This window comes from Paenibacillus cymbidii (assembly GCF_004764705.1).
Taxonomy (GTDB): domain Bacteria; phylum Bacillota; class Bacilli; order Paenibacillales; family NBRC-103111; genus Paenibacillus_AN; species Paenibacillus_AN cymbidii.
Map to the genome: position 1 here is coordinate 1 of NZ_SHLX01000013.1, position 57,671 is coordinate 57,671.

Consider the following 57,671-nt stretch of genomic DNA (forward strand, 5'->3'; position numbering starts at 1 on the left):
ATGGTTTGGCGTTTGAACTCCTCATCAAAATGTTGGCGGATATTTCCCATGACACACCTCGACCTTTCGTTTGTTTGTATTGTATCAGGTCGCTGTTACAGTGTGTCTACTTTCTAGTCTAAATTCAGAAACGTCGCTGCAAGGCTGAAATCAGCCTTATTTCGTCTGCCGCTCGCCGAAACGTCGCTGCAAGGCTGAAATCAGCCTTATTTCGTCCGCCGCTCGCCGGAACGTCGCTGCAAGGCTGAAATCAGCCTTATTTCGTCCGCCGCTCGCCGGAACGTCGCTGTAAGGCTGAAATCAGCCTTATTTCGTCCGCCGCTCGCCGGAACGTCGCTGCAAGGCTGAAATCAGCCTTATTTCGTCCGCCGCTCGCCGGAACGTCGCTGCAAGGCTGAAATCAGCCTTATTTCGTCCGCCGCTCGCCGAAACGCTGCTGTAAGGCTGAAATCAGCCTTATTTCGTCCGCCGCTCGCCGGAAACGCTGCCTTAACTTGACAACATCTCTCTCCCCCTCGTTTGGAAAAGGAGGCTATTGGCAAATAGGCCATGTTTTATTGGCTATTGTGCCAAAAAGAACGGCCAGTAAAGAAATAACCAGTGATTTCACTGGTTATTTCGCTGAAATGGACGATTTTGAGGCGGTATGGTTGAAATAGCCAGTGTTTTCGCTGGCTATTTCGGGCGAAAGGTTGGAAATAAGGCAAATAAGCCATTTTTTATGGACTATTTTGTGAGGAAGCTAGTTTTGGGAACGCTGCAGTCGGAGTAAGGGGTAAGGGGGCTATTCCTTCGTCGGATGCCAAAAACAGGTTTCGTGATATCCGTTTCCCTGTTGCATGGCAGCCCATGCGCAGCGCGCGGGGGCGCACAGCGAGCGCCACGCTTAGCCGTGCGCCGGTTTCGTGCCGATCACGACCGTGGCGTCGAGCTCGTCGCAGCTGGCGATCTGCACGTCCAACCCGGCGTGCGCAAAAATGTCCGCCGCCGCGGACGCTTGCCGCTCGCCGGCTTCCGCCAGCAGGCAGCCGCCCGGCGCCAGCCAGACCGGCGCTTCCGCCGCCGCCCGGCGCTGGACTTCGAGCCCGTCGTCGCCGCCGTCGAGCGCCGCGAGCGGCTCGTGCAGCCGCGCCTCCGGCGGCATCAGGCCGATCGCCGCAGTCGGCACATAGGGGAAATTGGCTACCAGCACGTCGATGCGGCCCCGCAGCGCTCGCGGCAGCGGAGCGAACAGGTCGCCTTCGTATACGCGGCCGTTGAAGGCCGCCACATTGCGCCTTGCGCAGCGCACCGCGGCCGGATCGATGTCCGCGGCATGCAGCTCGACCGGCACGGGAGCCGTCGCGGCAAGTGCAGCTCCGACAGCGCCGGAGCCGCAGCACAGATCGAGCACGACCGCGCCCGGGCGGACGAGCTCCGCCGCCTGGCGAACCAAAAATTCCGTGCGGCGGCGCGGCACGAACACTCCCGGATCAACGACGATTCGTTGCCCGCAAAATGCCGCCCAACCTACGACATGCTCCAGCGGCACACCTTCGCAGCGCCGTTCGACCATGGCCGCGAGTGCGTCCGGCGTCTGCGCCTCCCCAATCAGCAGCCGCGCCTCCTCTTCGGCGAACACGCAGCCGGCCGCGCGCAATCGGGTAACGATATCCTTTTCGTTCATCACTGTTCTCGCTTCCTATTTCCGATTCCGTTGATAGCTACCATTGTAGCCCCCGCCGTCGTTTCCTGCCTAGCGACGAAATCGTTATAACAATAGTTGCGGCACAGTGCGCGATGAGACGGCGCTGCCTCGAACGGTAATCTCCGTTGACGGTGAAGCAGTATAAAGATTGCAGCCCTCTTGAGCAAAACAAAGAAAACGCAATCTGATTAGTGCGTGCACCTTCTTGGCGCAGCCGACCGCTGCAATGTTGTTGCGAGCATCCCGCGGCGCGTTTAGCGCATGTTTCATGCGCTGCAGCATCCGCTTGAGCTTCCCGCGGCGTGTTTAGCGCATGTTTCATGCGCTGCGGCATCCGCTGGAGCTTCCCGCGGCGCGTTTAGCGCATGTTTCATGCGCTGCCTTCTTCTTTCCACCCCAAAACTTATTAACATGAAAAAAAAGACCGGCACGAAGCGGCCTCCGACCAACGAAGGGACATCATCGTTTCACCTTCTATCGACGTGCTGGGTATCGCTCACTTCAAGGCCGCCAGCAAATTTCCAGCAGCAGCTCCGCCAGCGGCCAAGGTCGGCAGGATTCCCCGTTCCCGCCCCAGAATATAGAAATACAGTAACGCAGAGGAGGAACAACATGCACCTTCGCATGCTCGGCCCGGACGACATAGAGAAATGCGTCGCCTTGTACATCGACGTGTTCAACCGGCCGCCGTGGAACAACGAATGGACACCCGAAACGGCGCGGCGCCTGGTTCATGACCTGTGGCATACGCCGGGCTTCCGGGGATATGCGGCGATCGACGAAACGCAGGACGACTCGCCAGTCGCTGCGGTACTGGGCAAAGAAAAGCAATGGTGGAAAGGCACGGAGTTCTGGATCGAGGAGTTTTTCGTGCGGCCGGACAGTCAGGGGCAAGGAATCGGTTCGCGTTTGCTTGCTTTCGTTTGCGCCGACCTGCGCGACCGGGGGATCGATCAAGCCGTTCTGCTGACCGACAAGTCCGCTCCGGCGTTTGCGTTTTACACGGACCGAGGCTTCCGGGAACACGCAACGCTCCGGCTGCTGCATACAACATTATAACCGCACATCAGCGCCCGCTTTTCGGCCGGCCCAACAAGGAAAATCGCCGCCATGCGCCGAACTTATAAGAAGAACTATAAGAAAAGCTTCTATCGAAGCACTTCGAAGAAGTTGGCCCGGCTTTAGCGGTAACTTTTCATGCCGAATCAGGAAGTTCCGCTCCGAAGCTTATCCTTTCTGATTCTGTAAGAAAAGCTTCTATCGAAGCACTTCGAAGAAGTTGGCCCGGCTTTAGCGGTAACTTTTCATGCCGAATCAGGAAGTTCCGCTCCGAAGCTTATCCTTTCTGATTCTGTAAGAAAAGCTTCTATCGAAGCACTTCGAAGAAGTTGGCCCGGCTTTAGCGGTAACTTTTCATGCCGAATCAGGAAGTTCCGCTCCGAAGCTTATCCTTTCTGATTCTGTAAAAACCAAATCTGAATTTCACGAAGCAACGAAAGGAGCCGGCGCATGCTGTTCGTCTGGATCGCCTTGTGGGCGGTCGGGTTGTTTCTGCTGGCGAACGACCCGCGTTCGGCGTCGATCCGCTGGCTGGCGCTGCTCGCCGCAAGCGGCGGGGCCGGAGCGCTCGCGGTTACGCTCGACGAGCGGTTCATCCCGTGGATCGCCGGCAAGCCCGCATACGCCGGCTGGGAACCGGCGCTGTACCGCCTGCAGGCGACTTCGTCGCTCGTCTCCTACTACGGCGTCCCCTACGCGTTCGCCATGTACGCCCTGGCGTTCCGCCCGATTGCCGCCATCCCGGCCGTTTGGCGCCGATGGCTGCCCGCGCTGCTGCTCGTCCCCGTCGCCTTGTTCCTGCTGGCGACGCCTCCCTATAACGAGACGTACCCGATCACGTACCGTGTCGTAGTCTGGTGGGCCGTTCCGCTCATGCTGGCGGGCGCGGCCAACATGCTCGTCCAGCGCCCGCGGCACCCGTCCCATTGGGCCGCCTACTCGGTCGCGTGCCTGGCCGTGCTCGTCCCGGCGATGATGGCGATGGTGCTGAGCTACGTGCTGCCGAGCCTCGGCTTCCTGCGAACGTGGGTGTACAACACATGGTTCGTCGGCGCGGGAGTTGCCCTGTTCGTCACCGGGTTGTTCACATATGGCTTCATGGGCATGCGGCTGCTGATCGAAAGCCGGCGGCTGGACACCGCGTTCCGGGCCGTCACGAGCGGAACGGCGCTGCTGAACCACGCAATGAAGAACGATGCCGCCAAAATGCGCCTGTTCGGCCAGCGCATCCGCGAAAACGCCGAAGCAAGCGGCGACAAGGCGCTGTTGGCGGATATCGACGTGGTGCTGACGGCGGCGGCGCACATGCAGGAGATGATCGCCCGAGTCCATCGCAAAACCGAAGAGCTGACGCTGCAGCCGGCCGCCACCGATATGGAACGGCTGATTCGCGGCGTGCTGGACGGTCTCGCTCCGCGGCTGCAAGGCATCACGCTGCGCGTGTCGCTGGCGGCGGGCTGGCGATGCACGCTCGATCCGGCGCAGACGGCGGAAGCGCTCGGCAACATCGTCGCCAATGCGGCCGAAGCGATGCGCGGGCAAGGCGAGCTGACGGTCGAATGGACCGCCGGCAAAAAGGAGCTGCTGCTCGAAATCGGCGACAACGGTCCGGGCATGGATGCGGCCCAGCTGCGAAGGGCGATGGATCCGTTCTACACGACGAAGGCCGGCGGCGGCGCAAACTTCGGCCTTGGCCTGCCGTACGCGTTCCAGGTCATGCGCAAGCACGGCGGCTCGCTGCATTTGCGCAGCAAGCCGGGCTCCGGCACCCGCGTGACGCTGGTTTTTCCGAAGCGCAGCATACGCGCGGAGCTTGGCGCCGCCAAACCGATCACGGAGGGATAACCCGTAGTGGATGTTTTCGATAAGGGGAAGCCGATTGTCGTATGGATAGTGGAAGACGACGCGGACTGGCTGCGCGGGCTGTCGGGCTACTTGGGCAAGCAGCCCGATCTGGCGCTGGCGTTCGCTTCCGGCGATCCGGCGGAGGTGCGCAGGAAGCTGCAGGAGCCGAACGCGGCGGCCGACGTCGTGCTGATGGACATCATGCTGCACGGCGCGCCGGAAGGCATCGCCCTGGCCGAAGAAACGATCGCCGCCATCGGCGCGAAGGTCGTCATGCTCACGTCGATGGAGGAGCGGGAGCTGATTTTCCGCTCGTTCCAGGCCGGGGCGCTCGACTACCGAATCAAAGCCGATTTCGAATCGCTGCCGGATGCCGTCCGGCAAGCCGCGGCGAAGGCGTCGCCGATCAGCCCCGCGGCGGCCGAACGCATGCGCGAGGAGTTCCGGCGGCTGAAGAAGCTGGAGCGCGAGTTCGAGGTCAGCCGCATGCGCGACAAAATAACGCCGTCCGAGCTGCACCTGCTGGACATGATCGACCAAGGCTACTCGCAGTCGCAAATCGCCGACAAGCGGTTCGTGTCGATCCGCACGATCAAGAACCAGATCAACTATTTGCTGAAGAAGCTGCAATTGACCTCCTCCAAAGACGCCGCCCGCCAGGCGAAGGAATACGGCCTGCTGGAGCGGACCGACGTAAAGGAGGCGCGGGACGACGACCCTGGTACCATGTAAAGATGGTACTATTTTTTTTGCGCCAATTTTCTACAATAAGGGCAAGAAGAACCCCCATAGTAGGAGGAAACCGCTATGCTGCTGCCTTTATTGAAGAAGCAATGGACATCGCTGCTCGGCGTGCTGCTCGTGTTGACCGCATTCATTACGCTGTTCCGCTATTCGCTCGACCGCGACTGGATTACCGATCCGATGAAGATCGGAGCCGGCCTCTTGCTTGGCATCGGGCTCGCCATCGCCGGCATCGCCGTCGCCAAAAGGCAAACCGGCGACCTTGCCGCCTCATCCGCCGCCGCGCCGTCCGCTTCGGGCCAGACGCTCCGCGCAGCCGGCGACATCGTCATCGGACTCGGCGCCTGCATCCTGTACGCCACGATTTCGTTTGCCGGCATCTACTTCGACCTGTGGTCGCCCATGACCGTCCTGCTAGGCATGACCGCCGTGACGGTGCTGCTGTCCTACTACGCATTCCGCGACAACTCGCGGCTCGTCATGAACGTCGCTCTCGTCGGCGGCCTGCTGTCGCCGCTGTTCATGCAGCCGGAAACGGACCAGGTGTTCACCTTGTTCCTCTACCTGCTTGTCGTCAACGTCGCCTTCTTCCTGCTCAGCATCGCCAAAGGCTGGGAGGAGCTGCGCAGCGCCGCTTTTATCGGCACCTGGCTGATCTATGCGGTGTACTTCGTCCACTTCTCGCCAGAGACGGAAGGCGTCTGGACGATGCCGGTTCGTTACGCAACGGCCGCGTTCGTCTTCTACCTGATCGGCTTCCTGCTCGCTTCCTGGCGCAACGGCCGCCGGTTCGACGGCTGGAACCTGTATCTCAGCGCAACCAACGTCGTGCTGTTCGGCTGCTGGTCTTCCTATTTGCTAAATGGCGATTTGCCGCTTGAGGCGCTGCTTTCGTTCATCGGCCTTGTCTGCATCCTGACGGGCTTCGTCGTATACCGGCTCGCTCCGGGAGCCGTCGCCTTCCTCTTCAGCCACGGGGCCGGCGGGGCGCTGCTGCTGCTCATTGCGGCGTCGCAGCTCGGCGACGGCCTGGAGACGAAGCCGCTCGTCAGCGCGCTGGTCTGGGGCGCAATCGCTGCCCTGCTGGCAGCCGCAGGCCGGAGCAAACGCTGGAAAATCGCCGAATTCGCGGCGATCGCCGTCTGGGCCGCCGTCGGCGTCTACTGGTACGTGGTCACGTGGGAAACGCCGCGCGGCGAATGGTTCGGCACGTACATCCCGTTCCTGAACTGGGGAGCGGTCTCGTGGATGCTGCTGGCCGCGCTCGGCTTCTACTTTTCGCTGCACCGGACGACGCACGACCGCAACGCTTCGAACGACAGGCTGTGGACCAACCTGTTCGCGCTGTTCGCTCACCTGATCGTGGGCGGTCTGCTGACCGTACAAATCCAGTCCGCCTTCGAGGAATACGGCGGCGACGGGTCGGGCACGCTGCTCTCGCTGACGCTGTCCTGCGTATGGGGGCTTTACGCGCTGACGCTGTTCCTCTGGGGATCGTATTACAAGCAAAAGCTGTTCGTCATTTTCGGTTCGGTCGTGCTCGTTATCGTCGCCTGCAAGGCGATCCTGTTCGATCTTTACGGAGAACAAACAATCTACAAAGCGGCGATGCTGCTCGTGCTCGGTTTGCTGTCGTTTGCGATCAGCTGGGTGCGCGGCAAGTGGACGCCGCCCGCTCCCATCGAACCGGCGCCCGAAGGAGAAGAAGCGCAAGACGGAATCGAGCCGTAACGCCCCGCACGAACGCAAACAACCTTCCCGTCGCAGCGTCCCTGCGTTGGAAGGTTGTTTTTCCGTTCACTCTTGCTGCACGGCCAGGCAAGCCTGGACGGTGGAGGCGACTTCCTCCAGTTGGATCGGTTTGCTGATGTAGGCGTCCATGCCGGAGGTCAAATACTTCTCGCGGTCTCCCTTGACCGCATGCGCCGTGACGGCCACGATAAACGGCTGCTTCCGGTGCTGCGACGTTTCCCTGATCAGCCGCGTCGCCTGCACGCCGTCAAGCAGCGGCATCTGCACATCCATAAAAATGATGTCGTACGGATGCCGCTTCGCCGCCTCGACGGTTTCTTCTCCGTTGGCGACGATCGTCGCGTTGTAGCCGAGCTTCTGGATCATCCGCTTCAGCACGATCTGGTTCACTTCATTGTCTTCGGCGATGAGCACCCGCAAGGAACCGCCGCCGCTCCCCTGCTCCTGCCCCGACGCCAATTCCTGCTGCGCCAGCGCCGCCCCGTCGTCCTGGTTCTGCACCCGGATCGCGAAGCGGAACGTGGAGCCCGGCTGTCCGGCGTTCGTTTCGTATTCGATCTCCCCGTGCATCAGATGGATCAGCTTCTTGCAAATGGCCAGCCCGAGGCCGGTGCCTTCCGCCTTGCGCGTCATGAAATGGTCCACCTGGTAGAACGGCTCGAACAGATGCGCGACCTTGTCCGGCGGCACGCCGATACCCGTATCCTTGACGGCAAACCGCAGGCAAGTCGTCCTCCCGTCCAACGCTTCGCCCTGCACGGAGATGGCCACGGCGCCGTTCGGCGTAAACTTGATCGCGTTGCTCAGCAAGTTCATCAATACTTGCCGCAGCTTCATCACGTCCCCAAGCACGATGTTGGGCACGCTCGGCATAAACGAGGCCGTTACTTCGAGGTTTTTCTCCAGCGCTTTGGGCAGCATGACGTTCAGCGTATCCGACACGACCGCCCGCACATTGTAAGGCTCCTCGACCAGATCGGCCTTGCCGGATTCGATTTTGGAAAAATCGAGAATGTCGTTGATGATCGCCAGCAGCGTGGCACCGCTCTTCTGAATAATCTGCACATAACTCAGCTGCTCCGGATCGAGCTCCGTCTCCAGCAGCAAGTCCGTCATGCCGATGACGCCGTTCATAGGGGTGCGGATTTCATGGCTCATCATCGCCAGAAAATCGCTTTTGGCCCGATTCGTTTTTTCGGCTGCCTCTTTTTCGATGATGAGCCGTTTCTGCTCCGTCATATCTTTCGCAATAATATAGAAGCCCACCGTCAGGTTGTGAATGACGATCGGCGCCAGCGTCGCCAGCACCTCGACCGTATGGCCGTCCTTGTGCCGGAAGTCTTCGATTTCTTTTTCCGCGGCGGCATATTCGTTCGTCGCCGTCAGCACCGCCTGCAAATTCCGTTCCCCGATCAAGCCCGCAATGCTGGTGCCGATCAACTCCTGAATCCGAAAGCCGGTCAACTGCTCCGCCATCCGGTTGCCGTTAATAATCCGGCCGTCCAAGCCGAACGAAATAATCGCATCGTGGTTGTACTTCTTGAGCGAGGTGTACCGTTCGATGCTTTCCTGCAGCTTCTGCTCGGCTACTTTACTATTGGTGATGTTAACGATTTGCATAATAAAATAAAGCGGCTTCCCGCTCGTTTCGTCACGCACCAGCGACAGATGCAGCGATGCCCAGATCGGTTGGCCTGCGGTGGGCTCGTATTGCCGCTCGACCTCGAAGGCGGGAATGTCGCCGTCATACAATTTTTGCAGCAGGTCGCCGTCCGCCGACGCCAGATCGCCCAGGATGAACGTCTCTGCCTTGAGCTGCATGAACTGCTCTTGCGTATAGCCGAAAATCGTACAGGCTGCCGGGTTGACGCCAATCCACTTGCCGTCGACCGTAACGAGCGCGATGCCGATCGGCGCATTCCGGAAGACGTGCTCGAATAATGTCTGATGACCGATCGCATGCCAATCTTGCATGTTCACACCTCTGGTTCTGCGCATATGGATCTATTTACGTCCAAACGGGCGAGTTTGAAACGCGCCTCATGAAAATCATATCGGACGCGCACGGAAAAAGGAAGCGGATATGCCCGCTTCCTTCGTTCGGATCCTTTTACCAGAACACTTCGATGTTGCCGGTGACGCCTTCGATGCGAAAACCGCGCCCGTCGAACACCGGCCGCCATGTCCGGCCGCCGCCAAGCTCCCGCACTTGCAAAGGGGATATGCTCTGCATGCCGGCCGGCATCGAGCGGGAAGCGTGGAACGCGCCGAGGGAGACGCACGAAATGTACGTCGCGCATTTCCATTACGCGGGAGACGGGGAAGGCGTGCGGCTGCTTGGCGCGGAGCGCGCTTGCGCGGCTCGCCCGCCGAGCGGCGATTACGTGCGCAACCGTTTCGCGGCGCTGACGCAATATTGGCTGCGGCAGTCGGCCGGCCGGCCCGCGCTGTGCCATGCCGCACTGCTGGAGCTGCTCGCGCTGCTCGGCGAGGCGGCCGAAGCGGACAGCCTGCAGGGCGTCACTTCCAGCCTCGTCTACCGGCTTGCGAACAGTCTTACTTCAACAAGGTGTTCCGCAACATTACCGGCAGCGCGCCGTCGGCTTACGTGCGCCACCAGGTGGTCCGGCAGCTGCCGCTTGTCGCCGGGGGCGCAGCGGAGCATCCGCTTGCCCACTCGCGGACGGAAACGCGCGGCGATTGAACCGATTGATTGCGGCGGTTGGCGCGGGATGCCGGGTTCGAAACGCTGACTGTCGGGGACTTCCGCGCCTCCCGCGCCTCCCGCCAAAATAGCCCATGAAAAATGGCTTATTCGCCTGTTTTTCACCCATTCATGAAAAATAACCAGTGAAATCACTGGCTATTCGGACCCCATCGCCCCAAAATCGAACGTTTCGCCGAAATAGCCAGCGAAATCACTGGCTATTTCGCGGCGACTGCCCATTCGGAGCGAAATAGGCCCGAAAAGATGGCTTATTTCGCCAAGCTTCTTACGATGTTCGCGCTTCGGCCGTTTTGCGCAGCAGCAGCGCCTGAAAATGCGGCTGCCCTTCGCCCATGCCCACCGTATGGAAATCCTCGACGCGAAACCGGCGCGACGCGATGCCGATCAGTTCGTCGTCCGCGAACATGGTAAAGTACCGTTTCGGTTCGTAGCTGTCCTGCTCCCAGATGCCTTCCGAGCGTTTCCCGCCGTACACGCCGTAAAAGAACAGGCCGCCCGGCCGCAGCACGCGGCTCACTTCCAGCAGCACGCCGTCCAGTTTGGCGGAAGGGACGTGCAGCAGGCAGTTCATCGCATGAACCGCGTCGAAGCTTTCGTCCGCAAACGTCATCCGCCCGAAGTCCATCCGGTGCGCTTCCAATCCTTTGGCCCGGCACAGCCGTACCATTTCATCCGACAAATCGACGCACGCGACCTGCAGCCCCTTTTGCCGAAAAAAGAGACTGTCCCGCCCCGTGCCGGCGCCGATCTCGAGCAGCGACGTCCCTCCTTCCTCCATGATGCGGCTGACGAACCGTTCCCTTTCTTCGACTTTCCAGTCGGCGATGCCCGATTGATCCCTTTGTTCGGCATGGTTGTTGTAGGCTTGCCGCAATCCCGCCGTTTCGTCCGCCATTTCCGTTCTCTCCTTCGCTTTGCTTGCTTCGATCAATAGAATCATTCTAGCATACTTGACGACCCGCCCGTTATCGGCTACATTGGAACAAATTGCGATGACCAAGAACCAAAACTTCCGCATCGGCGGCACAGAGAAGAAACCCCCGGCTGAAAGGTTTCCCGCGCGAACGGAAGCTTCCCGCCTTGCGAGCTGCAGCGGCGTCACACCGCTGCCGGCGTCGGCCGTTATGCGAACCGAGGATCGCCATGCCCTTGCTTTTTGCATGGACGGTCAAATCAGGGTGGTACCGCGACACATTCGTCCCTGGCGAATGTGTCGTTTTGTTTTTTATTCGAGCGGTAACGCGATAAAGGAGAAGGAGGACATTGCGATGAGACAACGAACATTGCTCGCAACTACGCTGCGGGAGGCTCCGGCAGAGGCGGAAACCGCCAGCCATCGGCTGCTGCTGCGAGCGGGCTATATCCGGCAATTGGCGGCGGGCGTGTACACGTTTCTGCCGCTCGGCTTGCGCGCGCTGCGCAAGGTGGAGCGAATCGTCAGGGAGGAGATGGAACGGGCGGGCGCCCAGGAAATGCTGATGCCGGCGCTGCAGCCGGCGGAGCTGCTGCGGGCGTCGGGGCGCTACGGCTTGTACGGGCCGGACTTGTTCCGGCTGCAGGACCGCCAGGAGCGGGAGTTTGCGCTCGGTCCGACGCACGAGGAGGTCGTCACAGGAGTGGTGCAAGGCGAAATTCGTTCTTACCGCAAGCTGCCGGCGATCGTGTTCCAGGTGCAAAGCAAATTCCGCGACGAGCGCCGGCCGCGCTCCGGTTTGCTGCGCACCCGGGAGTTTGTGATGAAGGATGCCTACTCTTTTGACGCCGATTGGGATGGATTGGACCGGTCATACCAGACTATGTACGAGGCATACCACCGCATCTTCAGCCGCTGCGGGCTGAACTATCGCGCCGTGGAGGCGGACAGCGGGACGATCGGCGGCGAAGGAGGCACGCATGAGTTTATGGCGTTGGCCGATATCGGCGAAGATACGATTGTGGCATGTCCGCACTGCGATTACGCCGCCAACATGGAGCAGGCCGAAACCGCCGCGCCGGATGCGCCGGTTTCTTCCGCTGACGGTGCCGGCGTACCCGAGCCGGTGAAATTCCATACGCCGGGCATTCGTACGATCGACGAGTTGGAGCGGCAGCTCGGAATCGTGCCGCGCGAGCTTATAAAGACGCTGCTTTACGTAGCCGACGGCAAGCCGGTTGCCGTTCTGCTGCGCGGCGATCATACGGGCAACGAGGTCAAAATCAAACGCTATCTCGGCGCGGAGCAATTGGAATTGGCGGATGAAGCGACAGTGCGGGCGGCAACCGGCGCCCCTGTCGGTTATGCCGGGCCGATCGGGCTGCAGGTTCCGCTGCTTGTCGACCGGGCGGCGGCGGTTATGCCGGAAGCTGTTGTCGGCGCAGGGGAAGCCGATCATCATATTCGCCATGCGCGTCCCGGGAGGGATTTTGCGCTGGCGATGACCGGGGACTTCCGCTGTGCGGCGGAAGGAGACTGTTGTCCGCGCTGCAAGGATGGCGTTTTGCGGTTGCTGCGGGGAATTGAAGTCGGACACGTCTTTAAGCTCGGCACCCGGTACAGCGGGACCATCGGCGCCGCTTTCCTCGACCGGGAAGGCAAGGAGCGGACGGTGATCATGGGCTGCTATGGCATCGGCATTTCGCGGCTGCTGGCCGCCATCGCGGAGCAGCATCATGACGAGGCCGGCTTGAAGTGGCCGGCGGCGGTCGCCCCTTTCGGCGCGCACGTCATTCCCGTCTCCGCGAAGGACGGGACGCAACTGGCGGCAGCCGAGTCGATCTACCGGCGGCTCGCCGAGCTCGGCGTCGACGCCCTGCTGGACGACCGGGACGAGCGCCCCGGCGTCAAATTCAAGGATGCCGATCTGCTCGGCATCCCTGTGCGAATCGTCGTCGGCAAACACGCGGAGCGCGGCGAAGTGGAAGTGGTCGACCGCGCAAGCGGCACGCTGCGGCTGATGAGCATCGAAGCCGCCTGCACGCGGGCGTTGGCTTATTGCAAATAGGCGGCCAGCTTGCCGCGCAGAAACTCGACCGATTCCTTCATTTCGCCAAGACCGTTCACCCCGTCTTCGATCGAAATCCAGTTGCGGAACGACACCGACTGCAGCTCGGCAAAAATACGGTCGTAATCGTTCAGCCCTTTGCCGATGACACCGTGCGCAAGCGCGGCGGAGTAGCCCTGCAGCGAATAGTGGCGCAAGTCGTCCAGCGTGTAGCCTTCCCGCAGGTAGCGGTCGCTGGCGTGCATCGTGACGATGCGGTGTTTGACTTGCGCCAGCAGCTCAAGCGGATCCTCGCCGGCAAAAATCGCGTTCGACGGATCGTAGTTGACCCCGAACCAGGGCGAATCGATCTGTTCGATGATCGCCAGGTACAGGTCGTGCGGCTGGGCGAACTCGGGGTAATGCCAGAAGCCGTCTTTGTAGTGATTTTCCATGACGAGGTGAACGCCCCGGCTCTCCGCGTAAGGCAGCAGCTGCTTGATGCCTTCGACCGTCCAGCGAATGCCGTCCTCCCGCGCCAAGCCGGGACGGTTCTGCCCCGACAGCACACGGCAGCTGCGAAAATCCTCCGGCCCGAGCTTGGCCATTACGTCGATCATGAGCTTGATTTTATCGGCTTCGATTTGGCGATAGGAGGCGTCGGGATGCGTAAAATCCGGCGACGAGCACATCATCGGAATGGCCAGTCCGGCTTCGTCGGCCGCTTGTTTCACTTTCTGCAAATAGGCGTCGCCCGTCTCTTTCAGAAACGTCGGGTACAGTTCGAGCCCGTCGGCGCCCAGCGTGGAGGCCATGTCGATCCATTCCAGCAGCGTGATGCGGCCGTCCGTGATTTCTTCCATATAGCCTTTGGGGAAAACGGCGATTCTCGCCTGTTTGGCGCTTGCGGTTGCGGTCATGCTGTCGGCTCCTTCCTTGTTGCTATTAATGGAATGAATGCGGGAAGACGGTTAGCGGCAAATAATCGTTTCGCCGGTCAAATAGTCCGAGCCGGAGCCGGCAAGGAACATCACGATTTTTGCCATGTCGTCCGGTTCGGCGATTTTCTGCAGCCGCGACAGCCCTTCCTGGCCGGTTACCGTGCGTGTCGCCAGGAAACGTCCCGTGTAAGTAGCCGCCGGCGCGATGCAATTGACGTTGACGCCGTGCGGACGCAGCTCCTCGGACAAGCAGAGCGTATAGTGCGAGATGCCGGCTTTGGCCGAGGCGTAGATGATGCCGACGCTTGTCGGCACATGGCCGGCGCCGGAGCCGACGTTGATGATTTTGCCGGTTTGTCTTTCCCGCATGTGCGCCCCGGCGAACTTGCCCATGTACATGACGGACAGCAGGTTGCGTTCGAGCACCGCCTTGATGTCGTCGACGTGGATGTCGATCGCGTCGTTAGGGTCCGGCCGCGGCGTCCGCGCGCCAATGTCGCCGCCGGCGTTGTTGACGACGATATCGACCGCGCCAAAGGCGTCGACCGCCGCCGCGAAGAAGGCTTCGACCTGCGCCGCATCGGTCAGATCGGCGGTCAGAAACGCCGAGCGCCGGCCAAGGGCGCGGATTTCATCGGCGACGGCTTCGCCCGATACGGCTTCGCCGAACTCCGCCGCCGCGCTGCGGTTGATGTCGTGAATGATGACATCGGCCCCCGCGCGGGCCAGATGCAGCGCGTAATGCCGGCCCAGCCCGCGGCTGGAGCCGGTAACCAATGCAATTTTGCCGGACAAATCGATCGTTTGCGTCATTTCGTGAACACCTCTTCATTTAGTATGGGAATGATGGGGATGATGGGGCTGCTTGGTACTGGCGGGCAGCTTGCTCGGCAATCCCCCAGTGAAACGTTTCATTTAACGTGCTAACAAAAATCGCCTTCCGGTTGGAGTGCCTTTGGACATCCGGCCGTACCGCCGTAATAAGCTCCCCTCGCACCAACAACCTCGCAGCAGGACCGCACTTAAAACTAGCCAAAACACGCTCTACTCTGCATCCTTACTGCAATAGTGCATATAAACTAGCCAAACACACTACTCTACGCCCTTTCTGCAAAAATACCCTTAAAACCGGCACAAACATCCCATTTTACACCCTTAACTGCATAAGTGCGCTTAAAGGAACGGGAAATACCATTAATTGGTGCAGTCCAGAAAAGTATAAGGCCTTTTTGCACTTAACGGTTGGAAGTTGCCGCTTCCGCCTTCATTTAAGTCTAAAAATACGCTTAAACTACGCAAAAACCGACTGAAACGCGCCGAAGCTCTGCCCAAACGTGCGCGCCAGCTCACTCCCACCATTCGCCGGCGATTACGGCGACGATTCCCCCGATCGCAGCGACGGCGTCAGCAAAACGTGCGCAATATCGTCGCTCCTCCCGTTCAACAGCCGGGCCAGCACCAGTTCGGCGGCTTTGCGCCCGATTGCGAGCGGCGCCTGGCTGACGGCAGTTACCGTCGGCGTAATCAAATTCCAGTTGTACTCGAGCTCGCCGAACGACACGACGGCCCAATCCTCCGGGATGCGGATGCCTTTGTCGCGGCTTGCGCTTAAAATGCCCGCCGTCATGTTATTGTTGGCGGAAATGATCGCCGTAGGCCGCTCCGCCAACCGGGAGAACGCCTCCACCGCTTCCCGCCCGCCGTCGAAGGCGAATCGCCCCAAGTACTCCCGTTCCGGCGGGAGGTCGAGCCCGCGTTGCGCCATCGCTTTTGCGATGCCGTCACAGCGAAGCTGGCCATGGATGCTGTTCAGGTCGCCGTGCACGATGCCGATGCGCCGATGGCCGCGCTCGGCCAAATGACCCACGAGCAGCTCCATGCCGAGCATGTTGTTGTCGGCGACGCTATCGGCGGACAACGAGGGCACCGGCCGGTCGACCAGCACGACAGGGATACCGGACTCGATCAGGGCGCGAATATCCTCGTTGACTTTGCCCGTCGTGCACACGATGATGCCGTCGACTCGCTTCTCGTGCAGCATCCGCAAATTTTGCCGCTCGATCGCCGGATCTTCCCTCGTCGAGCTGATGAGCAACTGGTAACCGCGGTCATACGTCACGTCCTCGATTCCTTTGGCCAGCGACATCTGGAACGGGTTCGTGATGTCCGCAAGCAGCACGGCGATCGTGCGCGTGCTCGCCGACTTCAGGCTTCGCGCCACCGCATTCGGCAAGTAGTGCAGCTCCCGCACCGCTTCCCACACTTTCTCCTGCAGTTCGGCACGCACATTGCCTTCCCCGTTGACGACCTTGGACGCCGTCCCGATGGAGACGCCCGCCAGCTTCGCCACGTCCTTCAACGTCGGTTTCATTCGCTTGCTCCGCTCCCCCGTCTTCCTTGCCCTTGCCATTGCCACTGTGAAAATATATTCCGCTTAATCAAAATGAAACGTTTCATCGCAAGTATAGCCGCGCACAGCAATCGGTGTCAACGGCGATTTTGCACCAACGCTCGCGTACATCGAGTCCGCCGACACTTACCCGTTGCCGCTCCTTCACTCCCCGCGCAGCGCCGCCTTCGCACGCCCCCGCTCGCGAACGTCAGTCCGCCTCTGCTTACCCGCCGACTCCTCCTTCACTCCCCACGCAACGCCGCCTATGGTTCGCCCGACTCCACTCGCGCACGTCAGTCCGCCCGCTTACCCGCCGTCGTCCCACCACTCCCCGCGCAGTGCCGCCTATCGCTCGCCCGCCTCCGCTTACCCGCCGACGCCCCCGCGTTCTTCGTGCAGCATCGCCAAGCGGTCGCTGACGTCGGCCAGCTTCTCCCTCAACAAAATGCGACTGCGATAGCGCTCCGGGATGCCCGCGTAGCCGCAGTGCACGCCGGCAAGGCCTCCGGCGATTGCGGCGATCGTATCCGAGTCGCCGCCCAGGTTCGCCGCGCGCTGAACGACTTCCTCGAACGTCGCCGAAGTCAGCAGCAGGTGCACCACCCAGCGGAACGTATGGACCACGAAGCCGCTCGGCTCGCAGTTCGGCTCTGCCGTCGCATCCAGTTCACCGGCATAAGCGCTGCCGGCAATTTCCGCGCGGATCGCCTCCCGCAGCCCGGCGCCTCCGATCAGCAGCCGGTGCGCGATTCGATTGTACAACACGCAGGCCTCATCGCAGCGCCCGTCATAGTGGGTCATGCGCGACTGCATCCGCGACACGCGCTCGACATCCGACAGCCGCGGATATGCGAGCGCCGCCGGCAAACAACGCATAAGCGAGCCGTTGCCGGCGCTTTGCCCGAGGTCGAGGTCTGCAAGCAGCGCCGCCTCGAACCAATTCCCCTCATATTGACTCAACACCCGCCGAATAATGTTGCCGACATCTTTCGGCTGCGTGCGATACCAAGCGAGGAACCGCTCCCCGATCGCCATCGCCGGATCGTCCGGCGCGGCCAAAATCCCTTCCGCCACCCCCAGCGTCATCATCGTATCGTCGGTCACCTCGCCCGGGGCAAGCTGCCACACGCCTCCACCCGCGATGTCGGTCAAATAACCGTGCACCCGCTTGACTTCGGCGCGCGTCATAAACTCTGTCGTCCCGCCAAGCGCATCCCCGATCGCGACGCCGAACAGCCCGCCTTTGATCCTATCGTGCATCGACAACATTTCCATAACCGCTCTCCCCTGTGTCGTGATGGCATTCCAACCGCCGAACCGCCGTCAGCCCCCCAATATTGTCAGGTTAAGTGCCTGCCACTTGACCTAATTGGTGGTTCCGCTAGATAGGAGACAAGAGTCACCACGGATGCAGGCTCGACTTTACGAACGCTAACCGTACCTCGTCGTTCGACAGTGATAAAATAAGCCACAAAAAATGGCTTATCTCCTCCATTTTCGTCCCTCTAGTCAGAAATAGCCAGTGAAAACACTGGTTATTTGGGCCAAACTGCCCCAATCCGGGCAAATTGACGCGAATAGCCAGCGAAATCACTGGCTATTTCGTGGCAACTGCCCCTTTCCGACCCAATAGGCCATAAAACATGGCCTATTTCGCCATGCCCCTTCGGCAGGCGTGACAGACGCAAACCTCACACCCGTCAAACACGCCCCTCACGGCTGCGGCCGATACTTCTGGATCAGATCCATCTTCAGCTGCCATGCCGCGGCGCTCAGGTTGACCCGGTACGCTTCCGGGTTCAACTTGCGCAAGTACTGCGGCCAGAACAGCCCCAGCTGCTCCCGGTGATAGCTGCGGATCGCGTCCAGCCCGGGCAGTTCGTACACCAGCTCCCCCGCCTCGACAATCGGCCGCAGCAGCGGAATGGCGTCGTAACGCTCAATCTCTTTGAAAATATACGGGTGCACCGGATCGAACAGCTTCAGCTTGTCGCCGCGCGCCACCACGTCTTCGTCTTTCAGCGCGATATAGTCGCCTTCCGCCTTGCCGGTATCCCGGCTCACCATCCGGTACACGTCCTTGAAGCCGGGCGTCGATACTTTCTCCGGGTTGCCGGAAATTTTGATCACCGGCTCCCAGCCGCCGTCCTTCTCGCGGGCCACCAGCTTGTAAACGCCGCCGAGCGCCGGCTGGTCGCCGCCGGTAATGAGCTGCGTGCCGACTCCCCACGTATCGATGCGCGCTCTTTGCCCTTTCAGATTAAAAATAATGTTTTCGTCCAAATCGTTCGACGCCACAATCTTCACGTACGGCAGCCCCGCTTCGTCCAGCTGCCGCCGGGCTTGCTGCGACAAGTAGGCGAGGTCTCCACTGTCGAGCCGGATCGCGTTCATCCGCTTGCCTTGGCGCTCCAGCAGATGCCCGATGCGGATCGCGTTCGGCACCCCGCTGCGCAGCGTATCGTACGTGTCCACCAGCAGCGTGACCTGGTCCGGCAGCGCTTCGGCGTAGCGGCGGAACGCTTCCTCCTCGTTCTCATGTCCCTGTACCCAGGCGTGAGCATGCGTGCCCTTCGTCGGGATGCCGAACAGCATGCCCGCACGCATATTGCTCGTGGCGTCGAACCCGGCGATGTACGCCGCCCGCGCGCCCCATACCGCAGCGTCCGCTTCCTGCGCCCGACGCGTGCCGAACTCGAGCAGGATGTCGTCGCCGGCGACTTGTTTGATCCGCGATGCTTTGGTGGCGATCAGCGTCTGGAAGTTGACGAAATTGAGCAGCGCCGTTTCGATCAACTGCGCTTCAAACACCCGCGCCTCGACGCGAACGAGCGGCTCGTTCGGGAATACAACCGTGCCTTCCGGGACGGCGCGGATCGCACCGGTAAACCGAAACCGCCGCAGCTCCTCGTAAAACGCTTCGCGATACCCTTCTTCCTGCGTGCGCAAATAGGCGATTTCTGCTTCGCCGAACCGCAGTTCGCGAATATAGCGCACCAGCCGCTCCAAACCGGCGAACACCGCATACCCGTTGCCGAACGGCAGCTTGCGAAAATACACCTCGAACACCGCCCGGTCGTTCAGCGTGCCGTGCACCCAATGCGCGTACATCATGTTGATCTGATATTTGTCCGTATGCAGCGTCAGGTTGCCCTCGTTTTCATTCATCGTCCCCGCCCCCTTGTCCGATGGCGACTTCCGCCCCCAGCGTCCCGCGAAAATGCTGCAGCGCCCACTCGTGGCCGGCCGGGTTGAACGAAGCGACCGCATCCCCGTGCACGACGATCTTGTAGCCTTTATTGTAGGCGTCGACCGCCGTGTGCAGCACGCAAATGTCCGTGCACACCCCGACCAGGTGCAGCTCGTCAATGCCTCGCATCCGCAGCTGAAGCTCAAGGTCCGTACCGGCAAAAGCGCTGTATCGCGTTTTGTCCATCCAATAAATGTTGTCGCGATGATTGTCGTAGGCGGCTTCCAGCTTGCCGTACAGCCGGCGCCCTTCGGTTCCCCACAGGTTGTGCGGCGGAAACAGCTTGTATTCGGGGTGCAGCACATCGTCCTCCTGGTGAAGATCGACCGCCATCACCGTCAAGTCGCCCCGCCCGGCAAACAGCTCCGTCAACTCCGCAATCCGGTCCTCGATATCGATCGCCGGCTGCCCGCATGGCAGCTTGCCAACCACAAAATCAACCGTATAATCGATCACAATCAACGCTTTCATGAACAAGCACCGCCCTTCAAATTGTCATTATGACATTATCGACAGCTGCGCGTAAGCGGCTTTACCCGTAAATCGATAGCGCAGGCGCATAATCCGTAAACCGGTACAATTGGGCCGCCCGCTGGGAATATCGGTTCGACAGCTTCGGTTCGCCGTCGCGGTCCTTCACTTCTTCGATGATGCCCTGGCGGCTGCGCGTGGACGTAATTTTGCGGATAAAATTCGATTCGGCGAACGACGGCACAACGGCCTGAATCACTTGATAAAGTTCGCCGATTGTAAATTCCTCCGGCAAAAACTCTTTCGCAATCGTCGTCGTCATCATCTTCCGGCGAATTTGCTCCAGCGCGTCGGCGATGATTTCGCGGTGATCGAACGCAAGCTCCATCCGCAGCGCCTCGTCGACCGGGAACAGCCGGACGTCCGCGGCATCGTCGGCCGCCCGCCGCTCGGCCAAATATTGCTCGTGCACCAGCGCGACAAAAGCATGGGATATGATCCAGCCCCGCGGGTCGCGCCCCGGCGTACTGTATGCGCTGAAGTACTCGATGTGGACGTCGCCGACGCCCGTTTCCTCCTCCAGCTCGCGCTTCGCGCTCTCCAGCAGCGTTTCCGACTCCTTGGAAAAGCCGCCCGGCAGCGCCCATCGCCCGGCGAACGGCCAGCTTTTGCGCTGAATGAGCAGCACTTCCAGCCGCCGTTCGGGCAGAGACTTCATCGCCGTCTTGCGCGCCGTGGACGTAATCGTAAACATGACGATGTCGGCCGGCGCTCCGTCGGGCGTACGGTAGCGGCTCGGCGAATAGTTCGTTTCGGCTGGCCCTTGTTCCGTCATGACGATCCACCTCGCGGTTTGTATTTTATATATGTCATTATGACATTATAAAACCAATTGTCAAGCCGGAAATATGCCGATAATCCCTACCCATTAACTCAGTTTTGGTGTATAATGAGGGCAACCTTATCGAGAATCGGAGGTTTTTCGAATGAGCCAGTCTTTGCAAGCTTCCGCCTACGAATGCGTCGAAGAAGTGCCGCTGCACCGTGTCCGCGGCAACCAGCTCGGCATTCTGCTGAGCGTCGTCGCCACCGTGCTGACCGGGCAAGTGTGGATCTTGTTCCTGCCTTTGGCGGTGCAGCTCATCAGCCGAACGTACGGCGTCAAATATAACTTGTTCGTCCGCCTGCTGGCGCCGCTGTTCCCGGCCAGCGCCCGCACCGAAAGCCGCGAGCTGCTCCGGTTCAACAATTTGCTGGCGATTGTGTTCCTGGTCGTGACGATCGCCGCGTACTATCTCGGCAGCACCGTCGTCGCCGTCATCAGCCTGAGCATGCTGACGATCGCCGTCGTGCTGGCGCTCAGCGGCTTCTGCCTCGGCTGCTTCCTGTATTTCCAATACAAGCAGTTTGTCGCAAAAAGACTGCGTTAATGCAGGACGGGGGATCCCGTCCTTTTTTATTGACATGGCTGTCGCGAAAAAGAGCCAGCGGAATCGCCGGCTCTTTTTTATGGGCTATTTTGGCAGGAATCCCTCGCCGCTCTTGTAAGTGAAACCCGGGTACGAGACAACGGGCCACTTCTCTTTGCGCAGCGCATCCGTCAACTCCGCACCCACGTGCAGATTGTCCTGCACCAGTTGAATCGGCGTCAGCGCCATCCACTGGTTGAGCGATACGTCCTGGAACCGGTCGCTCTTGAACATTTCCAGAAACCAGAGCGTCTGCGTGCCCGTGTTCTGGATATAGTGCCCGAACGCAAACGGCACGTAACCGACGTCGCCGGCCCGGTAATCGAACGTCCGCGCCGCGCCGTTGCCGGCGAACACGGTCATCCGCCCCTGCCCGGTCAAATAGTACTGCCACTCGTCGTTGTTCGGATGCCAGTGCATTTCGCGCATGGCGCCGGGTTTGATTTCAACCAGCGCCGCCGCAACCGTCTTCGACACGGGGAAGTTGGTCGAATCGACGATGCGCACGCTGCCGCCGGGCGTCACGAGGGGCGGCTGCGCCAGCAGCTTGTGCGTGAAGCTCTGCGGCACGGCGCCGTACGGCGACTCGATCCGCTGGCTCTCCAGCGAACCGGGGACGGCGTCCTGGAAAATATATACCTGCTCGGGCGGAATCGTACGAAACGCCGATTCGGGCACGCCGAAGTTGGCGGACAACACGTCCGGCGGCGTATGGGCAAACCAGTCGGATATCGACAGCGTGTTCAAATCGGAGAAGCCGCCGTCGTCAAACACGAGCAGAAACTCGCAGCCGTCCGCCAACCCCTGAATCGAGTGCGGAATGCCCGGCGGAAAATACCACAGATCACCCGGTCCCACATCGGCGATAAAATTGCGTCCATTCTGGTCGACCGCCGTAATGCGCGCGTGGCCGACCAGCATATACGACCATTCCGCCTGCTGGTGCCAATGCAGCTCACGCACGCCGCCGGGCGTCAGGCTCATGTTGACGCCGGCCATCGTCGTGGCGATCGGCAGCTCGCGCCGGGTGACTTCCCGCGACCATCCGCCCTGATTGAGCTGCATATGCGCGTCCGAAAACGAAAATTTCAAATTCGGCACCAGTCCCGCATCGGTCGCCGGAGGAACGAACATGTCCGGATTTTCGCGGTCCCGCATGATGTCGCGCGGCCCGAGATCGATCCCGCCCGCCCCGTCGCTGCTGCGGATCGGCTGGGGAATCGACGCAGGCGCGGACGGCTGCAGCATCTGCCGCGTCTGCTGCGGCTGGTTGCGCACCGGCTTATCCAATCGGTTCACCTCATCTTATGGTTCGGATAATTCAGCGTATTCCCCCAAAGCGACCGTTATACCGCCTTTTCCCGGCTGTCGGGAGCAGCCGGAACAACCGGCCGGCGAAGCGGAAACTCCGCCGCCGCCGCGCTGCAAGCGCACGACCACAACGCAAAAAACCGCAAACCCTTGCGGTGGGGAGGGCCTCTTTTAAAATAGGCCATGAAAAATGGCTTATACGCCCAATTTGGCGCGGTTCGCCAAAAATAGCCAGCGAAATCGCTGGCTATTTCTTCGCTGCCGCTTCTAAATGACAACAATTCTCATTCAGTTTCACTATAGTGGACGGGGGCCTTATTTCCCCACGGCCATCCCCGCCACCAGGGAATCGTAAAACAGCGCCAACTCCTGCTCCGGGCGAATGCCGAGCTCTCGGCCGAGCAGGCGGGCATAATCCGTGTATTGGGCGGTCAGCGCCTTTTTGTCGCGGGATGCCGCGTGAACCCGCATCAACAGGCGCACGGTCGACTCGTCCAGCGGATTGCGCGCGTGCAGCTTGACCAGCAGCTTCGACGCGGCCGCCGGCTCGGAGCGGTCCAGCAAGGTTTCCGCCAGCCGGGTCACGAACGACTCGTACCGCTCGGCGAGCCGCTCGGTTTCGTGGACCGCCCACACGTACGCCCGGTTGCCGAACAAGTCTCCCGTGTACATCCGTTCTACCCGCAGCGCCTCGTCGATCCGCTCCGGTCCGATCGTCTGCAGCTTCGCCGTCGCTTGTTCGAACGCCGCCGCGTCGACGGAAGCTTCGCCCAGCTCCAGCGCATACCCGCCGCTCTCCGAACGGACGGCGTCGTTCAGCCGCAACGGCTCCAGCGATTGGCGCAGCTGCTGGGCAGCGGCGTTCAGGCCGGACACCGCGCTCCCTTCGGCCATCCCGGCGAAAATGTCGGCGACGAGCCGCGAACGGGGCACGCGTTTGCCGCGATGCAGCAGCAGGTAGGCGAACAGTTCGGCGCTTTTGCGCGATATCCATTTCACGCGGCCCGCCTCGTTGCCCACGGCCACATCGCCCAGCACCGTCACCGCGAGCCGCCCCCCGCCCGCGTTTGCCGGTTGCGGCTCCTGCCACTCCCGCCTGCTTGCGATCGCCCGGTTGACGGCCCGCTCCAGCCGCTCCTGCGACACCGGCTTGACCAAATAGTCCAGCACGGACAATTCGTACGCCTTCACCGCAAATTCCTTATGCGAAGTAACGAAAATGATTTGCATCGGAAGCCCCTTCGCTTCCATCCGGGCGGCGAACGACAAGCCGCTTTCGCGCGGCATGGAAATGTCGACGAAAGCGAGCTGCACGTCGCCGTTTCCGTCCAGAAACGCCGATGCCGTCTGCGTATCCGCGAACACGCCCGCCACCTGCACCTCCGGCAGCTTTTCCAGCATTTTGCGCATAATCAGATGCATGGCCGGTTCGTCGTCAATCACGATCACATTCATCGTCCGTCCCCCCTTTCTTCGTCGATCCCGTTCCCGACCGCCGCCGGTTCGCCGGACGAACCGGGCAATGTAAAAGCGAATGTCGTCCCGCTCCCCGGCACGCTATCGAACCACAGTCTGCCGCCGCTCAGACGCACGAATTCGCGGGTGAGCACGAGTCCGAACCGCGTTTTGCCCGCTTCGTCGCCCATGCCCGGCAGCTTCAGGAACGGTTCCTCCTGCCGCAGCAGCTCCGCCGTTTCCCCATCGATGCCGGTTCCGCTGTCGCTTACCGTGATGCGAACCGCATCACCTTCCCGGGCGGCGCCGACTTCGATCGTACCGTCGAAATCGGTAAACTTGATCGCATTGGACAACAAATTGCGCAGGATCAGATCCAGCATCTCCTTGTCGGCGGTCACCATGATTGCCCCGTCGACCTGCTCGCTCATCCGGATCCGCTTCATCCCGGCCTTCGCTCCCGTCAGCGACAGCGCCTGCCGAACGACCTGCCGCAAATTCCAGGCAAGCGGCCGGAAGTCGACGTTCCCGCTCTGGCTGCGATACCAGTCGAGCAAATTGTCGACCAGATGAAACGTGCTGTGCGCCTGGTCGCGGATTTCCCGCACAAGCACCGCATGTTCGGTTTCGGCGGCAGCCAGCTCGTCCCCGAGCAGCTCGGTCAGGTTGACCACCAGCGCGATCGGATCGCGGATATCGTGGGCCACGACCGTAAACAGCTTGTCCTTGAACGCGTTCAGCTCGGACAGCAGGCGGGCGTTCTCGCGCAGCCGCGCTTCGTTCTCCTTGAGCTCCGTGATGTCGCTCAGCGTCAACAGCTTGCCGATCGGGCTGTTCCGCGCCTCAAAAATGAACGAAAGACTGCATGCATAATGCAGCGTCCGCCCCCTGTCGGTTTGCTGGAACGGGAACCGATCGCCTTGGTCCACACCGGCGCCGATTCGTTCGAGCAGCCCGGGATAAGCCTTCAGCACGTCCCAGGCGTGGGCCGGGTACCGCTTCGTCGCGCCGAGCTCGGGAAGTACGCGTTCGGCCGCATGGTTGTAAGCGACGATCTGCGCCTCGTGATCGAACAGCACGACGCCGTCGCGTATCGTATCGAACACTTGCGCCTGCGCCAGCGGCGTCAGGCGGAGCAGGTGGAAGCGATAGATGCCCCACATGTAGGCGGCGCCGGTCACGGCGAATCCGAACGGCGTCAAATCGACCTCGAAGCCGAACCAGAGGAAGTTGTTCAGCAAAAACGGCGCCAACGCGCCTACGACGAGCACAGCGATCTGCTTGCGCACGATCGGCAGGGAGCGCCAGTACATCGGGACAAACAGCAGCATGCCGAACAGCAGCGCCGCGTAATTGTAGATGATGTGCACCGCATAGCCCGGCCCCTTGACCGTCGTGTACAAAGGGAACGAGCCGTCGACGTTTGCGATGAAGCGCCTGTACATCAGATGATGCCAATCGTTGGTAAGCTGGAGGCAAAAGATTGCGACAGGAACGGCGAACAGCGCTACCGCCAGCGATTTCCGCAGCCGCTCCGCCGCCCCGGTGAACTGAATGACCAGGAGGAGCCACAGCGTCACGATAAAGGGAATGCCTACATATTCAATTTGCAGCGATAGCTTGAAGCCGCGCAAACTGTTGCTCAATATTTCGAACGCATAGCCCACCGTATAAAACGACGCCGCCAGCATGATCAGAATCATCGTCCGGGCGACGACCAGGTGGCGTTTGCGGTAGGAAAGATAAGCGATGAGCAGCATCAGCGCCGCCGCAACAAACAGCATAATCGCCATTAAAGGCCGGATGTCCATCAGCATGGCTCCTATACAACGTTAAAAAACCATGCCAAATTTATTCGCGAAACAGGTGGCACTATCCTGCCGGTTGCTCCCCCCGGTTCGCGGCACATTATGAAAGGGCTGGCGTTTCGAAATAAGCCCGGTTTCATGGGCTATTTCATTAAAAATGGACGGTCATGAAGAAATAGCCAGTGATTTCACTGGCTATTCGCTAAAAAAAGCCGGTTTGGAGACGATTTGTCCAAAATAGCCAGCGTTTTCACTGGCTATTCCCGATCCGGCGGGCCCATATCCGCCAATAGGCCATTTTTTATGGCCTATTGGCGAGGCAGTGCGCTGCAGAGGTCACGTTCTGCGTAAAATGCCGAGGAAAGCCGACCACGGCCCCACATCTTCGCGATATCGTTCCGCCATGACCCGCATGATTTGGCTCATGTGCGTCAAGTCGTGCACGGCCCATGTAGACAGCAGCTCGCGCACCTTCACCGTGCCGAACGACGGGTGCTGCCCGGTCCTGTCGAAATCCCGCTCCGGGTCGACGAGTTCCCGCACGGCAGCGATATTGCGCGTCCGGATCGCCCGGAACTCCTCCAGCATCGTTTCCAGCGGCCGTTCGGCTTGGCTCAAGTGAGCAAAACGGTCAAAGGGCGGCAGCGGCTTGACTTCACCATCGCCGAGCATGGAAACGAGGCGCGGCAGCCAGTTCGTGTGTTCGCTCTCAATAAGGTGTCCGACCACTTCGGGAGCGTTCCATGTTCCTTCGCCTTCCCGGCATTGCAGCCAGCCGGCGGACAAACCGGCCAGCATCGCTTCCAGCGCGCGCGGCGTACGCTCCAGTATTTCGAGCGCTTCCTCCAGCTTCATGTTCGGCACGGGGTACCCCTCCTCCGGCTAACGCCGGGTTCGATTCAATGCCTCCATTGTAGCACAAACAGGCTGCTCCGGACGGCCGAAGCCGACGCGGAACAGCCTGTGGAAGGGTTGATTTAACGTCTCGGGAAAAATCCGACGAACGCTTTCGTCTGGAAATCGAAAGCGACCGTCAGCGGCCCGAGCAGCGGATCCTGATCGGTCTGGTACGTGACGGTGACGAGATTGCCGCCCGCAGCCCGAATGTCCGCCAGCAGCTGCTTCTGCTCGTCCGAAGCCGCCATTACGCCGGAGCCTTCCGCCCGCTCGATTTGCACGACCGCTTCTTCCGGCTTAATAGTCACGTGCGACGTTTGCTCGCCGATTTGCGCCCAAGCCAGATCGCGGTATTCCTGCGCCGCTTCCGGCGTCATCTTGCCCGCAGGACCTTGCTCGTCTTGCCCGTCAGGCAGCACAACGAGATAAAACAGCGGGCTTTGCGGCGGGATGCTCTTGGTTGCGATCGGGCCATAATACGCGCGCACTTTGGCGCCGGCTTTCAGGTCCTCCCACGCGACCGACTCGCCTTGAGGCGTCAGCACGCTCGTCTCCTTGCCGGCGTTCAGCGTCAATGTCGGCACGGCCGCACCGTCGCGGACTTCACCGAAGCGAACCTGCCAGCCGTCGCCCGTCTTTTCGACCGACTGGATGACATCCTCTTTCACCAGCCGCTGAGCGCTGACCGTAACGCGCGCCGCATGCGATTGCCCCGGGAAGCTCATCGCCATCACCGGCCCGTATTCGGCGTAAATTTGCGTGCCGGCTTTCAAGTCGGCGGCCGCTACGGCGTTGCCGGCTTCATCGGCGATCGTCGTTTTATCGTCGACGTAGAGGATAACCCAGGCGCCCGCGCCTTTGCCGAGCAGCTCGATGCGCAGCGACCCGTTGTCCATCGGCGTCACGCCCACGATTACACCGGTGCCGCGCATGTAATCGGCCGCTTCCTCCTGCGATATCTTGTTCAAGCCGATCTCCTTGCTTGCGTCGTTGTATGTCACTTCATACCCCATATCGCCGGCAGCGGCCCGTACGGGAACGTAGGCCACGCCGTCAATGTAGACGGGAACCAGATCGGTCGGCTGACCGTTGACGACGACTTTCACTTCCTTGTGCCAAATGCCGGTCACTTTGTCGACGAGGTCCGTCGCCCCCGCCGTTAACGAGGCGCCAAGCAGTCCCGCCGCGGTCATAAGTACGATTAGCTTCTTCTTATGTTTGATCATGTTGTCTCCTCCATCGTGTATCGGATTGTGTGCCGCCCGGCCGCTGGCGCACCCTTGTTTGTCAACGTTGACGACCTCTCAGACGGGCACCGCTCGCAAAAGGTTGCAGACAACGCAGCGATTGCGCCAATAGTCCCGATCTGTTCCGATTACCGCTCTAACGGTTTCGGGTGAGCTTATTTGCTCATTTCGGCCGATAAAGCGCTATACAAACCCGTTCATCCGGTCACGATTCGGTGCGGGGGACCGCTCATTTTGTGCAGACCGACAACGACAACGTAAATTTTGCCGCTTGCGCCGGGGGACTCCCGTCCACACCTCCTGCGCGCGCGGGCCATATAATACCGGAAGGACAAGATGCGGAGGCTGGTGATCGCCAAATGATTTATACCGCTGTCGGGGATTCGATTACGTTCGGGGAAAGCGCCTCCTCGCGGAAACGCGCTTATCCCGGTTTGGCGCTGGCTGCGCTGCGTGCGGGGGAACGGAAAGCGAGCGGCATCGTCCTGGCCCGGCCGGGCTGGTCCAGCACGGATCTGCTGCGCGCGCTGCATGGACGGGAATCGTCCGCCGTCCGGCAAGCCGACGTGGTGACCGTATGGATCGGCGGAGTCGATCTGATCCGCGCGGCGCTGCTGCCGCTGCAAAACGGACAACCGGCCGCCGCCGGTCCGGCCATGGCCCGCTTCAAGCGCCGGTTGCGCGCCATTCTGGTTCGCATCCGGCGCATCAGCCGCGCCCGGATCGTTTGCTGCACGCAGTACAATCCGTTCCCGCACACGCCACTCGCCGGCGAATGGATACGCCTCTTGAATCGGGCGATTCAAGAGGTCGCTTCCGCTTGCGGGGCCCGTGTGGCACCCGTCCACAAGTGGTTCGCGGGCAAGGAAGCCGCGCTGATCGCCGGTTACCGGCACGGAACCGTCGCGGACGCCTATCGCGGATCGCTGCCGATCCATCCGAACGACCGCGGCCATCGCGCGATCGCCAAGGGACTGGTCGCTTATTTGCTGCCCGTTGCGTAATGGATCATTTGTCCATGAATACCGAGGGCCGCCTCATGAAGCACTTCTATCATCGTGGGATGCGGGTGAATCGTGGCTGCCAGTTGTTCGGAGGTGAGTCCCATCTTTATGGCAAGAACACCCTCCTGAATCAAATCGGTCGCGTGCGATCCAATCATATGTACCCCGATGATGACATGATCCTGCTTTCTGGCAATCATTTTCACCAAGCCCTCGGGTTCTCCCATGACAAGCGCTTTGCCATTGGCGGCAAAGGGGAATTTGCTTACTGCAATATCGATCCCGCGCTCCTTTGCAGCTTGCTCGGTCAATCCCACCATGGCGATTTCGGGAAGGGAGAATATACAAGCGGGAACGGCCTCGTATGGCAGTCGTTCACACTCGCCAAACATGTGGTCGACCGCAACTAGAGCTTCATGCGATGCGACATGGGCAAGCATGATGCCGCCGGTTACGTCGCCCGCCGCATAAATAGCTTCCGAGCTGGTTTGCATACAAGCATCCACGGCGATGCCCCGTTTGGTATCATACCGAATGCCTTGCTCATCCAGATTCAAGCCTCCGAATTCCGGCGATCTGCCTGTTGCCAGCAGCACATGAGTCGCCGAAACGGTTTTGGGTTCCACTCTGACGACAAAGTCGACCATCAACGGGCTTGCCCCCCGGATCGCACCAACTTTTGCCGAAGTGTACAAGTCAATCCCTTTTCGTTTCAGCATACCGGCCAAACGTTTGCTTATTTCTTCGTCCATCTCGGGCAAAATACGTTCCGACATTTCAATAACCGCTACTTTGGTGCCGAATGCGGCAAAAATACTGGCGAATTCGATCCCGATAACACCGCCGCCAATAATGGCAATCGAGGCCGGCAAGCGGCTCAATTCCAATATGGAATTGCTGTTCAGAACATTAGGCAGACTGGCTCCCGGGAGCGAGATCTCTGCCGCCTTCGATCCCGTGGCAATCAAAATATAACTGGCCTGCAATACTAATCCATTAATCAGCACTTCCCGATTTCCGATTAATTCCGCTGTTCCATGATAAACCTCAATTTTGTTCGCTTGCATCAATTGCTGAATCCCTTTGCCGAGCGCGGCGGCAACCTCGGACTTCCTCGCCATGACCCGCTGAAAGTCCAGTTCGATCTGCCCGACTTGAATCCCGAAGTGAGCAAGCTGTTGCAACTGACTGAATAAATACGCTGTCCGATGCATGGCTTTCGTAGGAATACAGCCCCAATTCAGGCACGTGCCTCCCAGCTTTTCCCGTTCGATCAGCGCAACCTTCTTGCCGTACCGGGCTGCCCGAATCGCCGCGACATACCCCGCCGGACCGCCGCCAATCACGATTAAATCATAGGAAGCCATATGCAAATTCTCCTTTTGTTGAATAGCCTCTCGGCATTGGTCGATATCGGCTGGACGCAGCCGCATCGCTCTTCATTTGTCCAAGCCGCATGCCTCGGCCAAAATCTCGACAAGATGCAACGCTCGAACACGACCTGTGTCTCCTCGCCGATCGATTCCGATTCGCAGCTGCAGCAAACAACCCGGGTTTCCCGTTACAATGGCAGTTGCCTTTGTGTTATCGGCCTTCACCATCTTCTCGTCCAATATCTTCATCGACTCTGCAAAATGAACCAGGTTGTATATCCCGCCGGAAGCGCAACAGCTTGCGCTGTCCTCCATTTCGACGAAGCTTGCCCCCGGTATCGACTGCAGCAGCAATCGTGGCGCCTGATGAACACGCTGGACATTTCGCAAGTGACAGGAATCCTGGTAGGTAATCGAACCGCCACTCCATTTTTTCGCAAACGGAAGGGGGCCTAACTCAACCAGAATTTCGCTTATATCCTTCGATTTACCGGAGAACTCCTTTGCTCGTTGAGCCCAGGCCTCATCTTTGGCGAGCAAATGATCATATTCGCGCAGCATGGCACCGCAGCCGCCCGCATTATTGACATACCAGCTTGACCCCGACTGTTCAAACGCCGCAATATTGGCTTTGGCCAGCGTCCGGGCATCTTCCAGCCTCCCCTGATGCGAATGCAGGGCGCCACAGCAATTTTGCCGCTCGGGAATAATGACTTCACATCCGACGGATGTCAGCAGTTCGATCGTCAGACGATTCGTCTTGTTCATCAAGGCATCCATTATGCAACCGGCAAAAAAGGAAACGCTCATTTTCTTCTTGCCTTTCGCCGGAACGACCTTCCCCCGCTTTGTGCGGCGAATCGGCCTCTCCACGCGGGGAAGCACCCTTTCAAATTGAGCCAATCTGGCGGAAATTTTAGGTAATACTCCCGTGCTTCGAACGAAACGGTCCAGTCCGAATGTTTGATACAACCATACGGCGTTCCCTGCCAATCTTAATCGCCGCGGGTAAGGAAATATTTTGTTTAGCGCCCATCTCTCTATTCGATCCCCCGAATGGAAATCTCGTTTTTCAGCTTTATCCGCATGAATAGCCTCTTTCGCAGCTTCCAGAATATGGCCGTACGGCACATTGACCGGGCATGCCGGCTCACAGGCTCTGCACCCCAGGCACAGATCGATAGGCTTCGCCAGATCTTCCGCAAGGTTTATTTTGCCCTCTGCAGCCAACCTGACCAGATTGATTCTTCCCCGCGGAGAAGCGGATTCCACACCCATAGACGCATAGGTCGGACAGGCCGGCAGGCAATATCCGCACTGAATACACATGTTTGTAGCATCGTATGCCAGTTTGGACCGTTTGTCTGATCCGTCTGACAAGCTCATATCAAGTTAGCACCACCTTGGTTTGAGATGGCTGGGGAAATATTTTTCCCGGGTTTAAAATATGGTTCGGATCCCATGCTTGCTTGATTTGCTTCATCATGGCCAAGCATTCCTTGCCGAGCTCCATCTCCATATAGGGCGCTTTGAGCAGTCCGATTCCATGCTCCCCAGAAAGCGTACCGCCGAGTGCAACGGCGGCTTCGAATATTTCGCTTACCGCATCCTCCACCCGCTTCATTTCATCGAGATTGCGCTTGTCGGCAATAATGTTGGGATGGAGATTTCCGTCTCCGGCATGACCGAACACGACAAGATTCAATTGGTATTTCTGGCGGATTTGTTTTAATTTATCCATCATGGCTGGAATCTGATCGCGGGGGACCGTCGCATCCTCGGAAATTTTGGTCGGCCCCATTTGAGCGATCGCAGGGGAAACCATTTTTCTGGCCTTCCAGATTTCATCCTGCTCGCTTTTATTCGCCGCTACTTTTACTACCATCGCCTGCTGCGCTAAACAAATCTCCTCGCATTTCCGAATCTCATCATCCACTGCCGCAGGATGGCCGTCCACTTCAATAATCAGAATCGCTTCCGCATCCAATGGCAACCCGCTCGGCTGATAGTTCTCAACTGCCCGGATACAGTACTCATCCATGATTTCCAGGGCAGCCGGTAAAACTCCCGCTGACAGAATTTTCGTAATGGCATGACCGGAATCGATGAATCGGTTAAAGGCGGCAAGCAGCGTTTTTTTCGCCTGAGGTTTGGGAATTAACCGTATAATCGCTTCGGTTACGATTCCCAGTGTTCCTTCCGAGCCAACAATGAGACGAGTCAAATCATAACCCGTCACATTTTTTACCGTTTTCCCCCCTGTTCGAATGAGTTCGCCAGTAGGAGTAACCACCTCTAACCCGATCACGTATTCCTTCGTTGTTCCATATTTTAATCCTTTGGGCCCGCTTGCATTTTCCAGCAGATTTCCGCCAATGGTGCACACGTTTGAACTGCTTGGATCCGGCGGGTAAAATAGCCCGACTTCTTCCGCTTTTCTATGGATGTCGCCTGTAATGACGCCAGGGGAAACAATGGCCAATAAATTCTCGCGATCGATCACCAGCTTCTTGTTTAAACGCGACATGTCCACTACCATGCCGCCTTCCACCGGAAGCGGCCCCCCGCTCAATGATGTCGCCGCCCCCCTTGGATAGACGGGAAACCGATATTTATTCGCCAGCTTGACAAGCCCGCAGATTTCTTCGGCATTCTTGGGTTGAATAACAATCTCCGGTAAATATTCGCCGAATGAAGCGTCGAAACTATAGGAATAACGATCCGCCAAATCAAGCAGCATCCGTTCCCGGGGTATGAACGTTTCGATCTCATGAAGAATATGACGCTCCATTGATTCCATCCCTCGTTTCCTTTATTTCTTTTCCATCGTCGACCAAGGGATCATCGGCATTTTCGGGCCTTCGCCAATTTCATAGCCTCCTGTTGCAAGAATTTCAGTACCGGTAATAAAGCTGGCCCATTCGCTGGCAAGAAATAGCACCACCGTGGCTATTTCTTCCGGGAAGCCGCCACGGCCCAACCATTGCAGCGTTTCGGAGTAAGCCCGGAATGCTTCCGGGTCTTCCTGGCGGCTTGCCGTAAGCTCGAACATCTCCGTACGGATATGGCCGGGCTTGACTTCATTGACGCGTACGCCGTGTCTGGCTTCATCCACAGCAAGCGCTTTGGTCATGGTAGTAATGGCGCCCTTGGTTGCGCAATAGCCGGCAGATCCCTCATTTCCTGTTGTGCCGAGCACGCTGCCTATGTTGACGATATTGCCTTTCGAGGTCCGCAAATAGGGCAAAGCATACTTGCAGCCTGCATAGTAGGCTGTCAAATTTGTCGCAAGCACAGCATTAAAATCATCGATTGAAATCTCGTCCACCGGAAGCTGCTCCGGAAAATAACCCGCGCAGTTCACCAAGACATCAATTCGTCCATATTGAGCAACTGTAAAGTCGATCAACGCCTTCACATTCTCATGTTTGGAAACATCGCACGCAAAAAATATACAGCTGCCTGCCCCTCTTTCCGTCCAAGTCCTGGCCAGTTGTTCACCCAACTCCTTGCTTCGCGCCGCCGCAACAACATGAACGCCCGCATAACAAAAAGCTTCGGCGCACGCCTTGCCAATTCCCATGGAAGCCCCTGTAATGATGGCTACTTTACCCTTCATTCCTGCTTCGATTGATCGCAAACGAAGAACCTCCTCCATTAAACATTTTGCGCGTTACTCCTTCTTCAGCGCAGCAAAGGCGGCGGTTTGCAGCAGGTTCTCCGCCATGATTCGATATCCCTCGGCATCGGGATGAAGCTGATCTGGCAAATAATCGGCATATTGCGGACCAAGCATATCCAATCCGTCTACATAATGCAGGTGGCGATCGCCCGCGGAGATCAAAACGGCAACGGCTTCGCGAATTTCTTCTCTCATTCTGACCAGGGACAAGCCCGCGCTGCTGTCCGTGGTTTCCCTTGTGGGCGAATAAATCGGCGACAGCGCGAACAGCGGCGTATGCGGATGCTTTTCGCGAATGATGCAAATCATCCCGATCACGGCCGAACGAAACGTGCGTATGCTTAAGCTGCCCCTGTTATACACATTAATTCCCATGCAAAGCGAGATGACGTCGGCGGGCAAATCGCGGATAAGTCTCGCCACCATCGGCTCCAGATGGCATTGGCCGCCGAATCCCAGGTTGGTCAAATCCCAGCCCAGTCTTCTTGCGACAATAGCCGGCCAGGTCAGCGCCGGGCTGGCGGCCGCACTGCATTGCGATATGGAACTGCCATACGTGACCCACTTCGGCCTACGCTGCGGCATGGGAGACACGAATGACCCATTATCCGCTAACAAGGACTGCAGCGTAACGGGCACTTTTTGCGGCAGGTAAATTTCCAATTGCTTCGGACCGGCGGGAAGCGCGACCAACAAGCGCTCTTCCCCTGCAGGAAGTATAGCGCTGGTATATATATCCTGACCCAGGACAAAATCAAACTGCCTTTCCTGTTCGAATGCCTGCACCTTCAATCCAATTCGCGCGGAGTCGGTTTCGACGGAAATTCTTACACCGGAAGGCAAGGACGCCCTCTGCATTAACACGGGATCATACAAGGTAAACTTGTCATAAGGCAAGCGCCACGGCTGAATGCCGCGCTCCGAATGCTCCAATGAAACAGCGCCGCGAATCCAGCCGGATTCCATTTGAATCGTTTGCATCGGCAACTCCGTATTCATTCGCTCGTCCTCCTGTCGGCTATATACCGGTATTCATTGGGAATTTTCCTGGCCACCCCCGTTCTGATGGCTGCTTTAATCACAAGGTCGCGGATCGCTTTTACCACATGCTGGTTAAACACGCTGGGAACGATATAAAACTTGTTCCTTTCCTCGTCCGTTATCGATGAGGCAATCGCTTGTGCGGCGGCCAATTTCATTTCTTCATTGATTTCGGATGCCCGACAATCGAGTGCACCGCGAAAAATACCGGGAAAACACAACACATTGTTTATTTGATTGGGGTAATCGGATCGTCCCGTGGCCATTACGCCAACAATGTCTTCGACCTCTTCCGGACGAATTTCCGGCGTCGGGTTGGCCATGGCAAAGACGATCGGATTGTCTGCCATGCCCCGTATATCCTGTCGGCTTACAATCCCCCCCGAGGAAAGGCCAATGAATACATCCGCTCCGCGCAGCACCTCCTGCAACGAACCGGATTCCAGCTGAGGATTCGTATGCTCGGCATACCATTGCCAGATGCGATTCTCATAGTGCTTATTCGCACACAATGCACCTTCCCGGTCTACGCCGATAATATGCTTGATCCCTGCAGACAGCAAAATTTTGCTGCAAGCGACTCCAGCCGCTCCGATTCCGCAAACGACGACTTTGATTTCGTCAATGGACTTGCCTACAATTTGGAGCGCGTTGATTAACGCTGCATACACAACCACAGCCGTTCCATGCTGATCGTCATGAAAGACCGGAATATTCAGTTCTTCCTTGAGCCTTTGTTCAATCTCGAAACATCTCGGCGAGGATATATCCTCGAGGTTAATCCCTCCGAAGCCGGGAGCGATCGACTTGATCACGGTTATGATCTGTTCCGTATCGAGCGTATCCAGGCAGATCGGGACGGAATCCACATCGGCCAGTTGTTTGAAGAGCATGGACTTCCCTTCCATCACCGGCATGGCCGCATAAGGCCCAATGTTGCCAAGGCCCAACACGGCGCTGCCATCCGAGATCACAGCGACGGTATTTCGCTTGATGGTCAGCGAGTACGCTTTGTTGGGCGCTTCGTGTATAGCCATACAAACGCGGGCAACATCCGGCGTATACACCCGGGACAGGTCGTCCCGGTTTTGAATCGGCGTTTTGAGCTTGGTTTCTATTTTCCCGCCCAGGTGCAAAAGAAAGGTGCGATCCGATATATTGACAAGGGTTACCCCTTCGAGTTGGTTAATGGCGGTCGTAATGTTATGAATATCGCCGCTGTCCGATAGTTGTATGGTAATGTCGCGAACATTCAGATTGCGGCTGGTCTGGATCACATCCATCGCCACGATGTCACCCCCCGCTTCAAAGATCACGGCAGCGACACGGCCAAATTTAATCGCATTCGTATCGAATTCCAGTCTCAGAATGATGCTTTTACCGCCAAGCATGTTATTTTCCATGTTATCTCCCTATAATTAAGGAAGGAAGGCTGCTTCCAAGTCAGAGCCTTCCCTGCCATTTCATTGACGATTCAAATTTCCAAGTATACGAGCGGCGCGTGCTGCTGCCCGCCGAAGAGATCGTTGTCCAGCACGCCGCCGGAAACCGTCGAGCGGGGGAACGAAACTTTTAACGCATAGCAGTTGTCGCATTCGTACATTTCAATTTTCTCTTCCGCAACATGGTACACCTGCGAAAAGTAGCTCTTGGTAAGCTTTCCCGAACGCAACGCTTGCCGATAGAAAGCTTCGTTCTCAAACAAGATGTCAATCGTCAACATAAAGGGACCGGCATTTTTGGAGCGGATCAATTTGGCCAAATCGCATAAATACATCGAATCCACCTCATTTCTTCATTCATGATTGGATTTGGACATAGTGGATTCGAAACAACTCATTCGGATGCTCCACTTCAACAATGTGATTAATCGCAAACTCGTAGGTTGCCCCCATATCCGCGGAAGGCGGAGAGAACGGGTAGGCCGTATTGCTTATAAAACCGGTGTATTCCTTCACCGGATGATGCAATATGGTGTGCGATGCGATCGCCATAACAGCCGTTGACAATTCGGGCGTTTCGGCAATCACTTCGAAGAACAATCCGACTTCGTGGCCGATTTGGCCTTTATTCGGTTCGAGGTCGCCAAGCACGCCGGATTCCCCGTACACTCTATAGTTCAACAAATATTGGTCTTCGGAGAGGCCGACGCTTTCCTTCACTTTTCTGCGAATGGATGCCGCCGCCGCTGCAATATAGTCAGGAAGCTGCTTTAGTATAATCGGATCCCGAATCCCGGCGATCGATATTTTTTTGTAGCCTACCCGCCTTACGCCTTCCAATTTAATCGTATACGTATCGGAGTGGACATATTTGCTGCCGCTTACTTTAACGCCGCGTTCGCCATGCGGCTCATAAACGGCATCCGACGCGTCAAGCATGCCGGAAGGCTCGTAGAGATGAAACGGATCGGTATTTTGTACAGCATGTGGGAAACGACGCTTAATGGCGTACATCTCATCGCAGGATTGGGCGGTTCCACAATGAAGTGATCCGGGTACACCCAGGCAAAATGACAATCCGGATGCTGTCTGCGCTCGACGCTCGCAGCTCCGCATTCCAAAATTTTGGCTGCATGCCAGGTGGAGCCGGTATCCATCCCCTTCAGAATCGGCACTGCGGCGTATATGGACGTATCGCTGGATCTTCCCGCGATCACGACTTGCGCGCCGTTCTGCAACGCTTCGATGAATGGGTGAGGCCCCATAACGCCAACAATTTTGGTTAAATTCCGGATGCGCTCTTCCGACATTTCCGGCGCATTCTGCAACGGCCTCATCTTGTTGCCGCGAAAAAATTCGAGCACCTTCTCCTGGGATACTTCGGAGTAGATGTACGACAGCTTGAAGCTCAAGTTCTCCTCTGCAGCGATCTCCTTAACGATTTCAACCGTCCAGTCCACATGCGGATCGCCGCCGGCATTGCCCACGCTGCCGATGAGCAAAGGAACGTTGTGGGTGATTGCGCCTTTCAGCATAATCGTCAAATCCCGTTTGACCGCTTGCCTGGATGTATACGAAACGCCCGCTCCCAGGAAGTGGGGACCCGCATCGGTCGAACCGGCGTCGCAGCCGATCACATCAGGCTTCAGCGATAACGAATAATGGAATGTCTCTTCCTTGAATCCGGTACCCAGGATACCGGTTGCCGATAATATTTTAATAGGTTCCATATTCCCTCCAAGTTTCCCGAAGCTTACTGCCACTTCATATAATGGATGACACCACCATCAATCGGGCAAATCGACTTGCAAATTACCGTCGGCATCCACCGTTACTTCATAAGTTTTGACTTTCCAATCCTGGCGGAACAAGCACTGCCCGGTGCGGATATCGAATTCAATTCCATGCCAGGGGCAGGCAACCAGATTTTTCTCCGCTGCCACATATTCTCTTAATTTGCGGTCTGCCGTGACCTCTCCTTCAATTTGATCGAACACGCCGGCCCCCTCGCACAGCGACATCCCTTGGTGGGGACAGAGGTTTTTCAACGCATAATAACCTTCGTCTACTTTAAATACGCCAAACGAGTGGCGTCCGACGGTAAACACCTTATGCTTGCCGACGGTAATTTCCGATGAATGACAGATCGCTTGTTTGCTCATCGTTTCGTTGTCGCCTCCGTCTCGATCCCGGCCGGATGATATTTGAACCGCATCACCTTGCGTGCGTTCTCGCCCAGTATGTTGATCTTGTCCTGCTCCGACAGGAAGGTCAGACGTTCGATGCAGGACGGATGATCCCAATCGTAATGCGGATAATCGGAGGCATACATCAAGGTGTTGGGCGCATCGATCATCTCGAATACCATCTTTAAATGGTTGATGTTGCTTGGCAATTCCAGCGGCTGGGTGCCGTAATAGAAATCCTTCACATATTCGCTCGGCAGCTTCTTGAGCCACGGCGTTTCCGAACGGCGGCGCATGTATTCATTGTCCAACCGGTACATCATTTGCGGAATATAGAAGATGCCGGATTCCTGCAGAATAAAGTCCAGCTTCGGATAACGCTCCTTCACGCCCTGCATGACCAGACTGGTCAACTGAATCATATTGCTGATGGCAAAATCCAGGCCGTGCGCCTCCGACCACTTGCCAAAACCGTGCGCATACGTATTGGCATCCGGTCCGGAAAAAGCGCTGTGCAGGATGCAGGGAAGCTTGAATTTTTCCGCCGCATCGTAAATGGGGTCATAGAAGCGATCGCCCAGCGGCGGCATCGGTCCCTGGGTCACGAACAGGATCGCGCAAAATCCAGGTTCCGCGCCGTATCTTTCCACCAATTTGGCCGCTTCAACCGGGTCTTGCGATGGAACGGGCAGGCAGCAGTAAATGCCTTTCTCCGGATCGACGATATCGTCAAGCATATACTGGACGTGTGCCTCGGCCAATACATTGGCGCGATCCTTGTCATTAATGTTGGCCAATTGCAATAACTGGCTGGGCACCATAATAATCGTTTCAAAATCCAGCATTTCCATCGTCTCCAGGATGCTTTCCCGCGACGATTCGATCCCTTGGGTTCGCTGCAGCAGCTCCTTATGCTTGCCTACCCGGACACGGCCTCCCATCATCGCATCATGTGTAATTCCCCCGCCGACCTGTCTGTAATACTTGCCGCTCCAGTCGCGAATCCGGCTTTTCCAAGGTTCTTCCATATACTTGTGAAGCGGTCTCGGGTCATCCTGGTAGTGCGCATCGACATCGACAATTCTGTACTTTGACGCCATTGTACTTCCTCCTTGTATGGATCTTTATCATTTACGCAATATCAGCATCGTTACAGATGCAACACGGCTGTTATTGCAATAAATAGCAGATGATTATATGCCGTAAAATTCGGAGCCGGTTCGCTTGAACGCCGGATTGTTGTACACATAATCCATAGCGATCAGACGGGTCCAATAGTTCTGCGCGTGATCCCTTGCAAATTTGCGAACATATACACCGGAGTGGACGATAGCCGGATTTTCGCTTTGAATTCTGGTTTTGCATGCCGCTGACGCTTTGCCTTCCCCGTAGCCGTTGTAACAGAGCGCATAGTCGTTCTGATGCTCCATACAATCGACGGTATAAATATATTCGCCGGTAACTTCAAGCACCATTCCGATGTGGCGTGTTCCCACAGCGACCAGATCGCCCGGTTGAATTCCGCCCGCTAAGGCTTGATCCGCATCGTTCCAGGTGGGATGATAGGAAAGCGGCTTGCCGGTTTCGCCGGTCAGTTCAAAGCTGTTCCTGTCGCTCGTATCGCGTCCGCCGATGCCGTTGCCGAGAAAGGATGCGTTTATTTTGACAATCGGATAGCGATTATCGCTTTTGTTAAAATCGTAGTTAATATGACGATAGTAAGCAATCATGCTGTCCATATCCCGGCACAGATCGAATCCCCCGTTGTTTATGGCCCAGTAGACAAATGCACTGCAATTCGTTCCATGAAGCTTGGCCGGATTCTCCACCTTATTCTCCGTATTCTGGTACAACGTATCATCCAGACAGCCCCAACCCGTCGTCTCGCTGTCAATGTTCAGACCGTCTTGATACTTCAACCGGTACAGCGGAGTGCCGGGTACCGCTATCGCACCGTCATGATAAATGCCCCCGTTGCCGGACACATAATTCACGTCAAAGGGAAAGTCCACAGCCAAATATTTCGCCGCAGCCACAACTCCCGCACGCGTGCCGAATCCCGCCGCACGCACGCACGTCTTTAATTCATTCTGCAGCGCTGTCCTGCCCTCTTCCGTGAGCAGGTTATCGCAGGAAATCGATTGAGGCGCATTGCCCCCCGAATCCGAATCCTGCAATACCTCTTCCATGGAAGTATACGTTCTTAGAAAGGTGCGCGGTGCCGCATCTACCGTCGTCCAATGATTTCGCCAAGGCCGATCCGGACCTATATAGGCAAATGTCCGGTCGCCCAACTCGCTGGAGCGCGACTCCGCTGAAGATATTCGCAGCGCGATCTCTTCCGCTTGCTCGAACGACAGCGTTTGTGTCACCGTGACCGATTCCGTACGGGAAGGGTGAAGCTGCCTGGCTCCCGCCAGCGAGGGCTTGAATCTTCTCCACTTCCCTGGCTGTCTTCGGGAGTCGTTAATAAACAGCGGATATTCCGGGTCGGAGGCATCATCCCCGGTTCCGTATACCCCGTATTGAAACGCCACATTCCAACGCTCCTCCGCTTCGCGCGGACTTCCGTCAAATGAGGCTGCATGGGATTCCGCCTGACCGATCTTTCGTTTTGTGCCGCTCATCGCCGTTTTACCCTCCTCATCAGTTGCTGCCCGGCTGCCTCTTTCTATTCGTTCACCAAGGCATGCGCCTCGATCTCGACCAGCAGCTCCGGAAGAATCAACGACCTCACTTCTACCATGGAAGATACGGGGTCGACCTCGCGGAAATATTCGCCATGCGCTCGGGCCACTTCTTCGAACCGGGTTATATCCGTTACGTAAATTCGTGTCCGGAATACATCGGACAGGCTGGCCCCCAGCGGTTCCAATGCTTCCTGGATGATCTGGCAAATGCGTTTCGTTTGCGCGTAGGCATCGTGAACGCCAACCACCGCTCCGTCTTTCATCGCCGTCGTGCCGGATACTTCAACGAGCGCACCGATCCGTATGGCCCGGCAATATCCCATCGCGGATTCCCAAGGCGCGCCTGAATACACTCGCTTGCGTTCCATCGCCAACTGCTTTCCTCCTCTGCGGTAATGTCCTTGCCCATCCGCTGCTACTGCGCCAGGAAGCCGCCGTCTACGGCCAGCAGATGCCCGGTCACCATCGAAGCGGCATCGGAAGCCAGAAAGACGGTCGCTCCGATGATCTCATGCGGCAGTCCGTACCGGCGCAGCGGAACGCGTCCGATCGTCTTCTTCTGCAGTTCTTCCGCCGTAGGCACTCTTGTTGCGCCTTTATAGAATTGGTCCCGATTGTCTGCGACCTTGCCCATCGGCGTTTCAAACCACGAGGGCATCAACCCGTTGACGGCAACATGGCAGTCCGCCCATTCCACCGCCAACGTTCGGGTAATCTGAACCACGGCTCCCTTGCTCATCGAATAGGCGACCGATTCGGGAAGACCCACCGTCGCAAAGATGGAAGCGACATTGATGATCCGTCCGCCGCCTTGCCTGATCATGACACTGCCTACGGATTGGCAGGCGTAGAACAACCCGTTCAGATTGATGTTCAGGATCCGCTCGAACAACTCCTCGGGGAAGTCTTCGCTGGGATGGCGCTGCGTAATGCCGGCCGCGTTGACGAGAATGTCGATTCGTCCATAATCGGCGACAACCGCATCCGTCATCGCTTGCACAGCAGACGCGTCCGTGATGTCCGTCAGAAACGTCCTTGCTTTGCGGCCGATCCGTTCGATCTCCCGCTTGACCGCAGCCAAGCGTTCCGCATTCACGTCCGCCACGGCCACGTCCGCCCCGGCATTGGCCAATCCGATCGCTTGCTGCCGGCCCAGCCCGCCTGCGCCGCCAACAACGATCGCCGTTTTCCCGCTCAAATCAAATGGGTTGTTCATTGCGCCGTGTAGCCCCCATCCACGTATACAATTTGCCCCGTCACCCGCGAGGAAGCTCCCGAAGCCAAATAAACCGCCGTTCCCGCGAGCTCCTCCGGTTGGGTCATACGGCCGGCCGGACTTCTGCCGATCATCTCCAGCAGCGGTTCATCCGCTTCGCGCATCCCGTCATTCCAGGCGGCGATCGCGTTCACCCGCACGCCCCGCGGGAACCATTCCACCCCAAGCGTGCGCGTCAACTGATCCACACTGCCCTTGCAGGCGGCGAAAGCCACCGATTGAACGATACCGAGCGTGCCCGCGACCGAAGACAAATTAATGATGCTCCCTGATCCTTGCTGCAGCATTAGCTTGCCTACGGCCTGACAAGCGTAGAATACCCCCTTGATGTTGACATGGACGGCTTTATGCCAGGCATCGCGTCCCAGCTCAGCGGCAGGCGCCCGTTCATAATGCTCCCTTGCATTCACCAGAATATCGATTTTCCCGCAATCCGCCCCGATTGTCTCTGCGAGCCGCAACGCCTGCTCTTTTTGCGAAGGATCGGCAATCCGGCTTTCCGGCTTGAACCCACGCCTCTCGAGAACTCCCGCCGCCGCTTCCAGCGGTCCGCTTTCCGGATCGGCCACGACCAGCTTCGCGCCTGCCGCGCCAAGCGCCTGCGCAATCGCCACTCCCGTCTCCCCGGCTCCGATAACCAAAGCGACCTTGCCCGTTAAATCGAATCCCGTCCCCTTGTCCATGGCCAAACTCCTATCCGGATCATTAAATTAGCTGCCAATCTGCGGATTGCAGGCGATTGACCAAATCGTGCATAAACGCTGCGGCAGGTGCGCCGTCGATCACCCGATGGTCGAAGCTGCCCGTGATGTACATCACCGGCCGCACCTCCAGCTTCCCTGCGTTGACCACGGCTTCGTCGCGAACCGTCCCCACGGCAAGGATAAGACTTTCCGGCGGATTGACTATCGCTTGGAATTGCTCCACTCCATACGCTCCCAGATTCGATACGGTGACGGTCCCTCCCGACAAATCGGCGGCCCGATGGGTGCGATTGCGAATGGCATCCACCCGCTGCATTCTCATGGAAGCGATCTCCGCAACGGAAAGCTTCTCCGCTTCATGGATGACCGGCACGATCAGCCCGTTGTCGACGGATACCGCAAGCCCGACATGAACCTGTTCATGCAGGACAATATGACTCTGCTCTTCCTGCGGATGACCGATAAAGGAAGCATTCAGCGACGGATGTTCAACCAAGGTTTCCGCAACCGCCCGAATAATAAAATCCGTCAGCGACAGCTTGATCTGTTTCTTCAACAAGCTTGCCTGTATGAGTTGTTTGACGTTCAGCATGGAGCTGACATCTACCCGCCGGGTAAGCGAAAATTGCGGGACGGTCTGAACGCTTTCCAACATTCGTTTGGCAATCGTTCGGCGCATCGGCGACAATGGAACCATGCGTCCCGTACCGGTCGTCTCCGGCGCAGCGCCAACGGCCGCGAACGAAGGGGCAACGACATCGGCACGCTGCCGTGAAGCGGCCTGCTCGATATCACGATGAACAATACGATAGCCCGGCCCGCTTCCTGTCAACGCCTTGTAATCGACGCCCAATTCCCGGGCTCTTCTGCGCGCTGACGGCGATATCGCTACATGGATGGGCGAAACCGCGTCAGCGGCGACGGAGACGGATGGCGCCGGCGCCTCTCCACTGCCAAGCAAAATCGCAATCGGCGCCCCCACCGAAGCCTCATCTCCGGCTTCAACGAGAAAACGTTCGATTATGCCGTCCTCCGGCATCGGAAGCTCAATGACCGCTTTATCGGTTTCTATTTCTGCGATCGCCTCATCTTTGGCAATCCATTGACCCAACGGGGCCAGCCACTGAACAATCCTTCCTTCGTCCATGGTCAAGCTCAGCTTGGGCAGATTAATGAATATAGACACCCGATTTCACCACCGCATTCAAAATTGCGACCTCACCGCTTCCACAATATCGGAAACCTGGGGAATCGTTTGTTTTTCCAAATCTCGGTTGTAGGGCAAGGGAACGTCCTTGGTCGCCACGCGTTTAATCGGCGCATCCAGATAATCGAACGCTTTCTCCTGAAGCACCGCGCAAACCTCGGCTCCCCAGCCGAAGGAACGTGTGGCTTCATGGACCACGACCGCGCGCATCGTCTTGCGGAGCGATTCCACCAAGGCCTGTTCATCCAACGGATTCAAGGTTCGCAGATCGATTACTTCGGCGGACAGGCCTTCCTTCTCCAGCTGTTCGGCGGCCTCCAGGCAGAAATCGACCATGCGGGATACGCCGATCAGCGTCACATCCCGGCCCTGCCGGCTCACTTCCGCCTTTCCTAGCGGGATCGCGTAATCTTCTTCCGGCACCTGCCCTTTTTTGTTGTACAGCATTTTGTTTTCGATAAACACAACCGGCCCGGGGTCGCGAATCGCCGCTTTCAACAAACCTTTCGCATCGTACGGCGTGGACGGAATCACTACCTTCAAACCGGGGATATGGGCGAATACCGTTTCCAGACTTTGCGAATGCTGAGCGCTGTTGCCGCGCCCCGCTCCGCCCTGCGTGCGAATCACCAGCGGGACGCGAGTCTGTCCCCCCGACATATAAGCAAGCTTCGCGGCCTGGTTCATGATCTGATCCATGGCCACCGCCGTAAAATCCACCCACATGATCTCGATCACGGGAATCAGTCCCGTCATAGCCGCGCCGATGCCGGCGCCGATAAAACCTGCCTCGGATATGGGCGTATCCCGCACCCGCCGTTCGCCGAATTGCCCGATCAAATCCTTCGTCACCTTAAAAATACCGCCGTATTCGCCAATGTCCTCTCCCATCAGGAATACGCGCTCATCCCGGGCCATCTCCTCCCGGAGCGCTTCGTTCAGCGCCTGTGCCATCGTGATTTCACGCATCGCGCTTGCTCCTTCCGATCCCGAAACTTAATACACGTCCGTGCCGATTGCCTCCGGTCCCGGTTCGTGGCTCAGTCGCGCCGATGCCGCCGCTTGCTCCAGCATGGCGCTCAACTCCCGCTCCCATTCGGCCAATGAAGCTTCCGTTGCGCTGCCCTGCTCCAACATTTTCCACTTCAAGCGCTCCAGCGGGTCCTTGCCGCGCCATTCTGCGACCTCATCCTTGCTCCGGTACGTTTCCGTGTCGCCGAACATGTGCCCTTGCAGGCGGTACGTTTTGGCCTCGATCATCGTCGGCCCTTCTCCCCGTCTGGCCCGTTCCACGGCGGCAAGCGCCGTCTCGAACACGGCTTCCGCATCGTTGCCGTCGGCCATAACCCCGGGAATGCAGAAGCCGGCGGCCCGTTCGACCAGATCCTTGTTTTTGACGGAACGATGGAAAGGCGTCATTTCCGCGTACAAGTTATTCTCGCAAACGAAAATGACAGGCAGGCTCCATACGGCCGCCAAATTCAGCGCTTCCGAAACCGCCCCTTGATTGATCGCTCCATCGCCAAAAAAGGCGACGGAAACGCGGTCGCTTCCGCTCATCCGGGCGGACAACGCCGCACCCACGGAAATCGGTACCCCGGCACCAACAATACCGTTGGCGCCCAGAATGCCGGTTTGCACATCCGTGATATGCATCGGACCGCCCTTGCCCCGGCAGTAACCGTCCACCCTGCCAAGCAATTCGGCGAACAGCTTGTAGGGCTCCGCCCCTTTCGCCAGATGCTGGCCTCTCCCGCGGTAAGTGGTTGTAATATAATCATCGGTTCGCAGTGCGGAACAGACCCCAACCGCCACGGCCTCTTGACCGATGCAGGAATGATACGAGCCGCCGATCAAGCCTTCTTTATACAGCTCGATCGCCATTTCCTCAAAACGCCTGATCGTGTACATGCCGCGGTAAAATCGCTGCAGCTTGTCATCCATAGTCATCACCTTTCTTTCGTCTTCGGCGAATCCGTTTCCGGTAAGACGCCGGCAAGCTCCAGCGTATAGCCGTCCGGATCGAAGAAGTACACCGCACCCATGCCCGCATTGGGGCCTTCGCGAATAGCGACGGGAGCCGTACGGAAGCGGACGCCCGCCTGCTGCAATCGTTCATATTCGGCATAAATGTCATCGGTTGCAAAACATATATGCGCGCTGCCGACATGGTAATTCGTCTTGTCCAGATCGATGCCCGCCGGGGCAACATATTGAATCAATTCCAGTTGGACGTTATAGCCGTTTAAATAAGCCACATGCATTTCCGCATCGGCATACCCGGTAATGGCCCTCAGATAGTCCGCGGTCAAATGCCTGCGATCCGAAGCCACTTGAAACCCGAGCCGGCGATAAAAGGCGATGGACCGTTCCATCTCTTTGATCGTAAAGGATACATGATGAATCGATTGAATCATGGCAAGCCCGCCTTTCCTTCATTCCCCTTATACAGACAATACCTGGGCGGTATGTGCCGCAATAAAATCCGCATCCAACTCATAGCCGAGCCCCGGCGTATGTTTGGGAATCGCATCGCCGTCCTTTAATTCGTAGCTGCGGCCGGCAATCAGATGGAAGCTGCTGTTTCTCCCCGCTGTCGATACCACCTCGATCAGGCTGCAGCCGGGCAAAGCCAATGCCAGATGAAGGTGGAGCGGAGCAAAGTAGTGAGGGATCAGCGAAAGGTTCCATGAAACCGCCATAGATGCAATTTTCTGCCATTCCGAGACCCCCCCGCACAGCGTCGCGTCCGCACGAACGATATCCATACAGCCTTCCTTCATATAGTCGAGAAAGGTCCATCTTCCCGCGATAAACTCGCCTACAGCCAGAGGGACGGAAGACGTTTGCCGCAGCCAGGCCAATCCCGCCCGCTGCTCGGGAGGCAGCGGCTCCTCCACGAAAGCCAGTCCGCCGGTTTCCCGATCGGCCTGCTCGATCCACCTTAGTACCGCTTTCGGGTCTTCCCACGCCCCGTTGGCATCCACCCCAAGCTTGATCCCTGCCGGCAGATGGTTGCGTACGGCGGTAAACCGGGCAAGATCCTCTTCCATGGACGCGCCGCCCACCACCAGCTTCAACTGCCTGTAGCCTTGATCGACATAGTCCATAAACTCGCGGCAAAGCTCGCCGATTCCTTTGTCCGCGCTGTAGTAGCCGCCCGCCATCATAACCGGCACCGAGTCCCTGTAGCCGCCGAGCAGCCGATGAAGCGGCACGTTCATCGTTGTCGACTTCAAATCCCACAGGGCGATGTCCACCAGACTGAGGGCCCGCATCAGGGCGCCTTGCCTTCCATTCAAGCGAACGCCGCGATACATCGCTTCCCATAATCGCTCGATCTGCCCGGCCGGCTGGTTCATGATCAGAGGCGCCAGCTGCGAAACGACGAGATCAGCCAGATTGGCGCCTCTGGTGAAAGCAAGCGCATGGCCTTTGCTTCCGCGATCCGTCGTCAGCTCGACCAGACAGTATTCCCTTTGCTTGACCGCATAGCCCCCCAGCCAAACCGGACTTTCCAGGGGCACGACGAGCTGGCGGGCAGCCACATTCTTTATCGTTTCCATGCTTGAAGTCACTCCCCGTCACGTTCTTCCTTTAGATCTGCTCCGCATTTTCTTTCCATAGTTCCCGAAGCCCATTCACCAAATGGTCAGCCAGTTCCTGACCGCCCTCCGGACCGATCGCATTGCTCGCCGGAACCGACCCGTAACCTCCGCCTTTCACAGAACGCAGACTTGGCACATAACTCCCTTGACCCGTCAATTGAACCAAAAAAGTTTGCAACGCCGGACTGCGAAGCTTGATTTGAATCCCGAAGTCAAGGTAGTATTCATAAGGAACGGTAGCAAAAGCTACATCCCCCAAACGTACCAGGTGCAATTCTGTCGTTTGTGTAGAAACCGTTTTTTGTTGCTCATATCGCGTAATCACCCGCTGATTCCATAAGATCCGGCGATACGCGGCGGTTAGCGGAACGTACCAACGCGGCTGTTGATGCCGTTCAGCTTGATTGTCCAGCTTCAGCTTCTCTTGTCTATACTGAAGAAGAAGTTTATCGATTTCCATTTGTGCTTGTTCAACATCGGCTGCCGTCAATTGGTTGAGTGCAAGCTGGACTGTTCTCGCTTGATGCCGGAGGATGGGATGATAATCGACCTGCCGGCTGATGTATGGCACCATTTCTTCTATGGAAGCGGCGATCCGGTGGGCAATCTCTTCCCGCATGGATCTTCCTTTAAGCTTCAACATCCGCTCGTTCGCCTTATGATCGTACAGCAACGATGGACTTTGGTCCCCGGCGACGCTGCATTGCGGCAGAATAAACAGCTCTTCGCCGAATCTCCGGCGAATTTCGATACGGGTTTCATGCCAGAAATCCGAACTGATTAAAAATTCTTCCATGGTCTCTTGAGACGGACAAGCAAGATTCACAATCAGCCCGGTCAGTTGGCGATTCGCGTCATAGCTCGCAAGCAACTGAACGCTATGGTCTTCGTGCCCTTCAATATGACGGAATGAATCGTAGAGGGCCGGTTCTCCGTTATACATGGTCGATTTCCCGTCTTTATCCACCCACCTGCGATTGCGCCCAACCTGGGCATAGCCCAAGCCAAATGCGATCCCGCCTTGTTTACGCAATTGCCATGCCCGGACAATGACTTCAACCAACCGTTCGGACAAAAAGTTCACATAATCTTCGACCGGCCTGACATCCAATTCGAGTTTGCTTCCTCCAATCGAGGTATGGTCTGAATCTCTGGCAGGAAGACGATGTTCAGGCGCTGTGTGCGTATGTGTCGCATTGAATACGACTCGCATCGGTTCAAGCCCCTCCGCCTGCCCTTGCAATTGCAAGCGCACCCGATCGCGAAGCGGCTCGGGGATATTAATCAAATCGCAGCTGACAAAAACGATTTGCTCCCTGCCCGATTCCATCGCACAGGCTGTTGCTGTCAAACCATCCTTTATCCCTTCAGAAAGTCGGGAATATAATTGCCCCGCCAAAAATACAGGCCACAACGGGGTAATGTCGGTTTGTGCCCAGCCTACCTTTAATTCAACGCCATTAACCATATACATACTCCTTTTTACAATCTATTGCTGTATTACCTCTTATTCCTTTCGCCTGTATTGTTGCGGCAGGACATGAAATTCTTTTTTAAACAACATACTGAAGTAACGATAATTCGAATAACCCAACTCGGTTGACACCTCATGAACCTTCTTGGCCGTATGCTGAAGCAGATAACTTGCCCGAATCATCTTGTTTTTGGTTAAATACTGAATGAAGTTGATACCGGTTTGCTTTTTGAACACTTTACTCAAAGCAACAGGATGAATATGGAATTGCTCTGCAAAACGATCCAGGCTCATCTGTTGGTAATCGTTAAAATTGTCGATCATCGCCAGGATCCGCTCCACGATCTCGCGATCGGTCAATTTATTGGGCCCTGCCAAACTGTACAATGCGGAAAGCCCTTTATGCACCAAATAGTCCATCCGGTTGCGCAGCACACTCCATGTCTCGGATGAATGGACCCAATCTTCCCAATAAGCCTTGTCGGTTTCCTCGATAAACCGCATATTTCTATTCTGAACAGCGCCATCCAAAGCGCTTAACAACATCACGCATTCCCTTTGCAGCAATGGAAGTGAAATTTCACCGATAGAAGCGGTCCATTGATCAAACAAATGGTGGATTTCGTTCAAATCCGCCTTGCCCGATGCGATTCGGGATACCATTTCATGACGCAGCAAGCTGGAGGCAGAAAGCGAGGCGCTGTAAGATTGCTTCATCCTCCTCACTGCCAAATCTCTGGTTTCTTCAAAAAAACAGGCTGCTGTATAGAGTTCCATTTCTTTTCGCAAATGAATACTGAATTCATGGCAATCGTAAAAACAGGCGTCCTCCGACTCCGTTGAATCCGCCAAGGCCACGATCCCGTTCATCCCTTTATAGCCTTCAAACCGAACCAAAACGGCTTGATCCGGAGAAGTTGATTTGTTTTCTCCCATCATGATTTTTTTCCGTTTGTTCGCATCGGACCAGATTTCGGGAAAATCAATGTTGATGATCTTGATGCCGTACCCGGATTGTTCCAATAACCTTAGCTCTTGCTGCAAGTTGATTTGCATCTCATTCATCAAATCGACTTGAACTTTTTCAACAATTTTTTTTAAATCTTTCTCGTAAACCGGTTTTAATAAATAATCTTCTACGCCAAGCAACAGCGCCTCGCGGGCATATTCAAATTCTCCATACCCGGTGAGAATGACGAATCGGGTGTGATGCAGCTTGCCTCTCACTTGTCTAAGCATCTCCAGGCCATTCAGTTCCGGCATATAAATATCGAGAAATACAAGATTGGGCTGAATCAGAAGAAGACGCTCAAGCGCCTTAAAACCATATTCGACATCAAAAATCAGGTTGTCGGAAGATAATAACGTTAGTTTATGAACAATGCTTTCCCGGGTCGTCTTCTCATCTTCAACAACACAAATTTTCATGTCGACCTCGATTCTTCCATCATGCTTGAGTGGAATTGATCGTATGCTTTCTCTCCTGCGGATGTACAGATCAGCCTTTCACCGCACCCGAAATACCTTCAATAAAATATCGTTGAAAAAAGACGAAGATGGTTAACACGGGAATCAGCGCAATGGACGCAGCCGCTGCGAGCCCGGAATAATCCGTACCCGATTTATGAGAAAAATTATACATGCCAACCGCCAATGTTTTCAAACTTGGCGAACCCAATGTGAAGATAAGCGGGACAAAAAACGAATTCCAGGCGTTAATGAATTGGACAATGGCCACCGTAGCAATAATGGGCATGGCCAGCGGCAGGATTACTTTATAATAGGTTTTGATAAACCCGCAGCCGTCCATCTCCGCAGAATCCTCCAACTCCTTGGGGATGGCCCCGAAAAAGGCTGCAAATAGCAGAATGAAAACGACGTGAGCACCCGAGGATTCCACCAGAATGAGCCCTGCCATCGTGTTCAAGAGACCGATCCATTTGATAAATAAATAGACCGGCAAGATCGTATATCCTTTGGGAACAAATAAGGTAAATACGAATAAACCCATGAGAATCTTTCTTCCGGGAAACTCGACTCTTCCCAGCGAGTAGCCCATCAATGAACTTACAATCACAACGACAACGACGACAGAAACGGAAAGGGTAATGGAGTTCAGGAAATAGACATTAAAATGGCCGACTACCCAAGCACGTTTGTAATTGCCCCATTGCGGAATATCCGCCATTAACTTGAGACCGCCGGTTAAAAATTCAGAATCGGTTTTTAAAGAGGAGAATACCATCCAAATTAATGGATAGATCCAAATCAGAGCAATAAGGGCCAACAAGGCATGGATCATAAATCCGACCGATTTATTAATTCTCATATAACAGCAGTCCTTTACTCATTCTTCATGGCTACTTTACGCTATAACGATTGCTAAGCAGCTTGCCCGCAAGAGTCAATAGCAACGTTACCGCAAATACCATCAGACCAAAAATAATTCCGGCCGCCGAGCCAAGTCCGATCCGCGGCATGCCTCCTGTTGTAAATACCGTGTTATAAATGAACAGATCTGCTGTAGTCGTGGCGAAGTATGGCCCGCCTCCTGTTAAAGTGAGTACCAAATCGAATACATTAAATCCCCCGATGATGCTGAGCAATAAAATTACTGCCGCGCCTGGAAGCAGGAGTGGCCACGTAATATGTCGAAACGTATTGATTGCATTGCTTCCGTCGATCTTTGCCGCTTCGTACACATCTTGTGGCAGCGACTGCAGGATCGCCAGCCAATAGACCATTTTTAATCCGAATTGAATCCACGCGCCAATGATAATTAAAATGATCAGCGCTGTGGACGCATCCACAAACCAATTGACAGCTTGATCGATGATACCCAATTTGATCAAGACATTATTGACCAGCGAACCTTCATTGCCGAATATCAGTCTCATCACAATACCGATGATGGCTGTTGTCGAAATCACCGGGATGAAAAATATCGTCCGGAACAATGCCTTCCCTTTCATAAACTTCGCATTAAGCAGCAAGGCCAACGACAATGAACCGGGCATCACAATCACGAGAATGCCGCCGATATAAATAAAACTTGTTTTAACCGCTCTCCAAAACTGTTCATCGGCAATAATGGTTTTAAAATTATCAAGTCCGATGTAATCCTCCAGCGGTCCGAAACCGTAATAATCAAAGAAAACATACACATAGCTCATAATAATCGGATAGATGGTAAAGACCAGAAATAATAATAGCTGCGGGAGAAGGAAAATATACGCCCAAATAATCCTTTTGACCTTTAATGCATGCAACCTGCCGGTTTTCTTTTGAGGTTCTTGAACTGCCATTTGCACTCGAAGCTCACCTCCACGGAACAAGGGCAGGCGATTACACCCACCCTTGATGGTAAATCTTACTTGGACTTATAATTTTCGAATGGCTTCCAACTCGGGAATACGAAATCCTTCTTAGACACGGGAGGATTTTTCTTATTCGCAGTCTCAATGGCGGTATCCCATACCTTGTTCGTATCTGCATTCACCTTGTCAAGGGCTGCTTGCAGATCCGGAATCTGGCCAGCCAAATAACCATAAAATACATTTTCGACGGTGACGGAAGGCTTCTTCGCAGCCGCTTCCGTATACACATCAATCAACTTTTCATTAGCCGTTCTAGGGTTTGGCACGTCTTTGTACAATTTATCGATCATTCCGGTTAACTTGTTGAACAGTTGGGAATCCGTCTTTACCGTCGTATTCACGGCAATAACAGGAGATCTCACCCATCCTTTTTCCACACCGGATTTGAATGTGTCTTCCATGAAAAATTCAATGAACTTCTTCACTTCTTCAGGATGCTTGGTTTTCTTATTCACTTGCCACGATTGTTGATCGCCCGCCCCATTAAAAGGAATATAAAACGGCTTGCCGTCCTTCGTGGGAATGTTCATTACCCCTATTTTGTTTGAATCGAATAGCCAGGTGGACTCAATATGTTGAAAAGTAAAAGCAATGTCTTTGCCATCCAGGAACGGTTGTCTGATTTCGCCGTTTGACATGGTAAGCCAGTTAGGCAGAAACAGCTTTTCGTCATCTAATTTTTTGAAAAATTTCATTGCCTCTACCAATCCGGGATTGTTATATACGTATTGACCCGTGCTGTAGTTAAACCCATCCGAAATCTCCGGATTGACCGATGAAGACATCGCATTTAAATAAGCGGTATGGAACCAAAACAAATCGGACTTGCCCGAGACCGCGATGCCATATTTCAAATTGTTCGCTTCTTTTGTTTTTTTGACGATTTCTATAAACTGATCATAAGTCAATTGCTTGTCCAAATCGGCCTCCGTATAGCCTGCTTTGGCAATCATTTCCTTGTTATAATAGACCAAGGGTACCGCCGGGCGCGGGTCGCGTTGCGGGACATTATACACCTTGCCGTTCAACATGGTTACTCCTTCCGTGAATGTACCGGGTATAAACTCGGCAAGCTTCGCAGGAGGAAAGATATCGTTCAAATCCTTGAGCAAGTCAAGCTGAATCATTTTTTGCAAGGTAATGGTAAGATCGTTCATGAACAAATCCGGCAAGCTATTTCCCGCAATGGCGGCTTGCATCGAGGCTGAATATTGGGCAGCAGGGATGTCATTCACTTCGATTGTGATCAATGGATTTGCTTTCTGAAACCTCTCGATCGTAGTTGTCAGCATATCTCTGTAAGGACGGCCGATTCGATACCAAATTTTGAGAGTAACCGGCTCCTGCGGTTTCTTGACCGTTTCCGCAGGTTTTACGCTGGCAGAACTGGCCGGACTGGCCGGACTGCTTGCTGTCGGTTCGTTTTTGGTGCCGGAACATGCCGCCAAGAAAACACTCAATGACAAAATGACCACCATTGCAAGCAACAAATTTCTTTTTGTCATCCAACTTCCCCTTTTCAATGAGTTATGGTTGCCTCGTAATCGTACCATCCTTTTTTGACCCCCATTGTTATAACTTTTTAATAAAATTGTACTACTTTTTTTGCGCAACGTTTGCATATTGAACAGGCAATTCGCTTTGTAGTATATTGCTAGTGAGGTGGATCACGATGTTCCAAACTTCCAGCCCCTTGAAGAACCAGCTGTTTTTCATTCTGATCCTTTGTTTGATTGCACCCTTGTTTATCGTCAGTTACTTTTCGCAATTCTCCATGTACCACGCAAGCACAAAGTTTGTTACGGAAAATTCCGAACTCAATGCCGACAACGGAGTTGCAATCATTGAATCGTATTTCACCCAATTCGAAAAAACCATCAACGATTTGTCCTTCACCGCGCCGTTTCAACTTTTTCTGCAAAACCTTGATGATCCCACCTATTCTCAACAACTGTTCGGCTTCGAGATTGAAAAGCCGCTGCGGATTGCAATCATTAACAAATCCGAGGTAGTCGATGTCATGTTTATTGCCCGTTCCTCCACCATTTATCCGGCCATGAAGAATAGAAACGCTCTTTTGGATCCTTCCTATCAAATAGGAAACGACCCTGCTTATGAGCAAGTTTTCTCGAAAAACTCCTCTCAATTAATCGGGCCCCATGAACTTAAGTTTATTCAATCCCCTAGACCAACTGTTGTCTCTGTTATTAAGCCCATGATCAATTATGCGAATTTTACGATTGATGGATGGTTTATGATTAATTTTGATGCAAAGTCGATCATGGAGATCCTGACTGCAGCTCATTCGGAGAAAACAAACACTTTTCTTCTTTACAACATCCGCAACGGCATGTATATCGCCGATAAGAACGTTTCGGACGATATCCTCCAGGAAGTGAATACTCTTTTTCGCAACAACGCTGCAAATGTGGAAAGTCAGATTATCAACATCCGCTCGATCGATTATTTGCTTACCAACCGAACCTTGATGTTCGAGGATTGGAGATTGGTCAGCTTGATCTCCTTCGACACCTTGATGAAGGGGACCAAATCCACCCGAAATTTGACCTACATCATCGGTGCCATCTGCTTTGTGGTCGCCTCGCTTCTATCCTTCGTCTTTATTATGCAAATCTTGAAACCGGTATATCGGTTAAAACACAGCATGAATTTGTTCGGCAACGGCATTATTTCCAAGGTGCGCAAAATCCCTCGAAACGAACTGGGGTATTTGATCCAGACTTTCAATCAAATGCTGGATGAACGCAAGAAAATGGAGGATGAGATTGTTCAGAAGACGATTTGGGGCAAGGAAAAAGAACTGCTTCAGTTGCAGGCGCAGGTGAATCCGCATTTTCTATTCAACACGTTGGGCACCATTGAAGCTTTAGCCGATCGTGGGCAAAAGCGGGATGTTGCGGAACTGATCCACGAAGTCGCCAACATTCTCCGGTACAATATCCGCAATGACAAGGGATGGGTAAAGCTGCATGAAGAAATCGAGTATGTGAAATACTTTCAAAACATTCATTTCTACCGGTACCATCGGCCCGTTGCGATCCATTACCACGTGGATGAAAGCGCTAACAACCTTTTGTTTATCAAACTTGGCTTGCAGCCTTTTGTCGAAAATGCGCTGAAATACGGATGGAACGAATTGAAGAATGCCGACTATTTTGCCGTCGAGCTTCAGATTGCGTTGGTCGATAACCGTCTTCAAATCCAGATCTCCGACAATGGGCCCGGATTCGATCCACAGGTGTTGGAACATCTTCGGGAGATGCTGCAATCGCCTGCAGATCGGATTCCTGCCTACTTCTCCAGACATACCGGGATCTTCAATACTTATCGACGCTTTCGACTCATCTACGGCGATGCGTTATCCATGTCCTTTCATAACCGGGAGCACGCCGGGGCTGCTGTAACGATCAACATCCCCCTTTCAGTTCCCGACCCTTCCGCAGACGTTGAATAATTCTTTCTCGACCTGATGGTGTTGCCCGCGGCAAGAGCCTAACAGTTCCTACACACAGCAACAACCCCGGCAGGGGCTGCTTTCGCATTCCTGCCAGGGTTGTTGGAAAGGTTATTGCGACAAACCGATGCCGGGATACGGAGAGGTCGCATCCGAGCGGAAATCGTCGTGCATCGGCGACACCAGCTGCCAGGTGAGCGGATTCGTCGTCGGGTTTTTGCCGGTGTGCGTGCCCGGTTCGATGCAAACGTACAGCGCGTCCGTAGGCTGATAATAGACGTAATCGCCTTCATTGTAATAGATGTGCATATCGGACAGATCCGGCATATTGTACAGATCCGAATAATCGTCCCAACGCTCGACCAAGGTCCAATCGAAATTGGCCGGGAACGTAATGTCCTTGAATACGATCGGAGCCAGAGTGAGGTTGGTCGAGTTCCCCGCCGCGTATACGTTCCCCGTCACGGCGTTGTCGCCGCCGATCGTGTCGATGAAGTCCTTGCTGCCGTCATGGACGTTGTCGTTGAACAGAAGCGGGTTGTGCGTATTGTGGCTGGCGTAGAACAGCCGGTTCTCGTCGGTATGGCCGGGCAGCTCGTCATACTGGTAATTGTACTGCCGGATAATATTATCCTCGAACCTCAATGTCGTCGAATAGTTCGTATCCATATTGTGAATGTAGGACAGTACGCTCCGCCCGTGCGAGAAGTAGTTGTCGTGCACATACACTTCGTCGTTCGGGTCAAGCGTTTCGCCGGTAGCGGCCGTGAACCATAGCTCGAACGTTTTGCTGGCGCCGCCGATGAACACATTGTGGTCGATTTCGGCGCTGCCGCTGCGTTGCGAATACTGGAGACAGCCGTCCTGGAACAAATCGAACGGACTTTTCCAATCGGTTGCGCACATGACGACGACGTTATTGTGAACCTTGACGCCGTCCCCCATGTTGGTCAACTGAATGCCTTCCGTTCCCGTGCGCAGCACGCGGTTGTTGTAAATTTCCAGATTGGTGAACAGATGCTGGTTGTCGGTGGCACCCGTGTTGCCGATATACATCCCTTCCGAGTCGGTATCGTGGATGTACATGTCGTGAATTTTGACGCCGTCCATCGTGGC

General features: G+C 56.2%; 52 protein-coding genes (1 of these 52 running past the window's edge). 9 read left to right on the forward strand and 43 right to left on the reverse strand.

All coding sequences use genetic code 11. The features are described from left to right. Positions 1-886: 886 nt before the first annotated feature. Positions 887-1,666 carry a putative protein N(5)-glutamine methyltransferase gene (locus EXY20_RS18385; RefSeq protein WP_135553570.1) on the reverse strand — a complete coding sequence of 260 codons (780 nt, stop codon included), beginning with the start codon at positions 1,664-1,666 and terminating at the stop codon, positions 887-889. An 84-nt stretch (positions 1,667-1,750) separates the two neighbouring features. Next, the gene (locus EXY20_RS39045; RefSeq protein WP_167859347.1) at positions 1,751-1,969 is read right to left on the reverse strand and encodes a hypothetical protein; all 219 of its coding nucleotides are present in this window, start codon (positions 1,967-1,969) and stop codon (positions 1,751-1,753) included. A 330-nt stretch (positions 1,970-2,299) separates the two neighbouring features. Between EXY20_RS39045 and EXY20_RS39050 the strand changes: the two genes are divergently transcribed. From EXY20_RS39050 to EXY20_RS18405, 4 genes are all read left to right on the forward strand, one after another. Beyond that, positions 2,300-2,746, forward strand: coding sequence for a GNAT family N-acetyltransferase (locus EXY20_RS39050; protein ID WP_167859348.1), 447 nt, complete (start codon positions 2,300-2,302; stop codon positions 2,744-2,746). Between the two features lie 450 nt (positions 2,747-3,196). Next, complete coding sequence (locus EXY20_RS18395; protein WP_135553572.1) at positions 3,197-4,591, forward strand: sensor histidine kinase; 1,395 nt, start codon at positions 3,197-3,199, stop codon at positions 4,589-4,591. 6 nt (positions 4,592-4,597) lie between these two features. Beyond that, positions 4,598-5,323 carry a response regulator transcription factor gene (locus tag EXY20_RS18400; protein ID WP_135553573.1) on the forward strand — a complete coding sequence of 242 codons (726 nt, stop codon included), beginning with the start codon at positions 4,598-4,600 and terminating at the stop codon, positions 5,321-5,323. A 75-nt stretch (positions 5,324-5,398) separates the two neighbouring features. Further along, positions 5,399-7,066: a DUF2339 domain-containing protein gene (locus EXY20_RS18405; RefSeq protein ID WP_135553574.1), complete on the forward strand. Its 1,668-nt coding sequence runs from the start codon at positions 5,399-5,401 to the stop codon at positions 7,064-7,066. A 66-nt stretch (positions 7,067-7,132) separates the two neighbouring features. Here EXY20_RS18405 and EXY20_RS18410 read toward each other — a convergent pair whose 3' ends face one another. Both EXY20_RS18410 and EXY20_RS40305 read right to left on the reverse strand, forming a co-directional pair. Then, positions 7,133-9,061 carry a PAS domain S-box protein gene (locus tag EXY20_RS18410; RefSeq protein ID WP_135553575.1) on the reverse strand — a complete coding sequence of 643 codons (1,929 nt, stop codon included), beginning with the start codon at positions 9,059-9,061 and terminating at the stop codon, positions 7,133-7,135. Positions 9,062-9,197: 136 nt separating this feature from the next. Next, a complete protein-coding gene (locus tag EXY20_RS40305) occupies positions 9,198-9,320 on the reverse strand; it encodes a hypothetical protein (RefSeq protein WP_268966418.1) in 123 nt (40 codons plus the stop codon). On the opposite strand from EXY20_RS40305, the gene EXY20_RS18415 reads away from it, so the two are divergent. Next, on the forward strand, positions 9,319-9,840 hold the full coding sequence (locus EXY20_RS18415) for a hypothetical protein (protein ID WP_135553576.1): 522 nt from the start codon (positions 9,319-9,321) through the stop codon (positions 9,838-9,840). The genes EXY20_RS40305 and EXY20_RS18415 overlap by 2 nt on opposite strands. A gap of 240 nt (positions 9,841-10,080) precedes the next feature. On the opposite strand, the gene EXY20_RS18420 is transcribed toward EXY20_RS18415, so the two are convergent. After that, the gene (locus tag EXY20_RS18420; RefSeq protein ID WP_135553577.1) at positions 10,081-10,710 is read right to left on the reverse strand and encodes a class I SAM-dependent methyltransferase; all 630 of its coding nucleotides are present in this window, start codon (positions 10,708-10,710) and stop codon (positions 10,081-10,083) included. 373 nt (positions 10,711-11,083) lie between these two features. On the opposite strand from EXY20_RS18420, the gene EXY20_RS18425 reads away from it, so the two are divergent. After that, positions 11,084-12,796 (forward strand): proline--tRNA ligase, encoded by a 1,713-nt coding sequence (locus tag EXY20_RS18425; protein ID WP_135553578.1) that lies wholly within the window; start codon positions 11,084-11,086, stop codon positions 12,794-12,796. Here the strand turns inward: EXY20_RS18425 and EXY20_RS18430 are convergent. From EXY20_RS18430 to EXY20_RS18460, 7 genes are all read right to left on the reverse strand, one after another. Further along, a complete protein-coding gene (locus EXY20_RS18430; protein ID WP_135553579.1) occupies positions 12,784-13,695 on the reverse strand; it encodes a sugar phosphate isomerase/epimerase family protein in 912 nt (303 codons plus the stop codon). The genes EXY20_RS18425 and EXY20_RS18430 overlap by 13 nt on opposite strands. Positions 13,696-13,746: 51 nt before the next feature. Further along, positions 13,747-14,529: an SDR family NAD(P)-dependent oxidoreductase gene (locus EXY20_RS18435; protein WP_135553580.1), complete on the reverse strand. Its 783-nt coding sequence runs from the start codon at positions 14,527-14,529 to the stop codon at positions 13,747-13,749. Between the two features lie 556 nt (positions 14,530-15,085). Continuing rightward, entirely contained in the window at positions 15,086-16,087 is a 1,002-nt protein-coding gene (locus tag EXY20_RS18440; protein ID WP_135553581.1) for a LacI family DNA-binding transcriptional regulator, read from the reverse strand. 387 nt (positions 16,088-16,474) lie between these two features. After that, the gene (locus EXY20_RS18445) at positions 16,475-17,383 is read right to left on the reverse strand and encodes an ADP-ribosylglycohydrolase family protein (RefSeq protein WP_207671292.1); all 909 of its coding nucleotides are present in this window, start codon (positions 17,381-17,383) and stop codon (positions 16,475-16,477) included. A gap of 438 nt (positions 17,384-17,821) precedes the next feature. Beyond that, a complete protein-coding gene (locus EXY20_RS18450) occupies positions 17,822-19,276 on the reverse strand; it encodes a nicotinate phosphoribosyltransferase (RefSeq protein WP_135553582.1) in 1,455 nt (484 codons plus the stop codon). Further along, positions 19,269-19,829 carry a cysteine hydrolase family protein gene (locus EXY20_RS18455; protein WP_135553583.1) on the reverse strand — a complete coding sequence of 187 codons (561 nt, stop codon included), beginning with the start codon at positions 19,827-19,829 and terminating at the stop codon, positions 19,269-19,271. Before EXY20_RS18455 ends, EXY20_RS18450 begins: the two co-directional genes overlap by 8 nt. Before the next feature lie 61 nt (positions 19,830-19,890). Then, positions 19,891-20,664: an NUDIX hydrolase gene (locus EXY20_RS18460; RefSeq protein WP_135553584.1), complete on the reverse strand. Its 774-nt coding sequence runs from the start codon at positions 20,662-20,664 to the stop codon at positions 19,891-19,893. A gap of 151 nt (positions 20,665-20,815) precedes the next feature. Here EXY20_RS18460 and EXY20_RS18465 point away from each other — a divergent pair, with 151 nt between their 5' ends. After that, complete coding sequence (locus EXY20_RS18465; RefSeq protein ID WP_135553585.1) at positions 20,816-21,259, forward strand: DUF4395 domain-containing protein; 444 nt, start codon at positions 20,816-20,818, stop codon at positions 21,257-21,259. Positions 21,260-21,343: 84 nt separating this feature from the next. Here EXY20_RS18465 and EXY20_RS18470 read toward each other — a convergent pair whose 3' ends face one another. The 5 genes from EXY20_RS18470 to EXY20_RS18490 form a co-directional block, all read right to left on the reverse strand. Continuing rightward, entirely contained in the window at positions 21,344-22,546 is a 1,203-nt protein-coding gene (locus tag EXY20_RS18470; protein ID WP_135553733.1) for an oxalate decarboxylase family bicupin, read from the reverse strand. 378 nt (positions 22,547-22,924) lie between these two features. After that, complete coding sequence (locus EXY20_RS18475; RefSeq protein ID WP_135553586.1) at positions 22,925-24,064, reverse strand: response regulator; 1,140 nt, start codon at positions 24,062-24,064, stop codon at positions 22,925-22,927. Then, on the reverse strand, positions 24,061-25,875 hold the full coding sequence (locus tag EXY20_RS18480; protein WP_167859349.1) for a sensor histidine kinase: 1,815 nt from the start codon (positions 25,873-25,875) through the stop codon (positions 24,061-24,063). The genes EXY20_RS18475 and EXY20_RS18480 overlap by 4 nt, the downstream gene beginning before the upstream one ends. A gap of 333 nt (positions 25,876-26,208) precedes the next feature. Continuing rightward, the gene (locus EXY20_RS18485) at positions 26,209-26,727 is read right to left on the reverse strand and encodes a DinB family protein (RefSeq protein ID WP_135553734.1); all 519 of its coding nucleotides are present in this window, start codon (positions 26,725-26,727) and stop codon (positions 26,209-26,211) included. A gap of 122 nt (positions 26,728-26,849) precedes the next feature. Further along, entirely contained in the window at positions 26,850-27,995 is a 1,146-nt protein-coding gene (locus tag EXY20_RS18490) for a stalk domain-containing protein (protein WP_135553588.1), read from the reverse strand. A gap of 380 nt (positions 27,996-28,375) precedes the next feature. On the opposite strand from EXY20_RS18490, the gene EXY20_RS18495 reads away from it, so the two are divergent. Beyond that, complete coding sequence (locus tag EXY20_RS18495; RefSeq protein ID WP_135553589.1) at positions 28,376-29,020, forward strand: SGNH/GDSL hydrolase family protein; 645 nt, start codon at positions 28,376-28,378, stop codon at positions 29,018-29,020. Here the strand turns inward: EXY20_RS18495 and lpdA are convergent. The 25 genes from lpdA to EXY20_RS18615 form a co-directional block, all read right to left on the reverse strand. Continuing rightward, complete coding sequence (lpdA, locus tag EXY20_RS18500) at positions 28,999-30,387, reverse strand: dihydrolipoyl dehydrogenase (RefSeq protein WP_167859350.1); 1,389 nt, start codon at positions 30,385-30,387, stop codon at positions 28,999-29,001. The genes EXY20_RS18495 and lpdA overlap by 22 nt on opposite strands. A gap of 72 nt (positions 30,388-30,459) precedes the next feature. Further along, on the reverse strand, positions 30,460-31,779 hold the full coding sequence (locus EXY20_RS18505) for a (Fe-S)-binding protein (RefSeq protein WP_135553591.1): 1,320 nt from the start codon (positions 31,777-31,779) through the stop codon (positions 30,460-30,462). Position 31,780: 1 nt separating this feature from the next. After that, positions 31,781-33,184 carry an FAD-binding oxidoreductase gene (locus tag EXY20_RS18510; RefSeq protein ID WP_135553735.1) on the reverse strand — a complete coding sequence of 468 codons (1,404 nt, stop codon included), beginning with the start codon at positions 33,182-33,184 and terminating at the stop codon, positions 31,781-31,783. Between the two features lie 21 nt (positions 33,185-33,205). Further along, positions 33,206-34,033, reverse strand: coding sequence for an SDR family NAD(P)-dependent oxidoreductase (locus EXY20_RS18515; RefSeq protein ID WP_167859351.1), 828 nt, complete (start codon positions 34,031-34,033; stop codon positions 33,206-33,208). Between the two features lie 33 nt (positions 34,034-34,066). Then, positions 34,067-35,074 carry an SGNH/GDSL hydrolase family protein gene (locus EXY20_RS18520; protein ID WP_135553593.1) on the reverse strand — a complete coding sequence of 336 codons (1,008 nt, stop codon included), beginning with the start codon at positions 35,072-35,074 and terminating at the stop codon, positions 34,067-34,069. Continuing rightward, positions 35,071-36,519: an NAD-dependent malic enzyme gene (locus EXY20_RS18525; RefSeq protein ID WP_135553594.1), complete on the reverse strand. Its 1,449-nt coding sequence runs from the start codon at positions 36,517-36,519 to the stop codon at positions 35,071-35,073. Before EXY20_RS18525 ends, EXY20_RS18520 begins: the two co-directional genes overlap by 4 nt. Positions 36,520-36,590: 71 nt before the next feature. Beyond that, positions 36,591-36,893 carry a DUF4387 domain-containing protein gene (locus tag EXY20_RS18530; RefSeq protein WP_135553595.1) on the reverse strand — a complete coding sequence of 101 codons (303 nt, stop codon included), beginning with the start codon at positions 36,891-36,893 and terminating at the stop codon, positions 36,591-36,593. A 22-nt stretch (positions 36,894-36,915) separates the two neighbouring features. Continuing rightward, positions 36,916-37,497 (reverse strand): hypothetical protein, encoded by a 582-nt coding sequence (locus EXY20_RS18535; RefSeq protein WP_135553596.1) that lies wholly within the window; start codon positions 37,495-37,497, stop codon positions 36,916-36,918. Then, positions 37,440-38,288 carry an acyclic terpene utilization AtuA family protein gene (locus EXY20_RS18540; RefSeq protein ID WP_135553597.1) on the reverse strand — a complete coding sequence of 283 codons (849 nt, stop codon included), beginning with the start codon at positions 38,286-38,288 and terminating at the stop codon, positions 37,440-37,442. Before EXY20_RS18540 ends, EXY20_RS18535 begins: the two co-directional genes overlap by 58 nt. Before the next feature lie 57 nt (positions 38,289-38,345). Further along, positions 38,346-38,720 carry a Rieske (2Fe-2S) protein gene (locus EXY20_RS18545; protein WP_135553598.1) on the reverse strand — a complete coding sequence of 125 codons (375 nt, stop codon included), beginning with the start codon at positions 38,718-38,720 and terminating at the stop codon, positions 38,346-38,348. Next, a complete protein-coding gene (locus EXY20_RS18550; protein WP_135553599.1) occupies positions 38,717-39,844 on the reverse strand; it encodes an amidohydrolase family protein in 1,128 nt (375 codons plus the stop codon). The genes EXY20_RS18545 and EXY20_RS18550 overlap by 4 nt, the downstream gene beginning before the upstream one ends. 93 nt (positions 39,845-39,937) lie before the next feature. Next, positions 39,938-41,371: a hypothetical protein gene (locus EXY20_RS18555; protein WP_135553600.1), complete on the reverse strand. Its 1,434-nt coding sequence runs from the start codon at positions 41,369-41,371 to the stop codon at positions 39,938-39,940. 44 nt (positions 41,372-41,415) lie between these two features. After that, positions 41,416-41,802, reverse strand: coding sequence for a RidA family protein (locus EXY20_RS18560; RefSeq protein WP_135553601.1), 387 nt, complete (start codon positions 41,800-41,802; stop codon positions 41,416-41,418). 47 nt (positions 41,803-41,849) lie between these two features. Next, positions 41,850-42,650, reverse strand: coding sequence for an SDR family NAD(P)-dependent oxidoreductase (locus EXY20_RS18565; protein ID WP_135553602.1), 801 nt, complete (start codon positions 42,648-42,650; stop codon positions 41,850-41,852). After that, positions 42,647-43,393: an SDR family NAD(P)-dependent oxidoreductase gene (locus tag EXY20_RS18570; RefSeq protein WP_135553603.1), complete on the reverse strand. Its 747-nt coding sequence runs from the start codon at positions 43,391-43,393 to the stop codon at positions 42,647-42,649. The genes EXY20_RS18565 and EXY20_RS18570 overlap by 4 nt, the downstream gene beginning before the upstream one ends. Positions 43,394-43,415: 22 nt before the next feature. After that, on the reverse strand, positions 43,416-44,600 hold the full coding sequence (locus EXY20_RS18575) for a dihydrolipoamide acetyltransferase family protein (RefSeq protein ID WP_135553604.1): 1,185 nt from the start codon (positions 44,598-44,600) through the stop codon (positions 43,416-43,418). An 18-nt stretch (positions 44,601-44,618) separates the two neighbouring features. Next, positions 44,619-45,590: an alpha-ketoacid dehydrogenase subunit beta gene (locus EXY20_RS39500; RefSeq protein ID WP_207671293.1), complete on the reverse strand. Its 972-nt coding sequence runs from the start codon at positions 45,588-45,590 to the stop codon at positions 44,619-44,621. A 27-nt stretch (positions 45,591-45,617) separates the two neighbouring features. Next, a complete protein-coding gene (locus EXY20_RS39505; RefSeq protein WP_235886098.1) occupies positions 45,618-46,571 on the reverse strand; it encodes a thiamine pyrophosphate-dependent dehydrogenase E1 component subunit alpha in 954 nt (317 codons plus the stop codon). Continuing rightward, on the reverse strand, positions 46,571-47,038 hold the full coding sequence (locus EXY20_RS18585) for a VOC family protein (RefSeq protein ID WP_135553605.1): 468 nt from the start codon (positions 47,036-47,038) through the stop codon (positions 46,571-46,573). The genes EXY20_RS39505 and EXY20_RS18585 overlap by 1 nt, the downstream gene beginning before the upstream one ends. 27 nt (positions 47,039-47,065) lie before the next feature. Beyond that, positions 47,066-48,187 (reverse strand): mandelate racemase/muconate lactonizing enzyme family protein, encoded by a 1,122-nt coding sequence (locus EXY20_RS18590; protein ID WP_135553606.1) that lies wholly within the window; start codon positions 48,185-48,187, stop codon positions 47,066-47,068. A gap of 31 nt (positions 48,188-48,218) precedes the next feature. After that, positions 48,219-49,697 carry a hypothetical protein gene (locus EXY20_RS18595; protein WP_135553607.1) on the reverse strand — a complete coding sequence of 493 codons (1,479 nt, stop codon included), beginning with the start codon at positions 49,695-49,697 and terminating at the stop codon, positions 48,219-48,221. A 39-nt stretch (positions 49,698-49,736) separates the two neighbouring features. Beyond that, a complete protein-coding gene (locus tag EXY20_RS18600; RefSeq protein ID WP_135553608.1) occupies positions 49,737-51,131 on the reverse strand; it encodes a response regulator transcription factor in 1,395 nt (464 codons plus the stop codon). A gap of 70 nt (positions 51,132-51,201) precedes the next feature. Beyond that, a complete protein-coding gene (locus EXY20_RS18605) occupies positions 51,202-52,032 on the reverse strand; it encodes a carbohydrate ABC transporter permease (protein ID WP_135553609.1) in 831 nt (276 codons plus the stop codon). Positions 52,033-52,063: 31 nt separating this feature from the next. Next, complete coding sequence (locus EXY20_RS18610) at positions 52,064-53,008, reverse strand: carbohydrate ABC transporter permease (RefSeq protein WP_135553736.1); 945 nt, start codon at positions 53,006-53,008, stop codon at positions 52,064-52,066. A 65-nt stretch (positions 53,009-53,073) separates the two neighbouring features. After that, complete coding sequence (locus tag EXY20_RS18615; protein ID WP_167859352.1) at positions 53,074-54,585, reverse strand: ABC transporter substrate-binding protein; 1,512 nt, start codon at positions 54,583-54,585, stop codon at positions 53,074-53,076. 167 nt (positions 54,586-54,752) lie between these two features. Here EXY20_RS18615 and EXY20_RS18620 point away from each other — a divergent pair, with 167 nt between their 5' ends. Next, positions 54,753-56,555 (forward strand): sensor histidine kinase, encoded by a 1,803-nt coding sequence (locus EXY20_RS18620; RefSeq protein WP_135553611.1) that lies wholly within the window; start codon positions 54,753-54,755, stop codon positions 56,553-56,555. Between the two features lie 111 nt (positions 56,556-56,666). Here EXY20_RS18620 and EXY20_RS18625 read toward each other — a convergent pair whose 3' ends face one another. Then, on the reverse strand, positions 56,667-57,671 hold the final stretch of the coding sequence (locus EXY20_RS18625) for an Ig-like domain-containing protein (RefSeq protein WP_135553612.1). 2,145 nt of this gene lie beyond the right edge of the window; the window shows 1,005 of its 3,150 coding nt (coding positions 2,146-3,150); its start codon lies off the right edge, out of view; the stop codon is at positions 56,667-56,669.

What these genes read in the sequence shown, in the direction of transcription:
- EXY20_RS18385 (WP_135553570.1), bottom strand. Translation starts at nt 1,666, where the DNA reads ATGAACGAAAAGGATATCGTTACCCGATTGCGCGCGGCCGGCTGCGTG.
- EXY20_RS39045 (WP_167859347.1), bottom strand. Translation starts at nt 1,969, where the DNA reads ATGCTGCAGCGCATGAAACATGCGCTAAACGCGCCGCGGGATGCTCGC.
- EXY20_RS39050 (WP_167859348.1), top strand. Translation starts at nt 2,300, where the DNA reads ATGCACCTTCGCATGCTCGGCCCGGACGACATAGAGAAATGCGTCGCC.
- EXY20_RS18395 (WP_135553572.1), top strand. Translation starts at nt 3,197, where the DNA reads ATGCTGTTCGTCTGGATCGCCTTGTGGGCGGTCGGGTTGTTTCTGCTG.
- EXY20_RS18405 (WP_135553574.1), top strand. Translation starts at nt 5,399, where the DNA reads ATGCTGCTGCCTTTATTGAAGAAGCAATGGACATCGCTGCTCGGCGTG.
- EXY20_RS18410 (WP_135553575.1), bottom strand. Translation starts at nt 9,061, where the DNA reads ATGCAAGATTGGCATGCGATCGGTCATCAGACATTATTCGAGCACGTC.
- EXY20_RS18415 (WP_135553576.1), top strand. Translation starts at nt 9,319, where the DNA reads ATGCCGGCCGGCATCGAGCGGGAAGCGTGGAACGCGCCGAGGGAGACG.
- EXY20_RS40305 (WP_268966418.1), bottom strand. Translation starts at nt 9,320, where the DNA reads ATGCAGAGCATATCCCCTTTGCAAGTGCGGGAGCTTGGCGGCGGCCGG.
- EXY20_RS18420 (WP_135553577.1), bottom strand. Translation starts at nt 10,710, where the DNA reads ATGGCGGACGAAACGGCGGGATTGCGGCAAGCCTACAACAACCATGCC.
- EXY20_RS18425 (WP_135553578.1), top strand. Translation starts at nt 11,084, where the DNA reads ATGAGACAACGAACATTGCTCGCAACTACGCTGCGGGAGGCTCCGGCA.
- EXY20_RS18430 (WP_135553579.1), bottom strand. Translation starts at nt 13,695, where the DNA reads ATGACCGCAACCGCAAGCGCCAAACAGGCGAGAATCGCCGTTTTCCCC.
- EXY20_RS18435 (WP_135553580.1), bottom strand. Translation starts at nt 14,529, where the DNA reads ATGACGCAAACGATCGATTTGTCCGGCAAAATTGCATTGGTTACCGGC.
- EXY20_RS18440 (WP_135553581.1), bottom strand. Translation starts at nt 16,087, where the DNA reads ATGAAACCGACGTTGAAGGACGTGGCGAAGCTGGCGGGCGTCTCCATC.
- EXY20_RS18445 (WP_207671292.1), bottom strand. Translation starts at nt 17,383, where the DNA reads ATGGAAATGTTGTCGATGCACGATAGGATCAAAGGCGGGCTGTTCGGC.
- EXY20_RS18450 (WP_135553582.1), bottom strand. Translation starts at nt 19,276, where the DNA reads ATGAATGAAAACGAGGGCAACCTGACGCTGCATACGGACAAATATCAG.
- EXY20_RS18455 (WP_135553583.1), bottom strand. Translation starts at nt 19,829, where the DNA reads ATGAAAGCGTTGATTGTGATCGATTATACGGTTGATTTTGTGGTTGGC.
- EXY20_RS18460 (WP_135553584.1), bottom strand. Translation starts at nt 20,664, where the DNA reads ATGACGGAACAAGGGCCAGCCGAAACGAACTATTCGCCGAGCCGCTAC.
- EXY20_RS18465 (WP_135553585.1), top strand. Translation starts at nt 20,816, where the DNA reads ATGAGCCAGTCTTTGCAAGCTTCCGCCTACGAATGCGTCGAAGAAGTG.
- EXY20_RS18470 (WP_135553733.1), bottom strand. Translation starts at nt 22,546, where the DNA reads ATGCTGCAGCCGTCCGCGCCTGCGTCGATTCCCCAGCCGATCCGCAGC.
- EXY20_RS18475 (WP_135553586.1), bottom strand. Translation starts at nt 24,064, where the DNA reads ATGAATGTGATCGTGATTGACGACGAACCGGCCATGCATCTGATTATG.
- EXY20_RS18480 (WP_167859349.1), bottom strand. Translation starts at nt 25,875, where the DNA reads ATGGACATCCGGCCTTTAATGGCGATTATGCTGTTTGTTGCGGCGGCG.
- EXY20_RS18485 (WP_135553734.1), bottom strand. Translation starts at nt 26,727, where the DNA reads ATGAAGCTGGAGGAAGCGCTCGAAATACTGGAGCGTACGCCGCGCGCG.
- EXY20_RS18490 (WP_135553588.1), bottom strand. Translation starts at nt 27,995, where the DNA reads ATGATCAAACATAAGAAGAAGCTAATCGTACTTATGACCGCGGCGGGA.
- EXY20_RS18495 (WP_135553589.1), top strand. Translation starts at nt 28,376, where the DNA reads ATGATTTATACCGCTGTCGGGGATTCGATTACGTTCGGGGAAAGCGCC.
- lpdA (WP_167859350.1), bottom strand. Translation starts at nt 30,387, where the DNA reads ATGGCTTCCTATGATTTAATCGTGATTGGCGGCGGTCCGGCGGGGTAT.
- EXY20_RS18505 (WP_135553591.1), bottom strand. Translation starts at nt 31,779, where the DNA reads ATGAGCTTGTCAGACGGATCAGACAAACGGTCCAAACTGGCATACGAT.
- EXY20_RS18510 (WP_135553735.1), bottom strand. Translation starts at nt 33,184, where the DNA reads ATGGAGCGTCATATTCTTCATGAGATCGAAACGTTCATACCCCGGGAA.
- EXY20_RS18520 (WP_135553593.1), bottom strand. Translation starts at nt 35,074, where the DNA reads ATGAATACGGAGTTGCCGATGCAAACGATTCAAATGGAATCCGGCTGG.
- EXY20_RS18525 (WP_135553594.1), bottom strand. Translation starts at nt 36,519, where the DNA reads ATGGAAAATAACATGCTTGGCGGTAAAAGCATCATTCTGAGACTGGAA.
- EXY20_RS18530 (WP_135553595.1), bottom strand. Translation starts at nt 36,893, where the DNA reads ATGTATTTATGCGATTTGGCCAAATTGATCCGCTCCAAAAATGCCGGT.
- EXY20_RS18535 (WP_135553596.1), bottom strand. Translation starts at nt 37,497, where the DNA reads ATGCTTGACGCGTCGGATGCCGTTTATGAGCCGCATGGCGAACGCGGC.
- EXY20_RS18540 (WP_135553597.1), bottom strand. Translation starts at nt 38,288, where the DNA reads ATGGAACCTATTAAAATATTATCGGCAACCGGTATCCTGGGTACCGGA.
- EXY20_RS18545 (WP_135553598.1), bottom strand. Translation starts at nt 38,720, where the DNA reads ATGAGCAAACAAGCGATCTGTCATTCATCGGAAATTACCGTCGGCAAG.
- EXY20_RS18550 (WP_135553599.1), bottom strand. Translation starts at nt 39,844, where the DNA reads ATGGCGTCAAAGTACAGAATTGTCGATGTCGATGCGCACTACCAGGAT.
- EXY20_RS18555 (WP_135553600.1), bottom strand. Translation starts at nt 41,371, where the DNA reads ATGAGCGGCACAAAACGAAAGATCGGTCAGGCGGAATCCCATGCAGCC.
- EXY20_RS18560 (WP_135553601.1), bottom strand. Translation starts at nt 41,802, where the DNA reads ATGGAACGCAAGCGAGTGTATTCAGGCGCGCCTTGGGAATCCGCGATG.
- EXY20_RS18565 (WP_135553602.1), bottom strand. Translation starts at nt 42,650, where the DNA reads ATGAACAACCCATTTGATTTGAGCGGGAAAACGGCGATCGTTGTTGGC.
- EXY20_RS18570 (WP_135553603.1), bottom strand. Translation starts at nt 43,393, where the DNA reads ATGGACAAGGGGACGGGATTCGATTTAACGGGCAAGGTCGCTTTGGTT.
- EXY20_RS39500 (WP_207671293.1), bottom strand. Translation starts at nt 45,590, where the DNA reads ATGCGTGAAATCACGATGGCACAGGCGCTGAACGAAGCGCTCCGGGAG.
- EXY20_RS39505 (WP_235886098.1), bottom strand. Translation starts at nt 46,571, where the DNA reads ATGACTATGGATGACAAGCTGCAGCGATTTTACCGCGGCATGTACACG.
- EXY20_RS18585 (WP_135553605.1), bottom strand. Translation starts at nt 47,038, where the DNA reads ATGATTCAATCGATTCATCATGTATCCTTTACGATCAAAGAGATGGAA.
- EXY20_RS18590 (WP_135553606.1), bottom strand. Translation starts at nt 48,187, where the DNA reads ATGGAAACGATAAAGAATGTGGCTGCCCGCCAGCTCGTCGTGCCCCTG.
- EXY20_RS18595 (WP_135553607.1), bottom strand. Translation starts at nt 49,697, where the DNA reads ATGGTTAATGGCGTTGAATTAAAGGTAGGCTGGGCACAAACCGACATT.
- EXY20_RS18600 (WP_135553608.1), bottom strand. Translation starts at nt 51,131, where the DNA reads ATGAAAATTTGTGTTGTTGAAGATGAGAAGACGACCCGGGAAAGCATT.
- EXY20_RS18605 (WP_135553609.1), bottom strand. Translation starts at nt 52,032, where the DNA reads ATGAGAATTAATAAATCGGTCGGATTTATGATCCATGCCTTGTTGGCC.
- EXY20_RS18610 (WP_135553736.1), bottom strand. Translation starts at nt 53,008, where the DNA reads ATGGCAGTTCAAGAACCTCAAAAGAAAACCGGCAGGTTGCATGCATTA.
- EXY20_RS18615 (WP_167859352.1), bottom strand. Translation starts at nt 54,585, where the DNA reads ATGACAAAAAGAAATTTGTTGCTTGCAATGGTGGTCATTTTGTCATTG.
- EXY20_RS18620 (WP_135553611.1), top strand. Translation starts at nt 54,753, where the DNA reads ATGTTCCAAACTTCCAGCCCCTTGAAGAACCAGCTGTTTTTCATTCTG.